Genomic DNA, 51997 nt, shown 5'->3' on the forward strand with positions numbered 1-51997 from the left:
TGACATGCTGCAGACCCTCCTGAACGGCGGCGGCAGCCTTCCCGTGGCCATCGGCATCTTCGCGGTCACCGCCTTCGTCGTCTGGCGGGCGGGCACCCGCCTGGCCGGCTACGCCGACCGCCTCGCCAAGGCGACGGGGCTGTCCGGGGCGCTGATCGGCCTGCTGGTGCTGGGCGGCGTGACCTCCCTGCCCGAGATCACCACCTCGGCGACCGCGGCGGCCGGCGGGGCCGGCGCACTGGCGGCGAACAACCTGATCGGCGGGGTGGCCCTGCAGCTCATGGCCCTGGCGATCGCCGACGCCGTGGTCGGCCGCGAGGCGCTGACCTCGATCGTCCCGCGGCCGGACGTGCTGGCCTACGCGGCCATGAACGTCGCGCTCCTGACGCTGATGGCCGGCCTCATCTCCGCCGGAGACGTGGAGATCGCCGGCTCCGGCCTGGGCGTGGGCGCGGTGCTGGTGGCCGGCGCCTACGTCGTCTGCCTGCTTTCGGCGCGCACCATCGGCCGCCGGGCGACCTGGCGTCCCGTCGATGCGCGTCCCGGACGCGACGCCGATGCGCCCCCGCCCCCAGAACAGGCTGCAGACGAAGGCGAATCCAGGCTCAGGCTCGCCCTGCTGATCGCTGGCTCCGGCGCGCTGATCACCGTCGGCGGCTTCCTGCTGGCGCGCTCGGGCGAACTGATCGCCGAGCGGTCGGGACTGGGGCAGAGCTTCTTCGGCGCGGTGTTCCTGGGCGGCGCGACGTCCCTGCCCGAGTTCTCCAGCGCCATCGCCGCCGTCCGCCTCGGCCGCCCGCAGATGGCGGTGGGCGACGTCCTGGGCGGCAACCTCTTCAACCTGTCGCTGATCCTGCTGGTCGACGCCGTCTATGGTCCGCCGGTGCTGGCCGAGCTGGGCGCCTTCAGCGTCGTCGCCGCCTGCCTGGGCGCGCTGCTCTGCGCGATCCTGATCGTCGGCATCGTCGAGCGCCGCGACCGCAGCATCTGGCGGCTGGGCTACGACAGCGCCGCCATGATCGCGGTCTACGCCGCCGGCCTGGTCCTGCTCTACAGCCTGCGCGGCGGCGGCTAGGCGCGCCTACGCCGCATCGGTCAGGGCGGCGTCCTTCGAGGTGGCCTCCAGGAGCCGCAGCACGCCCAGTTCGAATGCCCGCGGCGAGCCGCTCGGCTTCAGGTCCAGGCGTCCCTCGCCATAGGCCTCGAGGACCGCCGGGTGGATGTAGGCCCTGCGCGCCACGGCGGCGGTGTTGCCGAGGATCGCCGCCACCTCCCGCGCGCAGGCGGCGACGCTGCGCTTGGCGTGCGCGGCGCCGGCGTGCGGGCCGCACTCGACCAGGGCCCTCGCCGCCGCCACCGTGCCCGCCCAGGTCCGAAAGTCCTTGGCCGAGAAGTCCTCGCCCATCGCCTCGCGAATATAGGCGTTGACGTCGGCGGACTGCACGGCGTGGCGGTCGCCCGCCTCGTCCAGGTACTGGAACAGCCGCTGGCCCGGCAGGTCCTGGCAGGCGCGCACGATGCGGGCGAGGCGGCGGTCGTTGAACCCGGTCTGGTGGATCTTGCCGCTCTTGCCGCGGAACTCGAACACCGCGCGGCGCTCGCCGATCCGGGCGTGGCGGTCGCGAAGGGTGGTCAGGCCGAAGCTGCCGTTGACCTGGGCGTATTCGTCGTTGCCCACGCGGATCAGGGTGGCCTCCATCACCCGCACCACCGCCGCCAGCACCTTCTCCCGCGGCAGGCCGCGGCGGGCGAGGTCACGCTCGACGCGCCGACGCAGCCGCGGCAGGGCCCGCCCGAAGGCGAGCTGGCGGTCGTACTTGTCGGCGTCCCGCTGTTCGCGCCATCGCACGTGATAGCGGTACTGCTTGCGGCGGCGGGCGTCGCGGCCCACGGCCTGAATATGGCCGTCCGGGTCGGCGCAGATCCACACGTCGGTCCAGGCGGGGGGCAGCACCAGGGCGCGGATCCGCTCCAGCGTCGCCTCGTCGGTCACCGGCCGCCCGTCAGGCCCGACATAGTCGAAGCCCCCGCCGCGGGGGCGGCGCCGGATGCCGGGATCCTGGTCGGTCACATAGGCCAGCCCGGCGACGGGGGCGGGCTCCGGGCCAGGCGGCCGCACCTCGCCGCTCACAGCGACCTCCGTCGTGGCGCCGCAATCCGGCGAAGCATGGGGGCTCTCCCTGGCCGACATGGGGCGACGTGGGAAGCCAACTCCCCGGAGGTTCCGAGGTTCCCCGACCGATGCGCCCAGGCCCCACGAATATGACCACACAGTCACGTATATTGCCGCCATCCGGCGAGATTGGCCGAACCTGCCCGTTTGCCAAATCGACGCGCCGCGTATATTTGACCAAATAGTCACTATTTGGAAACGCCCATGAGCACGATCAAGGTGGAGGACGTCGCCTACGTCCGCTTCCGCGCGCCGGACCTCGGCCGGATGCGCGCGTTCCTCGAGGACTTCGGCCTGCCCGCCGGCGAGGCGGACGGCCGGCTCTACGCCCGCGGCCTGGACGGCGCGCCCTACGCCCACGTCACCGAGCCGGGCGAACCGGGCTTCGCCGCCCTGGGCCTGCGGGCGGCGTCGGTGAGCGATCTCGAGGTCCTCGCCGCGGCGGAAGGCGCGGAGGTCCGGCCGCTGGAGGCTCCAGGCGGCGGCCGTGTCGTCGCCCTCCATGACCCGGACGGCCATCTCGTCGAGGTCGTCGCCGGCCAGGGATGGGGCGCGGCCGGATCGCCTCCGGAGCGCGAACCGTGGAACACCGCGCGCGGCCATGATCGCCTGCGCCGCACCAAGCGGGTGGCGGCAGGCCCCGCCCACGTGGTGCGCCTGGGCCATTGCGTGCTGAACGTCTCGGACTTCCGCGCCTCCGAGCGCTGGTACAAGGACAGGTTCGGCTTCATCACCTCGGACGAGATCGCCCTGACGCCGGACGTCTCGATCGGCGCCTTCCTGCGGTGCGACCGGGGCGAGACGCCCACCGACCACCACACCCTGTTCCTGATGCAGGGGCCCAAGGGCCCGGGCTTCAACCACGCCGCCTTCGAGGTCGCCGACCTCGACGACCTGATGGCCGGCCACGAGCGGCTCAAGGCCGCCGGCCGCCACGCCGAGTGGGGCGTGGGCCGCCACATCCTGGGCAGCCAGGTCTTCGACTACTGGCGCGACCCGTGGGGCCACACCCTGGAGCATTGGACCGACGGCGACCTCTTCACCGCCGCCGACGGCTCCAACGTCGCCACCTTGAACGACCTTCTGGGCGTGCAGTGGGGTCCGCCCGCGCCGCCGACCATGGGCTGACGCCCCCGGAGACCGGACCAATGAGACTCGCCACCTTCCAGGCCGGCGCCGCGCCGGAGCTGGGCGTCGTCGTCGACGCCCGCATCGTCCCGCTGAACCGCGACAGCCGCCTGCCCGCCGACATGATCGGCCTGATCGCCGCTTGGCCCGACGCGGAGCCGCAGGTCCGCGCCGCGGCCCAGGCCGGCGCCGGCGCCCTGCCCCTCGACCAGGTGCGCCTGCGCGCGCCGATCCGCCGGCCCGGCAAGATCATGGCCATCGGCCTCAACTACGCCGACCATATCGCCGAGAGCAATCTGGGCACGCCCGAGCACCAAGTCTGGTTCTCCAAGGCGCCGACCGCGGCCAACGGGCCGTTTGACCCGATCGACGTGCCCAAGGTCTCCCAGGCCCTGGACTACGAGGCCGAGATGGTGGCGGTGATCGGCCGCGGCGGGCGGCACATCCCCAGGGACGGGGCCGCCGCCGCCGTGTTCGGCTATTGCGTGGGCAACGACGCCACCGAGCGAGCCTGGCAGCACCGCACGCCCCAGTGGGTGCTGGGCAAGTCCTTCGACACCCACGCTCCTTTCGGCCCCTGGATCACCACCGCCGACGAGGTCACCGATCCCCACGCCCTGGGCGTCCGCTGCTATGTCAACGGCGAGGAGCGGCAGAACTCCAACACCCGCCACCTGGTGTTCGACGTCTGGGACCAGGTCGCGCACCTGTCGCAGGCCATGACCCTGGAGCCCGGCGACCTGATCTTCACCGGCACCCCCGGGGGCGTCGGCGCGGCCATGAAGCCGATGCGGTTCCTGAAGGACGGCGACGTGGTCCGCGTCGAGATCGACGGCCTCGGCGCCATCGAAAACCCCTGCGCGCCGGAGCCGGACCGTGGCTGAGACCGAATTCGACTGCGACGTGCTGGTGGCGGGCCTTGGCCCCGTCGGCGCCATGCAGGCGGTGCTGCTCGCCCGCGCCGGCGTGCGCGTCATCGCCATCGACAAGGACACCGAGGTCTATCCCCTGCCCCGGGCGGCGCACTTCGACCACGAGATCATGCGCCTGTTCCAGCAGGTGGGCGTGGCCCAGGAGGTGGAAAGGCACGCCCGCGCCGCGCCGGCCTACGTGTTCCGCGCGGCCGACGGCCAGACGCTCCTGCAGACCGACCTGCCGGCCCTGGCGCCCAGCGGCTGGGCCACCGGCTACATGTTCCATCAGCCGGCGGTGGAGAACGCCCTGCGCGCGCAGCTCGTCGCCAGCCGGAACGCCGAGGTCCGCCTGGGCTGCAGGCTGGTCGACCTGACCCAGGACGCCGCCGGCGTCGACGCCGTCGTCGAGGGGCCGCAGGGGCGCGCCACCCTGCGCGCGCGCTATCTGGTCGGCTGCGACGGCGCCTCCAGCCGGGTGCGCGAGGCCATCGGCGGCGAGCTGGACGACTACAGGTTCGACGAGCCCTGGCTCGTGATCGACGCCCTGCTCGGCGAAGGAGCGACGCCGCCGCAGGTGAACCTTCAGATCTGCGACCCGGCCCGCCCGACCACCTGCGTGCTGATGGGGCCCGGCCGCCACCGCTGGGAGTTCATGCTGCTGCCCGGCGAGACGGCCGAACAGGTCCTGGACGACGCCTTCATCACCCCGCTGGTGGAGCGCTGGGGCTGCGGTCCCATGACCATCGAGCGCAAGGCCGTCTATCGGTTCCACGGCCTGGTGGCCAAGGCCTGGCGCGAGGGCCGCGTGCTGCTGGCGGGAGACTCGGCCCATCAGACGCCGCCCTTCGCCGGCCAGGGCATGTGCGCGGGCCTGCGCGACGCCGCCAACCTCGCCTGGAAGCTGAAGGCCGTCCTCGCCGGCGAGGCTGACGAGGCGCTTTTGGACACCTACCAGCCCGAGCGCGAGCCGCACGTCCGCACCTACATCGAACTCGCCATCGGCATGGGCCGCGTCGTCTGCACTCTCGATCGCGAGGCGGCCGCCCAGCGTGACGCGGCCATGCTGGCGCAGCGGGCCGCGGGCGTCGCGCCCCTGCCGCCGGCCAGTCCCGCCCCCTTCGCGAGCGGCTGCATCCTGGCCGGCTCGCCCGGCGCCGGCGGGGTGTTTCCGCAGCCGCTGGACGGCGAACGGCGGCTGGACGACCTGCTGGGCGAAGGCCCCTGGTTGATCGGACGCACCGCCCCGATCGCCGCCGGGATCGCGGCGTTCGGCCTGGACGATCCGGCCCTGGCGCCGTTCGCCGCCGCGGTTGGCGCGTGGCTGGACCGCCACCAGGCGCAGGCCGTGCTGGTGCGGCCCGACCGCTATGTCTTCGGGACGGGCGAGGCGGCCCAGCTCGCCGCCGCCTACCTCCAGGCCCTGCGCCCGGCGCGGGCGGCGGCTTAAGGTCCGCGGCCGGCGCGGCTTGACCTGCCGCGCCAGGCCTGCTGGCTGCCTTCGATGAGTGAGAAGGAATCGCGCCCCGTGAGCGGCAAACGTCTGGAGCGGGCGGAGCGGACCCGCGCGGCCCTGGTCGCGGCGGGCCGGCGGCTGTTCTGCGAGCGGCCCGCCGAGGCGGTGACGATCGACGACATCGTCCAGGCCGCGGATGTCGCCAAGGGCAGCTTCTACAACCACTTCGCCGACCGCGAGGCGCTGGTCCGGGCGGTTGCGGCGGAAATCCGGGCGGGGGTCGAGCGGGCCGTCGGCCGGGCCAATGCGGGCGTCGAGGATCCGGCCCGCCGCATGGCCCGGGCGATCTGCGTCTACCTGCGCTACGCGATCGACGACCCGGAGCGGGCCGGCGCCCTGGTGCGCATTCACAGCGGCCACACCTCGATGGAGACGCCCCTGAACAAGGGGCTGGTGGGCGACGTCGCCGACGGCCTCGCCCGCGGACGCTTCATGGTCGCCACCACCGAAACCGGCGTGCTCTACGTTCTTGGGGTCTGCCAGATCGCGCTGGTGCGCCTGGCCCAGGAGCCGACCCTGACCCTGGCCGTCAGCCTCGCCCAGCAGATGTGCGCGCTTCTGCTGCGGGGCCTGGGCGTGCCGGGCGCCGAAACGGAGGCGATCGCGGCCCAGTCCGCCGACGAGATCGTGCGCCAGGGCGCCTTCGCCGAGCGGCCGCCCCCCGGCCGGGGAACTTGATCGGACTCAATGCGCCGCCGCCGGCGGCGGCGCAGGCTTGATTGGAACGCATCCAAGGAGCCGCCCCATGTCCCGACCCACGCTCGCATCCGCCCTCGCCCTGGCCGCCGTCCTGGGCCTTTCCGGATGCGATCGCCAGACCGCCGAGACCGAGACGGCTCAGGCGCCGCCGCCTGGACTGGCGACCGAGACGCCTAGCCTGTGGCGCATCGAGGTTCTGGGCGACGGCGGAGCGGTGATCGACACGGTCGACATCTGCGCCGACAAGGCCGTGCGCGACGGCTTCGTGCGTCCCGCGCCGGAGGTCGACGGCCAACCCTGCGTGCGGATCGACGAGGCGGTTCAGACCGACCAGACCTATTCGGTGCGCTGTCGGGTCGACGACCAGCTCTACCGCGTCGGCGCCTCGATCACCGGCGACCAGGAGAAGGACTTCACGGTCGAGATGGCCGTCACCCGCCAGGACCAGAAGGGGCCGACCTTCGAGCAGACCCGTCGCTACCGGCTGCAGGGCGCCTGCCCCGCGGACTGGCGGATCGGGGATTCGGCCCGCCCGGGCTCGGGCGCCGTGACCGACGGCGTGACGGGCGAGACCCGCGCGGGCGACCAGGCCAAGGGCGGCGGCGAATAGGTCCCCCGCCCGGGCCTCACAGGCTGACGAGCCGCACCTCGGCCCGCGCCAGCCGGTCGTACAGCGCTCGGCGGCGGGCCAGCGGCCACCAGTCGTAAAGAAAGATCTGGATCGGGCGCCAATTGGCCACCCAGCCGAAGATGAGCAGGCTTTCGTGCAGGAACCGCCCCAGCCGCCCCTCCCCGGCCAGGGTCTCGGCGAAACCGGCCACCACCACGCTGATCGCCAGGACGGCGACGCCGATCAGCACCGAAGCCCGGCCGACGCGGAACAGCTCGCGCAGTTCGTTCCGCGTCGCCTGCGAGCGGTAGGCGAAGTAGTTATGGATCGCTCCGGCGATCTCGCCCGCCTCCTTCCGCTCCGCCTCCTCGCGCGGAAGATGCACAACGATCTCGATCGGTTGGGTGGTGGGCAGTTCGCGCGCCCATCCGACAACGTATTCCTCGACGGCCGAGTCCAGGTCGCGCTCGCGGAACGGCAGCGGATCCAGGGCGTGGAACAGCCGCCCGATCTCCCGGACCTTGATCTCGATCGGACGCCCGGAGGCGGCCTCCACCTGCATGGTCTGGTCCGGCGTAGTCATGCGCCCGCTCGTCCGTTTCGCCGGCGACGGCCCTCCGAGTCGGCCCGCCGATTCCCGCATGCGAGTTGAGCATCGTCAAACACCGGGGCCGCGGACGGGAGGAGACTGATTCAAAGAAGGAGCTTTCCCATGAGCACCCAATACAGGGCCACGTGAGATGGGCGCGAACATCCAGGCAGAAGGCGCCGGCAAGGTGCTCTTCGTGCTGGCCGACGGGGCGCGTGCGCGCTTCGTCGAACGGGCCGCCGGCCGCGACAGCTTCGTGACGGCCGACGAGATCGACGGGCGAGCCGCCCTGCGGCGGCTGCGCGACGAACTGAGGCGCAGCCCGCCTGTGCGGAGCTTCGAGAGCGCCAGTCCGCGGCGCCACAGCGTCGGGCGCGAGGACTTCTTCCGCCAGGCCAAGGAGGCCTTTGTCGAGGAAGTCGCCGCGAGGGCGGGCCGTCACCTGGACCGGCGCGGGCTGGACCAGGTGTTCGTCGCCGCGCCAGGGCGCCTGCTCGGCCTCCTGGAGCGCCGGCTCGGCGCGCAGGCGCGACTGGCGGGAACGCTCGAGCGCGACCTGACCAAGACGCCGGACTCGGCGCTGGCGAAGTGGCTCTCCTGATTCGGCGAATCAGCCTGAGCACAAAGTTTTCAATGGAGACAGAGGCATGCAGTTACCTCTTCAGATCACCTTCGAGGGCGGACTTGAGGCCAGCGAGGCGCTACGCACGCGGATCGAAAAAGAGGCCGCCAAGCTGGAGCGCTTCCACGATCGCATCACCTCGTGCCGCGTCGCGGTGATTGGCCGCGCCCATCGGCGCCGCCATGGGGACCTCTACGCCGTCCGCCTGCAGATCACGACCCCCGGCGACGGCGACGTGATGATCGACCGCAATCCGCCGGAGGATCACGCCCACGAAGACGCCTTCGTCGCCGTGCGGGACGCCTTCGCCGCGGCCCGCCGGCGCCTGCAGGATCGGCGTCGCAGGGACCAGGGACTGGTCAAGACCCACGAAGGCCCGCCCGCCGGCCGGGTCGTCCGCGTGTTTCCCGACGAAGGCTACGGCTTCATCGAGACCGCCGACGGGCGCGAAATCTACTTCCACCGGAACGCCGTGGTGAACGGCGGCTTCGCCCACATGCGCGCCGGGACCGAGGTGCGCTTCGCCGAGGCCCTGGGGGACAAGGGCGACCAAGCCTCCACCGTCCACGTCTGCGGCCGCGGCTAGGCGCCGTCAGACGCCGCTGCGGCGGGCGCGGGCCTGCCGCAGCGGCCCATGGCGGGGGATCGCCTCGAACGACAGCCGGTCGACCAGACCCCAACGCCCGTCCCTGACGCTGACCTGCGCGTCGAAGCCGAGCACGGCGGCCAGCCGGCCGAGTTCGCGGGCCTTGGCTTCGGCCTTGCCGCCCGAGAGGAACATCAGGCCGCAGCCGCTGAAGGGATCGCCGATCGACCACCCGCCCTCGACAGGATGCACCGTGATGTCGACCAGGCCCATGTCGCTCCCTCCGAACGCCTCATGTGGCGCCGCCTCGCGGCGACTGCGTTGACGGCCGTCAAGGCCGGCGACGGCGCGCCCGCTAGGGTCCCGGCCAGCCAGGAGGAAACCATGGCCGCCGCCCGCTTCATTCGAATCCCGCCCCTGGACCTGGGGGCGGAGTTGCGAACCCCCGCAAGCCCAAGGGGCGTCGTCATCTTCGCGCACGGCAGCGGCTCCAGCCGCTTCAGCCCCCGCAACCAGAGCGTGGCGCAGGCCCTCGTCGCGGCGGGATTTGCGACCCTGCTCCTGGACCTGCTCACCGAAGCCGAGGCGCAGGAGCGCGCCAATGTCTTCGACATAGACCAACTGGCCTGCCGGCTCGTGGATGCGATCGACTGGGTCGGCGCCCAGCCTGTCCTGGGCCGCCTGCCCGTCGGCCTGTTCGGCGCCAGCACGGGGGCCGCCGCGGCGCTGCAGGCGGCGGTCCGGCGGCCCCAGGCGGTGCGCACCGTCATCTCCCGCGGCGGCCGTCCGGATCTGGCCGGCGACAGCCTGGGCCGCGTCACCGCGCCGACGCTGCTGATCGTCGGCGAGCGCGACGAGCCTGTCCTCACCTGGAACCGCGAGGCCCTGAGCGCGCTGGCGGGCGAGGGCCGGCTGGAGGTGGTGGCCGGCGCCACCCACCTCTTCGAGGAGCCCGGCGCCCTGCAGGAGGTGATCGAACTCGCCTGCGCCTGGTGCGACGAGGTTCTGGCCCCGCCGCGTCCGCCCGCCGCCGAGCGCCCCGGCGCCCCTGCGCCGTCTCCAGCTTGACCGCAGTCAATGCCCGGCGCCGCCGCGCAGCCGATCGTCTCCCGCGGATGACCCGCCAGACAAGGGAGGACGCGATGGGCCGTGTGGCCGTGGTGACCGGCGGAACGAGAGGGATCGGCTACGCCGTGACCCAGCGCCTGAAGGCCGACGGAATGCAGGTGGCTGCGCTCTACGGCGGCAACGACGAGGCGGCCATGCGCTGCCGCGACGAGCTCGGCGTCCTCGTCCTGAAGTGCGACGTCGCCGAGAGCCTGGAGTGCCGCGCCGTGCTGGGCGAGATCGAGTCTCTGCTCGGGCCGGTGGAAGTGCTGGTCAACAACGCCGGCGTCACCCGCGACGCGTCCTTGCACAAGATGAACGACAACGACTGGGACCGCGTGATCCGCGTAGACCTGAACGGCCTCTACAACATGACCCGCCCCGTGATCGGCGGAATGCGCGACCGCGGCTTCGGCCGGATCGTCAACATCGCCTCGATCAACGGCCAGAAGGGCCAGTTCGGCCAGACCAACTATTCGGCGGCCAAGGCCGGGGTGATCGGCTTCACCAAGGCGCTGGCCCTGGAGACGGCCAGGAAGGGCGTCACCGTCAATGCGGTGGCGCCGGGCTACATCGACACCGACATGGTGGCGCACGTGCCCCAGGACGTGCTGGAGACGATCAAGGCCGACATTCCGGTGGGCCGTCTCGGGCGACCGGACGAAGTGGCCCGCTGCGTCGCCTTTCTCGCAGCCGACGAGCAGGGGTTCATCACCGGCTCGACCCTGACCGTGAACGGGGGCCAGTACATGGTCTGAACGACGGGGCGCCGGCCCGGGCCGGCGCCGGAGGGGCCGCCCTGGACCCTGCGACCCGATCGGCTATTTGGCCTTGATGCTGATGGTCTTGGCTTGCGCCTTGCCGTTCTTCGGCGCGACCAGCTTCAGGACCCCCTTGTCCATGGTCGCCGTGATCTTCTCGGCGTCCACGCTGCTGGGCAGGCCGACGGACCGCGAAAAGGCGCCGTAGACGCGTTCGGACACCCGGTAGTCCTTTTCAGACTTTTCGGTCTCGGACTTCTTCTCGCCGCTGACGGTGAGCAGGTTGTCCTCCACCGTGATCTTCAGGTCGTCCTGGGCGATGCCCGGCACTTCCATGGTGATCTCGAGGCCGTCGGCGGTGTCGCGCACGTCCATCCGCGGCGAGGCGCCGAACTCGGTCAGGTTCGACCAGCCGGCGCCGAGCTGTTCGAACAGCCGGTCGAACTCGCGGTGGATCGGCGAGAAGATGCTGGTCGCCGATTGCGACAGCGTGGGCAGGAACTGTCTGCCGAGGGGTTGGGCGGTCATCGGGCTTCTCCTTTGAAGGCCTGGCGCGTTGACGATGCTCGCCCCCCGCCCCCCGCTCATTGACGCCCGTCAACGCCGCGATGGACGCCTCAGTGGGAGACCAGGATCGGCGTCGGCAGGCGGCTCAGCATCCGCTGGCTGACGCCGCCGAGGACCAGTTCCTGTAACCGCGGTCGCCCGAACAGGCCCATCACCACCAGGTCGATGTCGTATTCGGCGACCTGCCGCTCCAGCACCTCGCCTGCGGACTCGTCGTGGCTGGGGTCAAGGATCAGGTTGGCGCTGCGGCCATGCCGTTCCAGGTGCCGCTGGAGCATGCCGTCCGGTCCGCCCTCGCCGCTCGGGGAGACCACCAGCACGTGCAGCTCCTCGGCCTCGGCGATCAGGGGCCAGGCGTCGCGCAGGGCGCGGGCCGCCTCGCGGCCGCCGTTCCAGGCCACCATGACGCGCTTGCCGATTGGCGGGGCATAGCCTTCGTCGGGAAGGATCAGCACCGGGCCGCCGCTGGCCATGGCGAGGTCGGCCGCCGAGATCCGGTGGTCGGTCAGGCAGGCCTTGGCGTGGCGCGGGGTGATGGTCAGGTCGTGCCGGCGGGCGCAGGCGATCAGTCCGTCGGGCGTGTCGCCGCTGATCTTGACGAACGCCGAGCGCGCGCCGGCGTCGCCGGCGGCGGCCTCGAAGCGCATCCGGGCGGCTTCGGCCGCCTCGTCCACGGCCTTGCCGTGGTCGCCCACGATCTGGGCGATGGTGTCGGGCGGCAGGAAGGCGAGGCCCTCGGCGGCCATGTACTGGCGCAGATAGTCGCTGGTCAGGAACAGGCCGGTCAGGTGAGCGTTCGACCGCCGGGCCAGGGCCGCGGCCGCCCTCATCCGCGCAACGCTCGCCGGCGTCTCATCGACCTGCACCAGAATGTCGCGAAATGTCATGACCGGGCCTCCTGAATGGCGGACACTTAGGCCGCCCAGCAGCGCCCTGGCCTTGACCCCGGTCAAGTCGGGTTCCGGTCCGGGCGAGCCGCCGCCGGCTTGACCGAGGTCAACGTCCGACCCGCATCGCGGCGGCAGTGTCCAACCCCTGGCATGGATGGCGCAGGACGATGAAGCTTTCCCAAGACTGGATGTGGGCCGACGCCCTGGGCATGCTGGCCCGCGCCGAGCAGATGCAGCGGCGCCTGTTCCAGCCCGGCGCGTCCGGCGGGCGGCAGCCGAGCTGGGAGCCCCCGGTCGACGTCCTTGAGACCCCCGAGGAGGTGCTGATCCTGGCCGCCCTGCCCGGCGTGGCGGCGGCGAAGATCGAGGCGGTGATCGACGGCCCGTGGCTGGTGATCAGCGGCGAGCGGACCATGCCGCCGGCCCTGCGCACCGCCGTGATCCATCGCATGGAACTGCCGCAGGGGCGCTTCGAGCGCCGGATCGCCCTCCCCTACGGCCGTTACGGCCAGGTCACCCGCCAAGTCGTCGACGGGTGCCTGATCGTCAGTCTGCGCAAGGCCTGAGGCTTACGATGACCGAGACCACAGTCCCACCCGAAGCGGCCGCGCCCGCCGAACAGGCCGCCGCCGAGCCGCCGGCCGACGCCCTGATCGTCATCCCGGTCCGGAACCTCGTGATGTTCCCCGAGATCGTCACCCCGGTGATGGTCGGCCGGCCGCGATCGGTCGCGGCCGCGCAGCAGGCGGTGCGCGACGAGCGGCAGGTGGTCGTGGTCCTGCAGCGCGATCCCGAGATCGCCGACCCCGGCCCGGGCGACGTCCATGACGTCGGGGTGGTGACCAACATCCTGCGTTACGTCACCAGTCCCGACGGCGGCCACCATCTGGTCTGCCAGGGCGTCGAGCGCTTCCGGATCACCGAGCTGATCGAGGGCGGGCCCTATCTCATGGCCCGCGGGGAGCGCCTGACCGAACCGGCCGACACGGGGCCGCAGGTGGAGGCGCGCGTCCTGAACGTCCGCCAGCAGGCGCTGGAGGTTCTGGACCTCGTGCCCCAGGCGCCGGATGAATTGCGCGCGGCGGTCCAGGCCATCGCCTCCCCAGGGGCCCTGGCCGACATGGCGGCGGCCTATCTGGACGTGAAGCCGGCCGAAAAGCAGCAGGTCCTGGAGACCCTCGGGCTGGTCGAGCGGCTCGACAAGGTGTCCGCCCTGCTGGCCGACCGGCTCCAGGTGCTGCGCCTCTCGGCCGAGATCGGCCGCCAGACCCAGGCCGCCTTCAGCCAGCGCCAGCGTGAGGCGGTGCTGCGCGAGCAGCTCGCGGCGATCCAGCGCGAGCTGGGCGAGGACGAGGGCGCGAGCCAGGACGTCGCCGAGATTACGGCGGCCATAGAGCGGCTCCAGATGCCGGAGGAGATCGCCGACCAGGCGCGCAAGGAGCTGCGCCGCCTGCAGCGCACGCCCGAAGCCTCCAGCGAATACGGCATGATCCGGACCTATCTGGACTGGCTGATCGAGCTGCCCTGGGCCGCGCCGGAGCCCAAGGAGATCGACATCGCCGAGGCGCGGCGCATCCTAGACGCCGACCACTACGGCCTGGAGAAGATCAAGAGCCGCATCATCGAGTTCCTGGCGGTCCGCAAGCTCGCGCCCCAGGGCAAGGCGCCGATCCTGTGCTTCGTCGGCCCGCCCGGCGTGGGCAAGACCTCGCTCGGCCAGTCGATCGCCAAGGCCATGGGCCGCAAGTTCGCCCGCATCAGCCTGGGCGGCGTACACGACGAGGCCGAGATCCGCGGCCACAGGCGCACCTATGTCGGGGCCCTGCCCGGCAACGTGATCCAGGCCATCCGCAAGGTCGGCGCGCGGGACTGCGTGCTGATGCTGGACGAGATCGACAAGATGGGCGCGGGCGTCCACGGCGATCCCTCCGCGGCGATGCTGGAGGTTCTCGACCCCGAGCAGAACTCGACCTTCCGCGACAACTACCTCGGCGTGCCGTTCGACCTCAGCCAGGTGGTGTTCATCGCCACCGCCAACATGCTGGACACCATTCCAGGGCCTCTGCGCGACCGGATGGAGGTGATCTCCCTGGCCGGCTACACCGCCGGAGAGAAGCTGGAGATCGCCAAGCGCTACCTGGTTCGCCGCCAGCTGGAGGCCAACGGCCTGACCCCAGGCGAGGTCGAGGTGGACGAAGACGCGCTCGACGAGATCATCGAGGCCTACACCCGCGAGGCGGGGGTGCGGAACCTGGAGCGCGAGATCGGCCGGGCGCTTCGCCACGTCGCCGTGCGGATCGCCGAGGGCAAGGCCGAGCACGTGCGCATCCGCCGGCAGGACATCGCCGAGATCCTGGGGCCGCCCCGGTTCGAGAGCGAGGTGGCCATGCGCACCAGCGTGCCGGGTGTGGCCACGGGCCTGGCCTGGACGCCGGTGGGCGGCGACATCCTGTTCATCGAGGCGGCCAAGTCGCCGGGCGCGGGACGGCTCATCCTGACCGGCCAGCTCGGCGAAGTGATGAAGGAAAGCGCCCAGGCCGCCCTCACCCTGGTCAAGAGCGAGGGCGTCAAGCTCGGCGTCGACCCGGCCCAGCTTCGCCGCTGCGACATCCACGTCCACGTGCCGGCGGGCGCCACGCCCAAGGACGGGCCGAGCGCGGGGGTGGCCATGTTCATCGCCCTCACCTCCCTGCTCACCGGCCGCACCGTGCGCAGCGACACGGCGATGACCGGCGAGATCAGCCTGCGCGGCCTGGTGCTGCCGGTCGGCGGGATCAAGGAAAAGGTAGTCGCCGCCGCCGCGGCTGGCCTCAAGCGGGTGATGCTGCCGGCGCGCAACCGGCGCGACTATGAGGACATCCCCAGGGAAGCGCGCGAGGCGCTGGAATTCATCTGGCTCGAACGGGTGAGCGACGCGGCTGAGGCCGCCCTGGAGCCGCTGCACGCGGAAGGCGGCGCGGGCGAAGCGGGAAGCTGAGCCTCAGTCCGTCTGGGGCCCCAGGATCGGCGCGCCGGCGTCCCCGCCCGCGCCGACGGTCTCCAGATAGTCGTCGAGGGTGAATCCGAGCTCGGCCAACGCGTCCTCCAGGTCTTCGCTGAACAGGGGGTGGCCCATCACATAGGCCGCGGCCTGGTCCGGCAGGATGCGCCGCGCGTCTTCGCGCGCCTCGGCCCAGTCCTCGAAGGTATAGTCGCCCCGACCGATCCAGCTCAGCGCGATCAGGTCCAGGCGCTCGTCCTCATTGAGCGCGCCGACGGCGGCGTTCAGCTCGTCGTCGATCGTGTCGTCGGCCTGGAACTCCAGCACGTCGACGTTGCGGTCGTCCGAGGCGTTGGAGGCCTCGTCCGGGTCCACCTCGGCCACCTTCGCCTCGTATTCCCTGGCCTTCAGCACAACGAAGAAGGCGGTGTCGGGATTGAGCGTCAGGTCGGGGTTAAGCGTCAGCTCCGGATTGGCTTCGGCCACGCGCGCCTCCATTGCAGGACGGGAAGTCTCGCCGCCCGCCGGCGGCGGGCATTGACCCCCGTCAAGAGCCCCCTCGTCTGGGGAACCCGCAAACCCGCGCGAGGCTCCCTTCAGCATCCGCACGCCGCCAGTCCGCCGCCACGTTCACCGTCCTGGAGATCGCGTTGTCGGCAAAGGGCTGCAGCGCCGCCTGCATGTCCAAGTGGACGGCGGGGACTGGGACTTGACCGGCGTCAACCACGCCCGCCGCGCCCCTGCCATTCTGCAACGGGCGCAGGGCGCCGCAGCCGCGAGGTGCGCGGAGGCCCACGGCGCCGCTACCTCGGATCGAACTCAGGAAGGCGACGGCATGACCCGGTATCTGGTAGCCTACTATTCCTGGACCGGCGCCACGGCCAAGGTCGCCAAGCTCCTCGCCCAGGAGCTGTCCGCCGATCTGGAGGAGATCCGCGACGCCAGACGCCGCGCCGGGCCGTTCGCCTTCGTCGGCGCGGTCTTTGAGTCCTTGGGCAAGCGGCCGGCGCGGATCCTGCCCGCCGTGCGCGATCCGGCCGACTACGACGTGGTGATTCTGGGCTGCCCGGTGTGGGCCCAGGACATCGCCTCGCCGATGCGCGCCTACGTCAGGGAGCAGGGCCGCAAGTTCAGGAAGGTCGCGCTCTTCTGCACCTTCGGCGGAGCAGGCGGCGAGGCGACCCTGGACAAGTTGTCCGCCCTATGCGGGCTGACGCCCCTCGCCCGCCTGGCGGTGGACGATCCCGCGCTGAAGTCCGAACGCTGGCGAGACATGGCCCAGGCCTTTTCCGGACAGCTCGTGGCCAAGGCGGCCGTGCCGGCGCAGGGCGTCGGCGTCTAGGCTGCGCGCAGGGCGCCCGGCCCGCCGTCGCGCGGGCGCAGGACAAGCCGGCGCGCGCTCAGCACGCGGATCTCGCCCAGCGCTTCGAGGCGGCCGAAAGTGCGGCTGAGCGTCTCCGGCGTTAGGCCCAGGAAGTCGGCGATATCCCGGCGGCTCATCGGCAGATCGAGGCGCCCGCCGACGGGATCGCACCCCTGTCGCATGGCCGCCCAGTCGAGGAACCACCGCACGCGCCGCTCGGCGCCGGTGTGGCAAAGGCCCATCAGGTGGGTGGCCAGGGCGGTCGCCATCTCGCAGGCCGCGTGAGCGAGCCCGGCCGCGGCGTCCGCGCTGCAGACCCCGCCGGAACCGCTCCCCTGGAAGCAGGTGAGTTCCACACGGGTCACGGCTTCGGCCGCGGCCCGGCGAACGACCTCGGACTCCACCCCGAACACGTCGCCCGGAAAGAGGAAGGCCAGGATCTGCCGACGGCCGTCCTCGCGGTTCACCTGCAGGCGCACGCAGCCCTGATCCACGCGATAGAAGGTCGAGATCGGCTCACCTTCGTCGTAGATGATCCTCCCCTTCGGCGCCGTCAGACGCCAGTGCTTCACGCCCTCGAAGTCGTCTCGCAGACCATACATCGCCGGCTCCGCCGAAGGTTTCGCAAAGGTTAACATACCCCATGCGCAGTTCGCATGCTGCGGGTATTCGACACCTTGACAGAGATCAAACTCGCCTTCCAGGCGAGTCGGAAGCGTTCAGGCTCTTGACCCCGTCAATGCCCCGGCCGTCCTGCGCTGACGTGCTCGCTGCGACGGCGACGGAGCACGATCATGTCCACCTTCGTCATGCTGATCCACCTGTCGCATCGGGGAGTGAAGGCGCCCGCTGGCCCGGAAGCCCTTGGCCGGGCCGTCAGCGAGCGCGTCGAGGCGGCGTCTTCCATGGTTCATCCTCCGATGACGACGCCGGCCATCGTGCGCTCGCGCCGCGTGGCGACGTTGACGCCTGTCGACGTCCCGCGCGGGGATCAGGGCTCCAGGACATAGCGCCCGGGCGCGGCGCCAAGGGGCGGCAGGTCCGCATCGGGCCGGCCCAGGGAAGGCGGGGCGACCCGTTCGGCCGAGGAGCGTTCGTCGAGCCAGTTCACCCACTCCGGCCACCACGAGCCGTCCATCCGGGGGGTCGAGGCCAGCCACTGATCGGGATCGACATAGTCGCCGCCCGCCTCGCTGCGGCTCACCCGGTAGTAGGCGCCCGGCTTGCCCGGCGGGCTGACCACGCTGGTGTTGTGGCCGCCGCCGGTCAGGACGAAGGTCGTGCTGGCCGAACCGAACAGCTCCACCTTGTAGACCGAGCGCCAGGGGGCGATGTGGTCGCGCTCGGCGCCGAGGGCGAAGATCGGGGTGTCGATGTCCTTCAGCGCCACGGCCCGGCCGTCCACCTGATAGTGGCCGTCGGCGAAGCTGTTCTCCAGGAACAGGCGGCGCAGGTATTCGGCGTGCATGCGCGCCGGCATCCGCGTCGGATCGGTCAGCCAGGCGTCGATGTCGCCGGGCGGCGCCGGCTCGCCCAGCAGGTAGCGCTCCACCAGCTTAGCGAACACCATCTCGTTGGCGCGCAGCGCATAGAAGGCGCTGGCCATCTGCCGGGCGTCCAGATAGCCCTGGACGTGCATCATGTCCTCGAGCCGGGCGAGCTGGCTTTCATCGATGAACATCATCAGCTCGCCGGCTTCCTCGAAATCGGTCTGCGCCGCCAGCAGCGTCACCGAGGCGAGCCGCCGGTCGCCGTCGCGGTCCATGGCGGCCGCCGCGATCGCCAGCACGGTGCCGCCGAGGCAGTAGCCGACGGCGTGCAGCTTCTCGCCAGGCACGATCCGCCCGACCACCTCCATCGCCGCCAGCACGCCCTTGACCCGATAGTCCTCGAAGGAGGTTTCGCGCATCTCCGCGCCGGGATTCCTCCAGGAGATGATGAAGACCGTGAACCCCTGCTCCACCAGGTGGCGCACCAGCGAATTGGGCGGGGTCAGGTCCAGGATGTAGTACTTCATGATCCAGGCGGGCGTGATCAGGATCGGCTCGCGCCGCACCGTGGGCGTCGTCGGCGCGTACTGGATCAGCTCCATCAGCTCGTTGCGGAACACCACCTGGCCGGGGGTGATCGCCACCGTCTCGCCGACACGGAAGGCTTCCAGCCCCTTCAGCTTCTCGCCTCGGGAGAGGCGCGACAGGTCTTCGGCCAGCAGTTTGGCGCCGGCTGCGAAGTTGCCGCCGCCGGTGCGCCAGGCGGCTTCGACCACCTGCGGATTGGTCCAGGGAAAGTTCACAGGCGCCAGCATGTTGAGGGCGAAGCGTCCGAGGAACTCGACCCGCCGCGCGTGGTGGGCCTCCATGCCCCGCACCTCGCTCGTAGCGGCCCGCCACTGGGCCTCGGCGGCGAGCTGGGCCTGCGCCAGCAGGTGGTAGGGCCCCGTGGTCCAGCCGGGATGGCGAAAGCGCCGGTCGGCGGGTTCGGGCCGAAAGGCCCAGTCGTCCTGCGCCGCGCCGGTCGGTGGCTGCCGCGCCAGCGCCAGGGCCGCCTGGCCGGCCCGCCGCCACAGCTCCAGCCGCCGGCCCGGCGCCTCCATCAGATGATGGGCCCAGTCTTCCCAGGCCTGCAGCGCCGCCCAGGCCGACTGGCCGCCCGTGGCGATGGCGTAGCGCCCGCGCAGGCGCCGGTCGAGTTCGCCCATCACCTCGGCGACGGCCCCGTCACCGGCGGCCGTGGGGCCTGCGGGGCGGTTCGACGCCTGTGCGGTCGGCTCATCGAACGGCATGCTCACCTCCTGGCCGCGGGGACGCCGCTCCAGCCCCTACTCGCGCTCTTCGTAGTCTTCGTCCGATAACAGGATGTCGTAGACCTGTGCGGCTGGGCCCGCGAGCGGCGCGCCGGCCTCGCCCAGCTCGTCCTGGCCGCTCGCCCAGCCGACGGCGGCGGCGAGGTCCCGGACGGTCGGGCCCACGGCGAGGATCGCGCTCAGCTTCCAGTCGACCAGATCCCCGCAATGATGGCGCACGTCGTCCGCGGTCGCGGCGGCTTCGGCGTCGGTCGCCGGGTCCGGAACGGCCATGGTCTGTCCTCCTGCGTCTGCGGGTCGCCTGGAGAACAACGCATGGGCCTGCGGCCGGTCGCCTTGACGCTGGTCAACATCGCCGTCTTGAGGGTTGATAGGTGTACGGGCCGCCCGCGCGGCGCCCGGCCCTTTCGCGAACCCCCGCGATGGCGCTCAGGATCGCTTCCAGCCTCCTGCTGACCGACCTCTACCAGCTCAACATGCTGGCGTATCTGGAGCACGGGCGCGCCAGCAGTCCGCCTGCACGCGCAGAAGCGCTGCTGCGCCGCAAGCACCGCCCGCACCTGCGCCTCAAGGGCGAGGCCTTCGTCGAGGCCTTCTTCAGCTTCCAGACCCGCTCGTCCACGAAGAAGACCCAGGACCTGTGCGTCTCGCGCCGCCCCACGGTCCCGGGACCGCCGGCGCAGGCGGCCGCGTCGCTGAGGAAGGCGACCTTGCCGGCCAGTTCCCGGGACGCTTCTGTGGCGATTGTCACGGGCACGACTGCAACCAAGCAAGGATCCCCGGCTTCCGTTGATCTGGAGCAAGGGTGCGCCTGTCCCGACGGTCCAGATTGGGGCGTAACGCCAATGGGAGGCGATGGTGAACGCCGCCGTTCGAGACGCCGTGCTTGACGCCCTCGGGCGCGCCGGAGCCGCCGATGGAGTCCGCGTCTCCATCCGCGACGGGATCGTCGTGCTGGACGGGGCCGCGGCCACTCCTGCGCAGGCCTTCGCCGCGCCGGCGGCCGCCTGCCGCACTCCTGGCGTCGCCGCCGTCGTCGACCGGATCGGACTTGAAGAGACCGGGACTCCGGCCGACCTTCTGGTGGCCCGCGCCGCCCTTACGGTGCTCGCCGACCTGCCCACACCGCTCCCCGTCCCGCTCGGCCTGTCCGTCCGCGAGGGCGTCGTCACCCTCCACGGCCAGGTCCCCGACGCGCGGGCCCGCCTTGTCGTCGAGCAGGAACTCCTGCAGCACCCGGACGTGGGCGACGTTCGCAACTTCCTGCATGCGGCCGAGCCCGGCGGCGAACCGGCCGAGCGGCTCCGCGGCCTCCTGCAGCGCGAGGGCGCCGCCATCGAGGCCCTTACGATCGAGGTGGACGACGACGCGGTGAAGCTCGGCGGCCGCGCCGAGGGGTGGTTTGACCGGGACGTGGCCGAACGCCTGGCCTGGACCCTGCCCGGCGTCCGCTCGGTGGCCAACTTCATCAGCCTTCCCGCGGACGCCGTGGTCCCGAGCGCCGCCAAGGACGACGACCTAGCCTGAACCGTCCGGCGCCGGCGGTGCGAACTCCGCGAGGATGTCGCAGACCGCCTGGTCCGTGAGCTGGCCGAAGTCGGCGTAGTAGTAGCCGATGGCCCCGAACGCCGGGTGGCTCTCCAGGCAGACGATCTCGTCGGCCTCCCCTTGCAGGGCGGCGATCACGTCTCGCGGGGCCACGGGCACGGCCAGCACCAGCCGGGCCGGGCGCCTCGCGCGCACGGCCCTCAGCGCCGCCCGCGTGGTCGCGCCGGTCGCCACGCCGTCATCGACCACGATGGCCACCTTGCCGGCCACCGCGGCGGCGGGCCGGCCGCCCAGATAGGCGGCGCGCCGCCGCTCGATCTCCTTCAGTTCGCGCTCGCGCACGGCCTCGAAAGCCGCCTCGTCGACGCCGAGCATGGCGATGACGTCGAGGTTGCGCACCGTGATCGGCTCGCCGCCGTCAGCCACGGCGCCCATCGCCAGCTCCTCCTGGTGCGGCGCGCCGATCTTGCGCACCAGCACTAGGTCGAGGGGCGCGCCCAGGGCCCTGGCGACCTCCGCCGCCACCGGCGCCCCACCGCGAGGCAGCGCCAGGACGACCACGTCCTCGCCCTTGTGGTGCGCCAGGGCCTCGGCCAGTCTTCGGCCGGCCTCGCCTCGATCCGTGAACGGCATGCCCGCACCTCATCCGCGCCTGCGTGCAAACCCTGGCGCCGGGCGCCCGCCGGCGCCTTGACGGGGGTCAAGGGAGCGCGAGCCCCTCCCCGCGCGTTGAAACTTGACCGTAGTCAACGCAGGGCGGCCAGGCTTCTGGCCCCCTTCGCCGCAACGAAGGAGCCGATCCATGGCGAAACCCCTCACGATGTTCTCTGCGCCGGTCGTGGCGCTCGGCCTCATGCTGGCGGCGACGCCTGCCGGCGCCGAGCCGGTGGACATGCCGCTGGACCAGCCGACCACCCTGAACGGGATCGAGGCGGCCTGCACCGGCGTCGGCCAGACGCGGGAGGACCCGCAGTGGTCGACCTATGGGGTCCGGATCGAGTTCTCCAACGCCCTCAGCGAATACCTCGGGTCGGGCGCGATCCGCCTGAGCGACCGCTCCGGGACCACCCTCCTGGAAGCCCGTTGCGACGCTCCCTGGATCCTGCTGCGCCTGCCGCCCGGCGCCTATCGCGTCGAGGGATGGATCCCGGGCGCGTCGGTCAAGCCGCGCAGCGCCCCGATCTCCCCGCCCCGTTCGGGCCAGACGCGCTTCGTCCTGCAGTTCCCCGACGCCTGACCCGCGCCCTTGACAACTGACCACCGCCGCTGGCTGTGAGCGGCCGCGCGCCTGCGTCGATAACCCTCCGAAAAGGGGCTAGCCTGCCCTTGCGTCCGCCGGTCCAGACTGGGCTTCGAAGACGGACTCGACCGCGCCGGCCCGGCCGCCGCGCGGCGCACAGGAGGAACTGGAACATGACCGAAGCGTGGATCATCGACGCGGCGCGCACGCCCCGCGGCATCGGCAAGGTGGGCAAGGGCGCCCTGGCCGATTTCCACCCGCAGCGCCTGGCCGCGACCGTCCTTCAGGCGATCGCCGAGCGGAACAACGTCAACACCGCCGAGGTGGACGACGTGATCTGGGGCACCTCGTCCCAGCGCGGCAAGCAGGGCAACGACCTGGGCCGCATGGCCGCCCTGGACGCCGGCTTCGACGTGCGCGCCAGCGGCATGACCCTCGACCGCTTCTGCGGCTCCGGCATCACCGCCGTGAACCTGGCCGCGGCCCAGATCATGTCCGGCATGGAGGACCTGGTCATCGCCGGCGGCACCGAGATGATGTCCTACACCGCCGCCAGCGCCCCGCAGAACGCCGCCTTCTTCGAGGGCCCGGCCCTGATGGACGCCGGCAACGACCACCTGCGCAAGCTGCATCCCCAGTCGCACCAGGGCGTCTGCGCCGACGCCATCGCGACCCTGGAGAACATCCCGCGCGAGGCCCTGGACGAGCTGGCCTACGTCAGCCAGCAGCGCGCCGACAAGGCGATCAGGGAAGGCCGCTTCGACCGCTCCCTGGTGCCGGTCTACCGCGAGGACGGCTCCCTGGCCCTGGACCGCGAAGAGTTCCCCCGGCCGCAGACGACACTCGAGGGCCTCGCCTCCCTGAAGCCGTCATTCGAGGCCATGGCCAACGTGCCGATGGACAACCAGGGCACGACCCTGGCCGGGCTGATCCAGCAGGTCTATCCGGACCTGAAGATCACCCACGTGCATCATGCCGGCAACTCCTCGGGCGTCGTCGACGGCGCGGCGGCCGTCCTGCTCGCCTCGCCCGAATACGCCAAGAAGAACGGCCTGAAGCCGCGGGCCCGCGTGGTGGCCATGGCCAACGTCGGCGACAGCCCCACCCTGATGCTGAACGCACCGGTTCCGGCGGCCCACAAGGTGCTGAAGAAGGCTGGGCTGACCCCTGACGACATCGACCTCTGGGAGATCAACGAGGCCTTCGCCGTGGTCGCCGAGAAGTTCATCCGCGACCTCAAGCTCGACCGCGAGAAGGTCAATGTGAACGGCGGCGCCATGGCCCTCGGCCACCCGATCGGCGCCACCGGCTCGATCCTGATCGGCACCATCGTCGACGAGCTCGAGCGCCGCGACCTGAAGCGCGGCCTGGTCACCATGTGCGCCGCCGGCGGGATGGCCCCGGCCATCATCGTCGAGCGCATCTAGCACGTCGAACGTCGCCTCGAACGGCGCGGGCCCCGGCTCGCGCCCGTGCGGGGCGGCTTGACGCGCCGAACGGGCGGCGCGTATCAGCCGCCGCCTCCCAGGAGGCGAACATGCGGCCCTACCGGCTGGCGATCTTCGATTTCGACGGCACGCTGGCCGATTCCTTTCCCTGGTTCCTCGGGGTGCTGGAGGATCTGGCCCGCGCCCACGGCTTCAAGGCGCCGAGCGCCGAGGAGCGCGAGACGCTCCGCGGCCTCCCCGCGCGCGAAATCGTGCGGCGCTTCGAGATTCCCGCCTGGCGGCTGCCGGCGGTGGCCGCCGACATGCGCGCGCGCAAGGTCCAGGCGGCGCAGTCGATCCGCCTGTTCGACGGCGTGCCGCAGGCGCTCTCCAACCTGAAAGACAGGGGCGTGGTCCTGGCCATCGTCAGCTCGGACTCCGAAGCCAGCATCCGCACCACCATGGGGCCGACGGCGGACCTGATCTCCCACTGGTCCTGCGGCGCGGACCTGTTCGGCAAGGCGGCCAAGTTCTCCCGCCTGCGCCGCAAGACCGGCGTCGCCGCCGCCGACACCATCTGCGTGGGGGACGAAGACCGCGACGCGCTCGCCGCGGGCCAGGCGCGCCTCGCCTTCGGCGCGGTGGCCTGGGGATTTGCGACCCGCCAAGCGTTGGCCGCCCGAAAGCCGGCGCTGGTGTTCGACGAAGTCGGAGACCTAGTTCGGATCGCCGGCTGAATCGCCCTGACCGGCCTGCGGGGTCGCCGCCCGCTCCTGGTCCTCGACCGGATTCATCGGCGGCTGGTGCTGTTCGGCAAGGTCGGCCAGCTCCTCGCGGCGCACGGCGCTTCGCACGTTCAGGCGGGTGAGCACCTCCACCCGCTCATAGCGTTCGCGGGCTTCCTCCAGGGCCGAGCGCCAGTCGCCCCGCGCCAGATTGTCTGTTTCGCCCGCGAAGACGATGCTGACCCCCTTGTCGGATATCTCGGCCACCACGAAGTTCGCGCCGGCCGGCGGCGTCGGACGCTGCTCGTCGAGCGAGGTGTAGCGGTAGATGGTCCCGGATTTCCCGGCGAAGTCGATCTGGCGGGTCAACGCACTCTCCCAGCCCTGAGGACAGCCAAGGAATCGCCCGACCCTTCAATCGTATGGGCCGCGTCCGTCGGCCGGCCCGCGCGAGGAGTCGGCCGATCGCGTCGCAGGCGATCCCGGTCCTGGGATAGCCGCCCGAGTGGGGCGAAAGATTGGCGCGGGCGCCACTTCCCCGGGGAGCAACGCCCCAGGGCGCCCCGCGTCGGGCATCACGGCCGGATGGAACAACCTCGGCCATAAGGCGTTCGGCTCGCGGCGGGGCTCTGCTAGGCTCCCCTTCCGGCCTCGACTCGACGGGCGACGTCCCGGTGTCGAAGCCTTGGCCCACGGACGGCGATGGAACATCCAGCAGAATTCCAGGTCGAGAACACGGCCGAAGGCCGCATCGCCCGACTGACGGGCGACTGGACCGCAGATTCCCTTGGCGGCGCCCCCGGCGACCTGGCCGCCCAACTGGACGGCGCGCCCGCCACCGTGATCGACCTGACGGACGTGCGCCGCCTGGACACCGCAGGGGCCTACGCCCTCGTGCGCGCCACGGGCGGCGAGTTCGACGCCGCCGAGGTCCGCAGCCGTCCGGAGACCCGGCGGCTCCTCGACCTCGTGGTTCGCGCGGCCAAGATAAAGCGCCCCCCGCCCCGGCCGCGCCAGGGCATCGAGGACCTGTTGATCCGCATCGGCCAGGGCGTGGTCAATCTCGGCCACGACGCCTTCGGCACCCTGGTCTTCGGCGGCCACCTGCTGGTGGTCACCATGCGCAACCTGATCAATCCCACGCGAATCCGCTGGGCGGCGTGCTTCTCCCTGGCCGAGCGCGCGGGCCTGGACGCCATCCCCATCGTCGCCACCACCGCCTTCTTCATCGGCGCGGTCGTCGGCCTCCTCGGCGCCAACATGCTGCGTCAGTTCGGCGCCCAGGTGTTCGCCGTCGAGCTGATCGGCATCGCGGTCCTGCGCGAGTTCAACATCATCATCACCGCCGTGCTCCTGGCCGGCCGCTCGGCCTCCAGCTTCGCGGCGGAGCTCGGCTCGATGAAGATGACCCAGGAGATCGACGCCATGCGCATCCTCGGCGTCGATCCGTTCGAGGCCCTGGTGTTCCCCCGCTTCCTGGCCCTGCTGGTCACCATCCCGCTGCTCACCTTCGTCGCCACGCTGGCCGGGCTGTTCGGCGGCCTCCTAGTCACCTGGACCGTGCTGGACCTCGGGCCGACCTTCTTCCTGCAAAGGATCGTCGACAACGTCGGCGCGACCCACTTCTGGATCGGCCTGTCCAAGGCGCCGGTCATGGCCATGGCCATCGCCGGCATCGGCTGCCGCCAGGGCATGGAAGTGGGCGGCGACATCGAGTCCCTGGGCCGGCGCGTGACCGCTGCGGTGGTGCACGCGATCTTCGCCATCATCGCCATCGATGCGGTCTTCGCCCTGATCTACATGGAGCTCGACCTTTGAGCGCCAGCAAGCAGGACATATTCGCCGGGGAAGGCCCGGCCGTGGAGGTCTCCGGCCTGCGCTCGCAGTTCGGCGAGCACGTGGTTCACGACGACCTGAGCCTGACCGTGCGCCGCGGCGAGGTCCTGGGCGTCGTCGGCGGCTCGGGCAGCGGCAAGTCGGTGCTGCTCAACACAATCATCGGCCTGAAGACCCCCGACGCCGGCACGGTCCGCGTCCTCGGCTACGACGTCCAGACCAGCACCCGCAAGCGCTGGTCGCGGGTCGAGCGGCGCTGGGGCGTTCTCTTCCAGAACGGCGCGCTGTTCTCGAACCTGAGCGTCAAGGAGAACGTCGCCACCCCGATGGTCGAGCACACCCGCATGTCCAAACAGGAGATCAGCGAGCTGGCCGACCTGAAGATCGCCCTGGTTGGCCTGCGGGCCGACGCGGCGGACCTCAAGCCCGCCGAGCTGTCCGGCGGCATGCGCAAGCGGGTCGCCCTCGCCCGGGCCCTGGCCCTCGATCCGGAACTGCTGTTCCTGGACGAACCCACCGCCGGTCTCGACCCGATCGGCGCAGCCGCGTTCGACGAACTGATCCGAGACCTGTCGGAGAGCCTGGAGCTGACGCTGTTCATGATCACCCACGACCTGGACACGCTCTATGCGATCACCGATCGCGTCGCCGTGCTGGCCGACAAGAAAGTGGTCGCCTGCGCGCCCGTGGAGGAGCTCGAGCGTTCCGACCACCCCTGGATCCGTGAATACTTCCTGGGACCCCGCGGCCGCGCCGCGTCGGCCGCCAGGATGCGCGCCGAGGAGGCCTGATGGAGCGCAACGCCAACTACGCCCTCGTGGGGCTGTCGACGGTCATCCTGTTCATCGGGCTGATCGTCTTCGCGTTCTGGCTGGTGCAGCTGCGCTTCGCCCAGGACTACGACGTCTATGACATCGTCTTCAACGGGCCCGTCCGCGGACTGTCCCAAGGCGGCGAGGTGCACTTCAACGGCATCAAGGTGGGCGAGGTCACGCGCATCGACCTGGACCCGACCAATCCCAGCCGGGTGATCGCCCGCGCCAGCATCACCTCCAACGTGCCGATCCGCGTCGATTCCTACGCCACCCTCGAGCCCCAGGGCGTCACCGGGGTGAACTATGTGCAGATCACCTCCGGCACCCCATCCAAGCCCCTGCTCAACGACGTCACGCCCAAGGGCGAGGTGCCGCAGATCCAGAGCCAGCGCAGCGCCCTGGCGGACCTGCTGGAAGGCGGCGGCACGGTCCTGACGCGAACGGTGGAGGCGCTCGACCGGATCAACCGCGTGCTTTCGGAGGAGAACATCAAGACCTTCAGCGCCGCCCTGGCCGACGCCCAGGCCGTGACCGCCGAGCTGCGCGAGCGCAAGGAGCTGATCGGCGACGCCCAGAAGGCGATCCAGGACATCGACGCCGCCGCCCAGCAGATCACCGCCCTGTCGCAGTCCACCCAGAACCTGGTCGAGGGCGACGGCAAGCGAACCATGACCAATCTGGCCGACGCCGCCGAGGAGGCCTCGGCCGCCGCCAAGGACCTGCGGGGCATGATCGGCAAGCTGGAGGGGCCGACCGCCGAGTTCGCCACCAACGGCCTGCCGCAGATCACCGACGCCGTCATGGCCCTGCAAACCACCGCCGTGTCGCTCGAGCGCCTGGCCAACGAACTGGAAGCCAACCCCCGCGGCCTGGTCAGCAAGGCGCCCGCCCGCGAAGTCGAGGTGAAGCCATGATCCGACTGAAGTCCGCGCTGCAGGCGGCGGGCCTGGCCAGCGCCGGCCTGCTGCTGGCCGCGTGCGTCACCGTCTTTCCCGAAACCAAGCCGGTGCAGCTCTATCGCTTCGGCCCGCCGCCGGCCGCCGAGGCCCAGGCGGAGCCGACGGCGGCGCCCGCCCCTGCGCCGGTCGCCGTCTACAAGGCCCGCACCGGATTCGCCCGTCCGGTGGCCACCGACCGGATCCTGACCATCACCGGGTCCGAGGCCGCCTACATCGCCGACGCCCGCTGGATCGCCCCGGCCAACGAGCTGTTCGACGAGGCCCTGGCCCAGGCCTTCGACGAGGCCGGCGGGCCGGCGCGCCTGGCCGTGCGCGGTCAGGCCAGCCGCGCGCAGTTCACCCTGCGGATGGATGTGCGCAACTTCGAAGCCGTCTACGACCGGGGCGGGCGCCAGCCGCCGGTCGTGCTGGTGCGGGTGCGCGCGGTGCTGATGCGCTCGCCGGACTCCAGCGTGGTGGTCGACCGCACCGTCGAGAAGCGGGTGCGCGCCGACACGAACCGCATCGGGGCGATCGTCCAGGCGTTCGAGGCGTCGGCCGGCGAGGCGATCACCGAGCTGGTCGCCCTGACCAACGCGGCGGCCGCGCAACCGGCGGCGGGAGCCTAGGCCTCCAGCCCGTGCTGCCGCTTGGCGGCGATCAGGGTGTTCTGCAGCAGGCAGGCGACGGTCATCAGTCCGACCCCGCCGGGCACCGGGGTGATCCAGCCGGCCACCTTCTGGGCCGCCTTGTAGTCGACGTCGCCGACCAGCTTGGTCTTGCCCTGCGCCGCCTTCTCCGGATTGTCGAAGGGCACGCGGTTGACCCCCACGTCGATCACGGCCGCGCCCGGCTTGATCCAGTCGGCCTGGATCAGGCGCGGACGGCCCACGGCGGCCACCAGGATGTCGGCCTCGCGACACACCTCGGCCAGGTCGCGGGTGCGCGAATGGGCGATGGTGACCGTGCAGTCGGCCTGCAGCAGCAGTTGCGCGATCGGCCGGCCCACCAGGATCGAGCGCCCCACCACCACGGCGCGCTTGCCGGAAAGCTCCCCCAGGGTCTCGCGCAGCAGGATCATGCACCCGAGCGGGGTGCAGGGAACCAGCCCCGCAACGCCCTGGGCCAGACGGCCGGCGTTGACCACGTGCAGGCCGTCGACGTCCTTCTCCGGATCGATGGCGGTGATCAGCGGCTTCTCGTCCAGGCCCTTGGGCAGGGGAAGCTGCAGCAGAATGCCATGGATTTTCGGATCGGCGTTCAGAGCCTGGATCAGGGCCAGGATCTCCTCCTGGGTCGCCGCCTGCGGCAGGCGGTGGGTCACCGAGTGCATGCCGGCCTCCAGGGACTTCTCGCCCTTTGAGCGCACATAGACCTGGCTGGCCGCGTCCTCGCCCACCAGGATCACCGCCAGGCCCGGCTGCAGGCCGTGCGTCTCCTTGAGGACGGCGACCTCGGCGGCGACCTCGCTCCTCAGCTTCTCGGCGTAGATCTTGCCGTCGATGATCTGGGCTTGGGACATGCAGGGAGCCTCCGGAACGCGCGCCCGCACTAGCCGTTCAGCCTTCGCCGCGCAACGCGTCAGGACCAGGGATGAACAGCTTCGCGAAAAACTTCACCCGGTTCGCCACCGTCATCTCGCGCTGGGCCGGCCGACCCTATGTGTTCGCCACATGCTGCGTTCTGGTGGTGGCCTGGGCGCTCTCGGGACCGGTGTTCGGCTTCTCCGACACCTGGCAGCTGGTGATCAACACCTCCACCACCATCATCACCTTCCTGATGGTGTTCCTGATCCAGAACACCCAGAACCGCGACAACAACGCCATCCAGGCCAAGCTCGACGAGCTGATCCGCGTAGGCCGGGCGCACAATAGCTTCATCGGCATCGAGAACCTGGGCGACGAAGAACTCGAGCAGATCCTGGCCGAATGCGACAGGCATGGCACGCGCCTTCGCGAGGAAGCGCGCAAGCAGGGCGGGCGGGGCGCCGCCGCGGCCCGCGCCGCGGCCCCGCGCAAGGGCCAGGGTTCGGGCGGCGCCAAGCCGCCGGCCCGGCGCAAATCCAACAAGGCGAAGGCCGCAAGCTAGGGCTTGGCGCGCCGCAGGAAGGCCCCCAGGGCCCAGGCGTGGGAATCGTGGCGCAGCCGCGCGATCGCCTCCAGCGGCGCCAGCCACTCCAGGGTGTGGTCGTCCTCGATCTTCAGGTGCGGGGCTTCCGTCTCGATCTCGACCACGAACAGCGTCTGGCGATTGTTGTAGGCCTTCCCGTCGGTGTTGACGAAGAACTGGTCGGCGCTGCCGTAAACGTCGCCGGCGCGCACCTTGAGCCCCGTTTCCTCGCCGAATTCGCGGACCACCGCCTGGGCGGCGTCTTCGCCGGCGTCGAGGGCTCCGCCCGGCAGGTCGATCCAGGGCGCATGGCCCGGCTTGGCCACCCGCACCACCGCCACCCGCCCGTCACGGACGGCCACGCCGAACGCCGCCGGCCGGTCGGCGTAGTCCCTGCCCGCCTCGGGTTGGCCGAACTGGGGGACGATCGCCATCAGTCCACTCCGTAAAGCGCGTCGAACGGATCGACGCGGCCGGCCTCGACATCGGCGACGCTCACCGCGGGCCAGCCGACCTTGGCGGCCGCCGAGGCGCGCCAGGCCTCGGTGATCGCATCGCGCAGTTCGCTGGCGCCGGCGGCCAGGCGGGCCGTCGCGAAGGCGCCGCCGCGGGGATCGTTCGGCGCCAGTCCGCCGGATTTCTCAAGCTGGTAGAGCGACTCGACCAGGGCTGCGGTTCCCGCGAGATAGGCGGCGGTCCGGACCTCGATCGGCCGCGCGTCCAGCGCTGGCGGCGCCATCGCCGCGCGCACCGCGTCCGGCTTGACCTGAGCGAACACCAGGTCGCCCTCGAACGGTCCGTGGATCTTGGCCTGAGTGTAGCCCTTTGGGTTCGGATAGTCGCCCCAGCCGTTGTAGTGCGCGGTGACGTGCAGCGGCTGCGCCCCGTCGCCCACCAGGTGCGACAGGTCGCCGATCGTGCGCAGGATCTGGGCTTCCCGCCGGCGCCGATCCTCGGCGTACCAGGCGCGGCGGCCCGGGTCGGCGGATCGCGCCTCGGCCGCGTTCAGGGCCCGCCAGTAGCCGAAGTCCTTGGCGAGCTGCTGCCAGCTCTCGATGATGGAGTACGGCAGGTAGCCGGCCTTCCAGCTGTCCGTCCCGGCGGCGCGCAGCGCGGTCTCGTAGTCGGCCCGGGTCGGCGGCAGGGCGCCAAGGGTGGGCCCGCCCAGGATGCGCCCGTCGTCCTCGACGTCCACGAAATGGCCCGGGTCGCGGTTCTGGTCGTGCACCTCGCCCGCGCCCTTGGACCGGTCGAGCTCACGCGACAGCTCGCCTACGTCCGACGCCGCCGTCGGCGTGCGCAGGAAGGCCGGCGTCTCCGCCGGCAGGGCCTCCATCGCCGCCTGGCCGATGATGCGGTGGCCCATGGCGCCCCAGGCGAGGGCGTGGCCGGGGACGAGCGCCAGCACGCAGAGCGCGGCGGCGGCGGGACGGATCAGGCGGTGCATTGGGACTCCTCAGGCGATGCCGAGAGCCGCCTCCACCCGCGCCACCCAGGCGAGGACCCGCGGATAGTCGGCTAGGTCGAAGCCGCCCTCGTGCGCCACCCGCGTATAGGCCACCAAGGCGACATCGGCGAGACTGAGCCGGCCGCCGACCAGGAAATCGTCCTGCGCGAGCGCGTCGTCCAGGCGCTTCAGGGCGCCCCTGCCCCGCTCCACCAGCTTGGGGTCCAGGTCGGCGACCGCCTTGCCCAGGTAGTGGACGTGGAACCGGGCGACGGCGACGTAGGGCTCGTGGCTGTACTGCTCCCAGAACATCCACTCCAGCATCCGGGCCCGCTCGTAGGCGTCGGCCGGGATGAGGTCCGATCCCTCGGCCAGGTGCAGAATGATGGCGTTCGACTGGGCGAGCGGCCGGCCGTCCCCCAGCACCACCAGCGGGACCTGCCCGGCCGGGTTCAGGGCCAGGAACTGCGGCGTGCGGGTCTCCGCCTTCAGCACGCTGGTCTCGATCCAGTCGTAGGGCCGTCCCAGGCGATCGGCCGTCCATTTCACCTTCAGGCAGTTGCCCGAGATCGAGTCGCCGTAAATCTGAAGCGCCATTCACCCTGCCCCAAAAAAGCCTCGGGAACGATTAGCTTCGCGGATTCAACGCGCAAGCGAATGAGTCTAACAGGCAGCTTAGCTTGGCTGACTCGTTTTGCTTGTCACGCTTGGCCAAGTCCCTCAAAACGCTTGGCGAAAACCAGTTCAACGACTGAGGAGACGCCCCCGTGCGACGCCCCCTCGCCGCCCTGGCAGCCGCCCTTCCCCTCATGATCGCAGGGAGCGCAGCCCAAGCCGCTCCCGCCGTGACCGACCCGATCGGCGACCTGATCGTGTCGCTGTTCGCCGGCTCGCCGCCCGGCACTCCGGACTGGAATCTGAAGGCCACCCTCTATCACGCCGGCGCCAAGGGCGTGGGCTCGCTCGACTCCCTGGGCTGCAAGGTCGTGGCCATGCGCACGGCCGCGGTGGACCGAAACCTGATCCCGCGGCGCACCGTGCTGTTCATCAAGGAGACGGTGGGCCTGCCCCTGCCCGGCGGCGGCGTGCACGACGGCTACTGGTACGCCTCCGACACCGGCGGGGCGATCAAGGGCGAGAAGATCGACCTCTACACCGGCCACGGGGCCGCCTCGATGGCCCCGATGCGCAAGCTGAACCTGGCGAAACTCACCGTCAGCAAGGTTGGCGAGTTTAAGGGCTGCCCGCCGGCCGAATAGGCCGCGCCGCCGTCAGGTCTCGACGAAGGCGCGCTCCAGCACATAGTCGCCCGGCTGGGCTATCGAGCCTTCGACATAGCCCATGGCCTCGAGCTGGGCCTTCAGGTCCGCCAGCACCGAAGGCCCCCCGCACAGCATGACGCGGTCCTCCGCCGGGTTGAACGGCGGCAGCCCCAGGTCGCGGAACATCTGGCCCGAGGCGATCAGGTCGGTGATCCGGCCCTGGGTCTTGAACGGCTCGCGGGTGACGGTGGGATAGTAGCGCAGCTTGGGGGCGACGATCTCGCCGAGGATCTCGTCGTTCGGCAGCTCGGTTTCGAACAGCTCGCGATAGTTCAGGTCCGCCACCTGCCGGACGGTGTGCGTCACCACCACCGTCTCGAAGCGCTCATAGACGTCCGGGTCGCGCGCCAGCGAGAGCCAGGGCGCCAGGCCGGTGCCGGTGCCCAGCATGTAGAGCCGCTTGCCCGGCTTCAGCCCGTCCAGCACCAAGGTGCCGGTCGGCTTCTTGCCGATCAGCACCTCGTCGCCGACCTTGATGTTCTGCAGCCGCGAGGTCAGCGGGCCGTTCTGCACCTTGATCGAATAGAACTCGAGCTCGTCGTGCCAGGCCGGGCTGGCGATCGAATAGGCCCGCACCAGCGGCTTGCCGTCCACCTCCAGTCCGACCATCACGAACTGGCCGCTCTGGAAACGCAGGCCGGGATCGCGGGTGGTGCGGAACGAGAACAGCTCGTCGGTCCAGTGCTGCACCCAGGTCACGCGCTCCACGAGGAAGGCGCCGCGGGCTTTGCTGGGGGCCGGAGCGGCCACGGTGGCGTCAGTCATGCTCAACTCGGGTTTCTGGCCAGGGCGATCGCAGCAAGCGCGATTCTACCCGGCGTTCCTTGAGATCGGACAAATCGGGAGGCGCTAGATGTCGCCGCCGACATTGGTGGCGGCTCCCGGCGCGCGGGCCAGATGTATGCCGCATTCAGTCTTTTCGGAACCCTTCCAGCGGCCGGCGCGCACGTCTTCGCCCTCCTCCACCGGCTGGGTGCACGGCCAGCAGCCGATCGAGGGGAATCCCTGGGCGACCAGCGGATGGGCCGGCAGCTCGTGGCGGGCGGCGTAGTCGTCGAGCTCGGCCTTGCCCCAGTTGGCCAGCGGATTGAACTTCACCTGCTCGCCGGCCTGCTCGACCACGGGCAGCGAGAGCCGGTCCCCGCCGTGGAAGCGCTTGCGCCCGGTGATCCAGGCGTCGAACTCCTCCAGCGCCCGGTCCAGCGGCAGCACCTTGCGCACGTGACAGCAGGCGTCGGTGTCGGTCTGCCACAGCTTGGCCTGCGGATCGGCCACGGCCAGGTCCTGATAGGCCGGGCGCAGGTCGCGCACGCCCGTCAGTCCCAGCCTGGCGGCCAGTTGCTTGCGATAGTCCAGGGTCTGGCCGAACAGCATTCCGGTGTCCAGGAACAGCACCGGAATGTCGGGCTTCACCTGCGCGGCCAGGTGCAACAGCACCGCCGATTCCGCGCCGAAGGAGGAGACCAGCGCCAGCTTGTCGCCGAAGGTTTCGACCGCCGCCTCCAGCACAGTGGCCGGATGGGCGTGGCGCAGCTCGGCGTCGAGCCGGGCGGCGGGCGAAAGCCGCTCCAGTTGATCGTAGGCCATGCTCATGTCCCCTGCCGCTCCACGAAGGCCGGCGCGCGGCCGTCGGTCGAGCGTTGATAGACGTGGCGGTAGCGCGAGGCGGCCCGCGCCCAATCCGCCGGCGAGGCGCCGTCGGCGGGTTCGAAGGCGTCGAAGCCGGTGCGCACCATGAAGCCGGCCTGCTCGCGCAGCACCTCGCCCGCCGCGCGGACCTCTCCTGTGAAGCCGAAGCGCTCGCGCAGCAGCCGCGCGGAGGTGTAGGCCCGCCCGTCGCGGTACTTGGGGAAGGCCAGCACCACCACGGCCAGGCGCGGCAGGTCATAGGCCAGGGCCTCGACCTCCTCCGCCGGCTCCAGCCGCACGCCCAGCGCCCGGCCCTCGCCCAGCAGCGCCTCGCCCTCGGTCTGGAAGCGGCCCAGCGAGATGATCACGTCCCCGGGCGGGACCGGCTGATCGTCGGCCACCGCGGTGAAGGCGTCCTCCACCTGAACCATCTGGCCGTCGACGAGCTTAATGAGCAGCGGCATAGACGGCCTCTTTGAACGGGGCGACGCCGGTGCGCCGGAAGGTGTCGAGGAAGCGCTCGCCGTCGGCGCGCTCGCGCATGTAGACCTCGACCAGGGTGTCCACCGCCTCGGCGACCTTGTCGGCCGGCAGCGCCGGTCCAAGGATCTGGCCGAGCGAGGCGTCCTCCGCCCCCGAGCCGCCGAGCGTGAGCTGGTAGAACTCCTCGCCCTTCTTATCGACGCCCAGGATGCCGATGTGGCCCACGTGGTGGTGGCCGCAGGCGTTGATGCAGCCGCTGATCTTGATCTTCAGCTCGCCGATGGCCTCGGCGCGGTCCTGGTCGGCGAACTTCTCGGCGATGTCCTGGGCGATCGGGATCGCCCGGGCGTTGGCCAGGGCGCAGTAGTCCAGCCCCGGGCAGGCGATGATGTCGCTGATCAGGTTGATGTTGGGCGAGCCCAGCCCCGCCTGCGCCAGCAGGGCGTAGACGGTCGGCACGTCGTCCTGCTTCACGTGCGGCAGCACCAGGTTCTGCTCGTGCGTCACCCGGATGTCGTCCTGGCCGTAGCGCTCGGCGATGTCGGCCAGCAGGTCCATCTGGTCGGCGCTGGCGTCGCCCGGCGTCTGCCCCACGGCTTTCAGCGACACCTCGACGATGGCGTAGCCCGGCTTCTTGTGAGCCTTGACGTTGTTGCGCGCGAACCGGGCGAAGGCGGGGTCCGACGCCTTGGCCGCCTCGAAGGCCGCGGACACCGGCGGAAGGGTCTCGAAGGTCTTCGGCGCGAAGGCGGCGCGGATGCGGGCCAGCTCCAGGTCCGGCACGTCGCCGGCCGGGCCGATCTTCTCCCATTCGGCCTCGACCTGGCGGGCGAACTCCTCCGCCCCCAGGGCCGCGACCAGGATCTTGATGCGCGCCTTGTAGATGTTGTCGCGCCGGCCGTGGCGGTTGTAGACGCGCAGCACCGCTTCCAGGTACGAGAACAGCCGGTTGGCCGGCAGGAACTCCCGGATAGTCGGCCCCACGTAGGGCGTACGCCCCATGCCGCCGCCGACGATCACCTCGAAGCCGAGCTGGCCGTCGCGGCCGCGCCTCACCATCAGCCCGATGTCGTGCACCTTGGCCGCCGTGCGGTCCTTGGCCGAGGCGGTGACCGCGATCTTGAACTTGCGCGGCAGGAAGGTGAATTCCGGGTGCAGGCTCGACCACTGGCGGATCGCTTCGGCCCAGACCCGCGGATCGTCCAGCTCCTCGGCCGTCGCCCCGGCGTAAGGGTCGGCCGTGGTGTTGCGGATGCAGTTGCCGCTGGTCTGGATGGCATGCATGTCCACGCTGGCCAGGGCGTCCAGGATGTCGGGCGCGTCCTTCAGCTTGATCCAGTGGAACTGCAGGTTGGTGCGCGTGGTGAAGTGGCCGTAGCCCTTGTCGTAGGTGCGCGCGATCCAGGCCAGCTTGCGAAGCTGGCGCGCGTTCATCGAACCGTAGGGGATGGCCACCCGCAGCATGTAGGCGTGAAGCTGCAGATACAGGCCGTTCATCAGCCTCAGGGTCTTGAACTGGTCTTCGCTCAGCTCGCCGGCGAGCCGGCGCTGCACCTGTTCGCGGAACTCGGCCGAGCGGTCGGCCAGGAACTGCTTGTCGAGGGAGTCGTAGAGATACATCGCGCCCTCACTTACGCCTGATGAGATTGACCCGGCCGGTGGACCGGGCCGCGCCGGCGGCGTGCTGCAGGGCTTCCACCACCGCCCCGCCTTCGGCCTGCTTGCCGTGATGCAGATGATTGGTCGGGCCGAGCGCGCGGATGCGCTCGCGGTAGCTGACCGGCGCCCAGTACCCTTCCGACTGGGTCAGATCGATCAGATAGGGCTCGATCACGACCGTGGGCTGGGCCTTGGCGTGGCCCTCGGCGGCTTCGGCGGCGTCGGCCTGGTCCTGGCCGAACAGCTGGGCGTCGGCGAAGCGCTCCACCCAGCGGCCGTCGGACCAGAAGACGACCTCGCCGTCGGTCAGGCGGTTGGCGGTCAGCGCCCTCATCACATCACTCCCCGGCCCGGCGCGCGGGCCTCGTTCACTGCTTGCACCCGTCCCTCGCCCGCCTGGGCGAGCGCCATGGCCTCGCCGACCATCAGCAGCGCCGGACCCGAGAGGCCAGCCGCCGCCTCGCCCAGCGTCGCCAGGGTGGTGACGATCCGCCGCTCGTCGGGACGGCTGGCGTTCTCGACGATCAGCGCCGGGGTGGCCGGCGCGCGGCCCGCCCCGATCAGGCGCGCAGCGATCTCGCCGGCGGTAGACAGGCCCATGTAGATGACGACGGTCTGGTTCGCCCGCGCCAGCGAGGCCCAGTCCAGGTCCGGCGCCTCGCCCTTCGCCGCGTGGCCGGTGACGAAGGTGACCGCCTGGGCCGAGCCGCGGTGGGTCAGCGGCGCGCCGGCGTCGGCCGACGCCGCCAGGGCGGTCGTGACCCCGGGCACCACGTGGCACGCCACGCCCGCGGCACGGCAGGCTTCGAGTTCCTCGCCGCCGCGGCCGAAGATGAACGGGTCGCCCCCCTTCAGCCGCACCACCTCCAGCCCCTCGAGGGCGAAGGCGACCAGCATGCGGTTGATCTCCTCCTGGGCGTAGGCGTGACGCGACTTGCGCTTGGCCACGCTGATCCGGCGGGCGCGGGCGGGGGCCAGGTCGAGGATTTCCTGCGAGACCAGGCCGTCGTGGACCACCACGTCGGCGCGGCCGAGCGCCTTCAGCGCCTTCAGCGTCAGGAGCTCCGGATCGCCGGGTCCTGCGCCCACCAGCCAGACCGAACCGGCGGGGCGGCCGCGTGCGCCGCCCAGGACGACCAGGCGATCCGACGTGTCCGACTTGCGTCCGCGTTGCGGCATGGCTTTAGCTTCTCTAAACGCTTACCTTGAAGGCCGTGGCGGGGCGGACTTGCGTCCGCCCCGCCGATCGCCCGCCGACGAAAAGGGCCGATACATCGGTGAGCGGTTGCAAACTGGGGCCCGGGTCGCCACTTCGCAACCCAAGGAGTTCTGCCGGGCTTGTCAGGAAAACTCATGGAACGAACCGCCGAGCGACGCCGACTTCCGCCGCTCAACGCCTTGCGGGCCTTTGAGGCCGCCGCCCGGCACCTCAACTTCAGCCGCGCCGCCGACGAGCTGTCGGTGACCCCCGGCGCCGTCAGCCAGCAAATCCAGAATCTGGAGGACTACGTCGGCGCGGCCCTGTTCAAGCGCACGCCCAAGGGCCTGCTCCTGACCGACGCGGCCCAGACCGCCCTGCCAGCCCTGCGCGAGGCGTTCGACCGCCTGGCCGAGGCCGCCTCCATGCTGACCGCCGCGGTGGACGGCCGCCGGCTGACCCTCACCGCCGCCCCCTCCTTCGCCGCCAAGTGGCTGGTGCCGCGCCTGGGCCGGTTCGAGCAGGCGCATCCGCAGGTGGACGTCTGGCTCTCGGCCGGCATCGAACTGGTGGACCTCGCCGCGGGCGAGGTGGACGTGGCGATCCGCTACGGCGCCGGCCGCTATCCGGGCCTGGAGGTGCAGCGCCTGATGAGCGAGACGGTGATCCCGGTGATCAGCCCGGCGCTCCTGGAGACCACGCCGCTGACCGGGCCGGCGGACCTCGTCAACCACGTGCTCCTGCACGACGGCTCGCCCGAGCCCGACGATTCCTGCCCCGACTGGACCATGTGGCTCGCCGCCCGCGGGGTGAAGGGCGTCGACGGCGCCCGCGGTCCGCGCTTCAATCAGTCGAGCCTGGTGATCGAGGCCGCCGCCAACGGCCGGGGCGTGGCGCTCGCCAAGCGCACCCTCGCCCAGGCGGACCTGGAGGCCGGCCGGCTGGTGGCGCCGCTGCAGATCGCCACCGCAGTCGACTTCGCCTATTACCTCGTCCATCCCAAAGCCAAGAGCCGCCTGCCGCAGGTCAAGGCGTTCATCGCCTGGATCACCGCGGAGGCCGAAGCGCACGAAGCGGCGCTGAAGGCCATCGACAACGGCGCCGGAATCTAGTTCCACCCCGCCATGACCATTCAGATCGACGACCGTGTCCGCCCGCAGGACTGCACCACCATGGCCGAGGTGCGCCAGGGCGTGGACGCGCTGGACCGGGCCCTGGTGGCCCTCCTGGCCGAGCGCCAGGGCTATATGGACGCCGCCGCCCGCATCAAGACCGATCGCGGCCGGGTTCGCGACCCCGCCCGCATCGAGGACGTGGTGGCCAAGGTGAAGGCGGCCGCCCGCGCGGCCGGCCTGTCCGAGGCGATCGCCGAGCCGGTCTGGCGCACCCTCGTGGACCGCTGCATCGCCTATGAATTCGCGATCTGGGATCAGACCCGCGGCGAGCGCAGGGACTGAAGCGCCCGCTCGTGGACGTAGGCGGCCACGTCCGACAGGGCGAGGTCCAGGGCGTCGCGCACCCCGTCCAGGGCGGCCGGGCCGTCCCGTTCGGCCCGCTCGCACGCCTCGCCCAATGAAAAGGCGCCGATCCCGCGCGCCGAGCCCTTGATGGTGTGCACCGCGTCGCGCCAGCCTTCGACGGCCGGGTCCAGCAGGCTCGACCAGATTTCGGCCTGTTCGCGGAACAGCGACAGCACCTCCTCGATCACCTCGCCGTCGCCCGCGGCGAAGTCCTCCAGATAGGCGAAATCCACTGCGCCGGTCAGATCGCGCCTGGCCATTTCACGTCCTCCGTACGGGGCTGAAATCGCGCCCTTGCCATCGTCTCGTTTTCGCGTATTTTCCGCGCCCTCGCCGCCGGGCCTCAACGGGTCCGGAGCCGGGACGGGTGTATAGCTCAGTTGGTAGAGCAGCTGACTCTTAATCAGCGGGTCCAAGGTTCGAATCCTTGTACACCCACCATTCTCTTCCGCCGCCGACGCGGCCCGAGGCCTTCCTGACAGACTAGGTGTGACGTGCAGGCGCGCTGCGCCGTCCGCCCGTCGTGCGCGGCGGCCTGGGACGCGGCCGCGCGCGGCCGCGTCCGGTGTCGCAAGCTCAGCTCGACTGGGTGGTGTCGGGCAGGCCCAGGATGCGCTTGGAGATGATGTTGTTCTGGATCTCGGCGGAGCCGCCGTAGATCGACATCGCCTTGCCCGAGAGCCAGCCGCGCACGGCCTCGATCTCCTCCTTCGCGAAGGCCTCGCCCTCCCAGCCCAGGCCCTGGGCGCCCATGATCTCCAGGGTCAGCTCGGCCCGGGTCTGGGCCACGTGGGTGGCCGAGTTCTTCAGCACCGAGGCCGCGTTGGTGGCGCCGGACGCCCCCTTGGCCTCGGCCGCGGCGCGGGCGAGGGTCAGGTTGTGGATGCGCGCGTCCATCAGGTGCTGGGTCAGGCGGGTGCGCAGGTCCGGGTCGGCGATGCGGCCCTTGCCGTCCACCTCGACGTAGCGCTTGGCGATCTCGTGCAGCGGGGTCTGACGGCCGCCGCCGGAGGCGCCGGTCTGGCTGGCCCGCTCGTGCTGCAGCAGGCGCTTGCCCACCGTCCAGCCCTCGTTGAGCTTGCCCAGCAGCGCGTCCTTGGGCGCCTTGGCGTCGGTGAAGAAGGTCTCGCAGAACGGCGAGGCGCCGGCGATCAGCTTGATCGGCCGGGTCTCGATCGCCGGCTGGTGCATGTCGATCAAAAGGAAGCTGATGCCGTCATGCTTCTTCACGGTCGGATCGGTCCGCACCAGGGCGCCGCACCAGTCCGAGTACTGCGCGCCGGAGGTCCAGATCTTCTGGCCGTTGATCACCCAGTGGTCGCCGGCGTCCTCGCACTTGGTCTGCAGGCTGGCCAGGTCCGAGCCGGCGTTCGGCTCGGAATAGCCGACGCACCATTGCACCTCGCCCCGCACGATCGGCGGGATGTGCTTCTGCTTCTGCGCCTCGGTGCCGTAGTCCAGGATGGTCGGCCCGATCATCGTCACGCCCATGCCGAACATCAGCGGGTTGAAGGCCCCGGCCTTGGCCATCTCCTGGGCCAGGGCGCGGGCTTGCGGGATCGACAGCCCGCCGCCGCCGTACTCCTTCGGCCAGGTGGGCGTGCCCCATCCCTTCTCGCCGATCGCCTTGCGCCAGGCCTTCAGGTCGGCGTTCGGCGTGGTGATCTCCGCCGAGGCCAGGACGGCTTGCCCCTTCAGGGACGCCGGGAAATTGGCCTCCAGCCAGGCCCGGACCTCCGCGCGGAAGTCCTCCAGCTCGATGTCGCCGCCGAAGTCCGCCATTCCGAATCCTCCAACACTATCGTCGTGCTTGCGCCCAGTATCCGACGGCGACGCCACGTCAGGTCAATCGGCTCGATCCAATTGGCCGCAGGCGCCCCTCTGCGTCGTCAGCGCAGGGACGCGTTGATCCGCTCCAGGGCCGCCGCGCCCGGCGAGAGCTCGGCCTCGGTCAGGGCGTTGAGCGGGGCCTCCACCGTGCCGAGGTTCTCGTGCAGATCCTGCGCCTCGGGATCGATGAACAGAAGCCCGGTCACGATCTCCCCCAGCGCCTGGCGCGCCTGCAGATAGGCCATCGCCCCCACCCGGTCCGAGGGGTCGTAGTGCTCGGCCAGCTTGTGCAGGCGCAGGATCGAACCGTCGTGCTGGGCCACCGGAACGGTCTCGCCCGGCCCGTAGTCCACCGTGATCGGCGAGCGCGGCAGCACCACGTCCAGCCGGTTCACCGCCTCGTTGTGCTCGCGCACATAGTCGTAGGACTTGGTCGAGCCCTGATGGTTGTTGAACTGCACGCAGGGGCTGACGCAGTCGATGAAGGCCGCGCCGCGGTGGCGCAGTCCCGCCTTGATCAGCGGCACGAGCTGGGCCTTGTCGCCGCTGAACGCCCGGGCGACGAAGGTGGCGCCCATCTGCAGGGCCAGACTCACCATGTCGATGCCGGCGTCGTGGTTCACCACCCCCTTCTTCGACTTCGAGCCCTTGTCGGAGGTGGCCGAGAACTGGCCCTTGGTCAGGCCGTACACGCCGTTGTTCTCGACGATGTAGAGCATGTTCACGCCGCGGCGGATCGAGTGGGCGAACTGGCCCAGGCCGATGGAGGCGGAGTCCCCGTCGCCGGAGACGCCCAGGTAGATCAGGTCGCGGTTGGCCAGGTTCGCCCCGGTCAGCACCGAGGGCATGCGGCCGTGCACCGTGTTGAAGCCGTGGGAATTGCCCAGGAAGTAGTCCGGCGTCTTGGAGGAGCAGCCGATGCCCGACAGCTTGGCCAGCCGGTGCGGCGGCAGGTCCAGCTCGTAGCAGGCCTGGATGATCGCCGCCGAGATGGAATCGTGCCCGCAGCCGGCGCACAGGGTCGAGACCGAGCCCTCGTAGTCGCGGCGGGTGTAGCCGAGGGCGTTCGGCTTCAGCCCTGGGTGATGCAGGCGCGGCTTGGTGATGTACGTCATTCGGCGGCCTCCGGCATCGGCTTGCGGTCGGCCATGTGGCGCTGGACCGCGTCGGCGATGAAGCGGGCGGTGATGGGGGTGCCGTCGTAGTGCAGCACGGCGGTCAGGCGGTTGGGATCGACCTCGCCCTCGTTGATCAGCAGGGTGCGAAGCTGGCCGTCGCGGTTCTGCTCGATGACGAACACCCGCTCGTGGGCGGCGATGAAGGCGAACACCTCGTCGGGGAACGGGAAGGCCCGCACACGCAGGGCGTCCAGGTGCAGGCCCCGTTGCTGCAGCACGTCCAGCGCCTCGTGCACGGCCGGGGTGGAGGAGCCGAAGTAGATCACCCCCTCCCCCGTCGCCCGCGCCGCGTCGCGCCGCACCGGCGCCGGGACCAGCGCGCGGGCGGTGTCGAACTTGCGCAGGAGCCGCTCCATGTTGCCCACGTAGACCGGCCCCTCCTCGCTGTAGCGGGCGTAGGGATTGCGCGAGGTGCCGCGGGTGAAATAGCCGCCTCGGGTCGGGTGGGTGCCCGGATAGGTGCGGTAGGGAATGCCGTCGCCGTCGACCTCCAGGTAGCGCCCGAAGTCGCGCCCCGCCTCCAGGTCCTCGTAGGTCATCACCTTGCCTCGGTCGAGGCGGCGCGCGTCGTCCCAGCGGAAGGGCTCGGTCAGCCACTCGTTCATGCCGATGTCCAGGTCGAGCATGACGAAGATCATCGTCTGCAGCCGGTCGGCGAGGTCGAAGGCCTGGGCGCCCATCTCGAAGCACTCGCCCGGGTCGGCGGGCAGCAGCAGCACGTGCTTGCTGTCGCCGTGGCCGGCGTAGGCGGCCGCCAGGAGGTCCGCCTGCTGGGTTCGGGTCGGCATGCCCGTGGAAGGACCGCCGCGCTGCACGTCGAAGATCACGCCCGGGATCTCGGCGAAATAGGACAGGCCGATGAACTCGGTCATCAGCGAGATCCCCGGCCCCGAGGTGGCGGTGAAGGCCCGCGCCCCGTTCCAGCCGGCGCCCACCACCATGCCGATCGAGGCGATCTCGTCCTCGGCCTGGACGATGGCGTAGCGCGCCTTGCCGGTCTGCGGATCGATGCGCAGCTCCTCGCAATAGCCGGTGAAGGCCTCGGCGAGGGAGGTGGACGGGGTGATCGGATACCAGGCGCAGACGGTGGCCCCGCCGTAGACGGCCCCCAGGGCCGCAGCCGCGTTGCCCTCCACGAAGATGCGATCGCCGACCTGGTCGGCCCGGCGCACCTGCAGGCCCAGGGGCTGCAGGTGCTCGGCCACGTAATCCCGGCCCATGTGCAGGGCTGCGACATTGGCCTTGATCAGGCGCTCGCGGCCGGCGAACTGTTCGGCGAACAGCTGCTCAAAGGCCTCGGTCTCAACGCCCAGCAGGGCCGCAAGGGCCCCGACATAGATGATGTTCTTGAAAAGCTGACGCTCGCGCGGGAGCTGGTAGGCGGCGTTGCACATGGCCGTCAGCGGCACGCCCACCACCGTCACGTCGTCGCGGAACATCGACGGCGCCAGCGGCTTGGTGGAATCGTAGAACAGGTAGCCGCCCGGCTCGATCTCGGCCACGTCCTGGGCCCAGGTCTGCGGGTTCATCGCCACCATCAGGTCCACGCCGCCGCGGCGGCCGAGCCGCCCGGCTTCGGTGACCCGCACCTCGTACCAGGTCGGCAGGCCCTGAATATTGGACGGGAAGATGTTGCGGGCGGCCACCGGCACGCCCATGCGCAGGATCGCCTTGGCGAACATGCCGTTGGCGCTGGCCGAGCCCGAGCCATTGACGTTGGCGAACTTGACGACGAAGTCGTTGACGGCCTCTAGCGGCATGATCCCCCCGCATGGGTCATTTCCAGCAGGAACTTCTGCATGTCCCACGCCCCCGTGGGGCACCGCTCCGCGCACAGGCCGCAGTGCAGGCAGACGTCCTCGTCCTTCACCATCACCCGCCCCGTGGCGAGGGGCCCGGAGACGTAGAGCGCCTGGTCCAGGTTCAGCGCGGGGGCTTTCAGGCGCCCCCGGAGGTCGTCCTCCTCTCCGTCCTCGGTGAAGGTGATGCAGTCCGTCGGGCAGATGTCGACGCAGGCGTCGCACTCGATGCAGGCCGGGGCGCTGAAGACCGTCTGCACGTCGCAGTTCAGGCAGCGCTGCGCCTCGCGGTAGGCGACCTCCCGGTCAAAGCCGAGCTCGACCTCCACCTTTACGTCGGTCAGCGCCACGGCCTTGTCGAGCATCGGCACGCGGAAGCGCGGATCGTTGGCCGGGGCGTTGTCGTAGCTCCACTCGTGGATGCCCATCTTCTGGCTGACCAGCGAATAGCCGGGCTCCGGCCGCTCCCTCAGGTCCTCGCCCCGGCAGAACTTGTCGATGGAGATCGCCGCGTCGTGGCCGTGGGCGACGGCCCAGATGATGTTCTTCGGGCCGAAGGCGGCGTCCCCGCCGAAGAACACCTTGGGCAGGCTCGACTGGAAGGTCGCAGCATCGACCCGCGGCATCTCCCATTCGTCGAAGTCGAGCCCGATGTCGCGCTCGATCCAGGGAAAGGCGTTCTCCTGGCCCACGGCGATCAGCACGTCGTCGCATGCGAAGTGCTCGTCGGGCTCGCCGGCGGGCACGAGGCGTCGGCGCCCGCGCGCGTCGTACTCGGCCAGCACCTTCTCGAAGGTCACGCCGGTCAGCCGCCCGCCCTCGTGGGTGAAGGCCTTGGGCACGAGGTAGTTGAGGATCGGGATGCCCTCGTGCAGGGCGTCCTCCTTCTCCCACGGGCTCGCCTTCATCTCCTCGAAGCCGGAGCGGACGATCACCTTGACGTCCTCGCCCCCCAGCCGGCGCGAGGTCCGGCAGCAGTCCATGGCGGTGTTGCCGCCGCCGAGCACGATCACCCGCCGGCCGACCCGCTCGACATGGCCGAAGGAGACGTTGGCCAGCCAGTCGATGCCGATGTGGATGTTGGCGGCGGCCTCCTGGCGGCCCGGCAGGTCCAGGTCGCGGCCGCGGGGCGCGCCGGTGCCGACGAACACCGCATCATAGCCCTCGTCGAGCAGGGCCTTGAGGCTGTCGACCCGCTCCCCCAGGCGCAGCTCCATCCCCAGGGCGGTGACGTAGCCGACCTCCTCGTCGATCACCTCCTCGGGCAGGCGGAAGCGCGGGATCTGGCTGCGGATCATGCCGCCGGCCTTGGCCTCGCCGTCGTAGAGGGTCAGCGAATAGCCCAGCGGCGCCAGGTCGCGGGCCACCGTCAGGGACGCCGGCCCCGCGCCCACCAGAGCGATGCGCCGGCCGTTGGGGGCCGCGGCGGGGGCGGGCATCCGCTCGGAGACCTCGCCCTTGTTGTCGGCGGCCACGCGCTTGAGCCGGCAGATCGCCACCGGCTCGTCCTCCACCCGGCCGCGCCGGCACGCCGGCTCGCACGGCCGGTCGCACGTCCGTCCCAGGATCCCGGGAAAGACGTTGGACTTCCAGTTGACCATGTAGGCGTCGGCGTAACGGCCCTCGGCGATCAGCCGGATGTATTCCGGGACAGGGGTGTGAGCGGGACAGGCCCACTGGCAATCGACGACCTTGTGAAAGTAGTCAGGCCCCTCGGTACTGGTGCGCTGCACTGCGGCTTCCTTCCTGCGACGCCGTTCTCCCGCGGTGACCGGGACCGGGTCCTTTGGACCGTCCCGTCCTGCCGCGACGCAGCGTTCTTGTTCGATCGTATGACCCTGTCGGACCGTCAGCCAATCCATTTCTTGGCTGAAACAGCATCCGTCGCACGGCTACGCGAACGCCGTTCACATAGGAAGCGAGCCCCGGCCGCTCAACACCGGGCCGACGGCCACGGCGCCGCGCGCCCGGCAAGGCTACGTCACGTAAGCGGCCGCCTTTTCGGTGGCGCCGGGGATCGCCCGGGCCTAGTTCAGGCCGACGCTGATCGGGAGGACCCATGGCAGACCTGGACCGCGACGACCTCGAACCGATCCTGGAGACCGTCCGCAAGCTCTGCGCGCGGTTCCCGGGCGAATACTGGCGCGAGCGCGACCGCGAACGGAGCTATCCCACCGCCTTCGTCCAGGCGCTCACCGAGGCGGGCCTGCTCGGCGTGCTGATCCCTGAGGCGTACGGCGGCAGCGGCCTGGGCCTGACCGCCGCCTGCGCCATCCTGGAGGAGATCCACGCCAGCGGCTGCAACGCCGCCGCCGTCCACGCCCAGATGTACACCATGGGCACGGTCCTGCGGCACGGCAGCGAGGCGCAGAAGGCGCAGTGGCTGCCCAAGATCGCTTCGGGCGAAGTGCGCCTGCAGGCCTTCGGCGTCACCGAGCCGACCGCCGGCACCGACACCACCTCGATCAGCACCCAGGCCGAGCGGTGGGGCGACCGCTATGTGGTGAACGGCCAGAAGGTCTGGATCAGCCGCGCCGAGCATTCCGACCTGATGGTGCTGCTCGCCCGCACCACGCCCCGCGACCAGGTGCAAAGGAAGGCCGACGGCATCTCGGTGTTCCTGCTCGACATGCGCGAGGCGGTCGGCCACGGCCTGACGGTCAAGCCGATCCGCACCATGTTCAACCACGCCACCACCGAGCTCTTCTTCGACAATCTGGAGATTCCGGCGTCCTGCCTGATCGGCGAGGAAGGCAAGGGCTTCCGGTACATCCTCGACGGCATGAACGCCGAGCGAATCCTGATCGCCTCGGAATGCATCGGCGACGGCCGCTGGTTCGTCGCCAAGGCCAGCGCCTACGCCAAGGAGCGGGTGGTGTTCGGCCGGCCCATCGGCCAGAACCAGGGCGTGCAGTTCCCGATCGCCCGCGCCTACGCCGAGGTCCGCGCGGCCAAGCTCATGACCCGCGAGGCGGCGGCCCGCTATGAGGCCGGCCAGCCCGCGGGCGAAGAAGCCAACCTCGCCAAGCTCCTGGCGTCGGAAGCCTCCTGGCGCGCCGCCGACATGTGCATCCAGACGCACGGCGGCTTCGGCTTCGCCGAGGAGTACGACGTGGAGCGCAAGTTCCGCGAGACCCGGCTCTACCAGGTCGCACCGATCTCCACGAACCTCATCCTGGCCTATGTGGCCGAGCACGTGCTGGGGCTGCCCCGCTCCTACTGAGCCGGTTGCTGAGGCGCCGGGTCCGCGGGCGCGCGCATCCGGCCCGCGTAGACGCCGATGCGTTCGTCCCCGCGCCACAGTTCGCTGCCGAACGAGGTGCTTCGGCGCGAGGCGCGCTCGGCCGCCTCCACGTCCGAGGGGCAGGTCCATTGCTCCATGTCCGCCGTCTCGCCGGACGACGACAGGATGATCAGGCGATAATCCATGGCGTCAGCTCCTTTCGCGGCCCCGGACTCCACGCTCCGGGCCTTGCGGGACTAACCGCGTCCGCCTCCGCCGGTTCCCGAGATTGTGAGGCCGCGCGGCGCTCGCCGCGGAACGCGCGCGGGCAGGGCCCGGTTCTGTCCAGAGGACCTGGGGAGGCCTTCCGAAGCCAACGACAGGAGAGCGACATGAAGGTAGCCGATTGCATGACCCGCGACGTCCAGATCGCCGATCCGGACATGACCATCCGCGAGGCGGCCCAGATCATGGCCCGCGTCGACGCCGGCGCCCTCCCCGTCGGCCAGAACGACCGGCTGGTGGGGATGATCACCGACCGCGACATCGCCATCCGCGCCGTCGCCGCCGGCGAGGGCCCCGACTGCCGGGTCAGCCAGGTGATGAGCGCCGACGTCTGCTACTGCTTCGACGACCAGGACCTCGCCGAGGTTCTGGCCAACATGGGCGACGAGCAGATCCGCCGCCTGCCGGTGGTCAGCCGCGACAAGCGCCTGGTGGGCATCATCTCCCTCGGCGACATCGCCCTGGAAGGCGCGGCCAACCAGACCGCCAGCGCCCTCAGCGGGATCTCACGGCCCGGCGGCGAGCACTCGCAGACGCGCCACTGACCCCTGCGCCGGGACTGCGGCGGGTCAGCCGTGGCCCGCCTGCACCCCGCTGAACAGCAGCCAGGCGTTGACCACATAGATCGCGACCAGCCCCACGCTGGCCCAGCTCACCGTGCCCAGCGGCCGGCCCGCGGGGCGATAGATCAGGCTGGCGACGATCACCCCGTTCATCGCCAGGGCGGCCAGGGCGGTGGCCGCGTGGGCGGTCGAGACGTGCCCCAGGAGCGGGCCGGCCGGGTAGGCCAGGTCGTCGAGCGCCAGCACCACCATATTGAAGAGGTTGCTGCCCAGCAGGTTGGCGATGGCCATGTCCAGGGCCCCGCGGCGCACCGCGAACAGCGTCACCACCAGTTCCGGCAGGGAGGTGGAGATGGCCAGGAACAGGGTGCCCACGAAGGTCCTGGACCAGCCCATGGTCTCGGCCAGGTCGAGCGCGGCGTATGGCAAGGCGATCCCCGCGGCGACCACGCAGGCGGCCGAGGCCGCATAGCCCGTGGCCGCGCGCCGGAGCGTGACCCCGGGAAAGCGCAGCGCGCTGGGCTCGGCCGGCTCCATCAGCCGCCGGCGCTCGAAGGTGAAGGTGGTGCGCACCGCCAGCAGGTAGACGAAGGCGATCACCACCGTGGCCGGACCGATCGGCGGCTGGGCCCCACCGCCGGCCGGCGGACCCGCCAGGACGCTGAGCCCGACCACGCCCAGCAGGATGCAGCTGTAGCCGGCGGTCAGCACGTGGCCTTCCGAGGCGCGGGTGAACATCCGCTGCGGGCGGTAGAAGAAGTCGATGGCGACGAACAGCAGGAGGTTGAAGACGCAGCTTCCGAGCGCGTCGCCCACCGCCAGGTTCGGCGCCGCGGCCGCCGTCACGGCGCTGAGGCCGGTCGCCAGCTCCGGCAGGGAGGTGACCGTCGCCATCAGGATCAGCCCGATCCAGCTTCCAGACAGCCCGGTCCGCTCGGCGATGATGTCGCCGAACCGCGACAGCCAGAAGCCGGCGACGGCGATCACGGCGCTCAGCAGCGCGAACGTCAGGGCGATCAGGGTCACGCCGGCGCCCCCCGCCCCCGCCCCTCCCGCGCCAGCTTCAGCAGCCGGACCCAGCCGCCGCCCGCCAGCGCCGCGCCCAGGGCGAGCGCAGCCAGCGGCGGCGGCGGCGGCGCGACGTCGAAGATGTCGGCCAGCACGGGCAGGTAGAGCACGGACGCCAGGATCGCGGAGGTGGCCCCCGCGATGGTCCAGAACACTAGGTGCCTTCGGTCGAACAGCTTGACGCTGACGCTGGCCGCGTCGGCGAACGCGAGCATCAGGATCGACAGCACCAGGGCGCCGTAGGCCGCGCCCCGGGCGACCGCCTCGCCGGCCGGCAACGCCCAGAGGTAGAGGCCGAACACTGCGGCCAGGATCACCGCTCCCTGCAGGGCGGCCATGGCGATCTGGGCGGCGCCGAACAGCGTCTCGCGCGGATCGCGCGGCGGCCTGCGCATGGCGTCGCGCTCGCTGGGCTCGGACTCGAACACCAGGGAGCACACCGGGTCGATCACCAGCTCCAGCAGCACCACGTGCATGGGCAGCAGCATCGGCGGCAGCCCCAGGACGATCGGCGCCAGGGCCAGCCCGGCGATGGGGATGTGGATGGCGGTGATGTAGGTCAGCGCCCGCCGCAGGTTCGAGAAGATGCGCCGGCCAAGCCTCACCCCGCCGACGATCGAGGCGAAGCTGTCGTCCAGCAGCACCAGGTCGGCGGCCTCGCGGGCCACGTCCGTCCCCCGCTGGCCCATGGCGATGCCGATGTGCGCGGCCTCGAGCGCCGGGGCGTCGTTCACCCCGTCGCCGGTCATCACGACGACCTCGCCCCCCGCCTTGAACGCCTCGACCAGCGCCAGCTTCTCGTCCGGCCGCACGCGGGCGAACACCCGGACCTCGCGCACCCGCTCGGCCAGCGCCTGCGGCGGCAGGGCGGCGATCTCCGGTCCGGAAAGCACGCCGCCGCCGACGTCGATTCCCGCCTGCCGGGCGATCTCCAGCGCCGTGGCCGGATAGTCGCCGGTGATCATCGCCACCGAAATGCCGGCCCGCCGGGCTTCGGCCAGGGCTTCGGGGACCTCGGGCCGGATCGGGTCGCGGAAAGCGACGAAGCCGCGGAAGGCGAAGGCCGCCTCCTCCGGCTGCGCGGGGAACCTCCGTTCGCAGGGGCTGTCGGCCGCCGCCAGCACCCGCAGCCCCTGGGCGGCCAGGTCGTCAAGCACCGGCTCCAGCCGCCGGATCTCCTCGGGCGGCAACCGGCACAGGCGGAAGATCGCCTCGGGCGCGCCCTTGGCCGCGGCGATCTCGCCGCCGTCCATCCGCCAGGCCTGGATCACCGCGGGCCGGTCGGGCCGCAGCGGCCAGGTTCGCGCCGGCCCCTCCTCGTCCATCGCCCCGTCCGCATCAGGGCTCTGCGCCAGCTCCAGCACGGCCCGGTCCATGGGATCGACCGACCGCGCCGCCGAGGCCAGCCTCGCCGCCTGCAGGAGGCGCGCCACGGCCGGCGGCGGCCCGCCCCCTTCGCCCTCGCCTTGGCCCTCTCCGAGGGCGTGCGCCTCGCCCTCGGCCCAGGCCAGCACCACCCGCATCCGGTTCTCGGTCAGGGTGCCGGTCTTGTCGACGCACAGGGTGGTCGCCCCGCCCAGGGCCTCGATCGCGGCCGCCCGCCTCACGAGCACCTTGTGCCGCGCCAGCCGCCAGGCCCCGAGGGCGAGGAAGACCGCCAGCACCATCGGGAACTCTTCCGGGATCAGGGAGATCGCCAGGGTGATCCCCGCCAGCATCCCGGCGAACCAGTCGCCCCGCAACACGCCGTAGGCGACCACGATCAGGGCCGAGAACGCGACGGCGAAAAGGCCGAACACCGCCACCAGGCGGCCCGAGGTACGCTGCAGCGGCGTCGGCTGGTCGGCGATGCTGGCCAGCGACGCCCCGATCTTGCCGAGCCCCGTGCGCGCGCCCGTCGCGGTCACCTCCACCACGCCATGGCCGCGCACCACCAGCGTCCCGGCAAATACGGTGAAGCCGTCCTCGCCGGCGTCCTCTCCCTCAGGCGCCGTCCGCTGGGGGACCTTCGCCACCGGGGCCGATTCGCCCGTAAGCAGGGATTCGTCGATGTTCAGCACGTCGCCGCCCACCAGCATCCCGTCGGCGGCCGCCCGTTCGCCTTCGCCCACCAGCATCAGGTCGCCGGGGACGACCTCGCGGGCCGGAAGGCGCACCTCCACCCCCTCGCGGATCACCCGGGCGTTGGGCTCGGCCAGGGCCCGCAGCGCCGCCAGCGCCCGCTCGCTGCGGGCCTCCTGGAAGATCACCAGGGCGATCGACACGCACGCGCCGACGGTCAGGAACAGCCCTTCGCCGAGGTCGCCCACCACAAGGTAGAGCGCCGCAGCGCCCAGCAGCAGCAGGAACATCGGCTCGTGCAGGGTGCCGCGCACGATAGCCCACAGGCTGCGCGTGCGCGGCTTGTGCAGCTCGTTCGGACCGAACGCCGCCAGCCGCCGCGCGGCCTCGGCCTCGCTCAGTCCAGTCCTTTGGGCGGGTCTCGCCATCGCGGGGTCAAGGTCTCCTCGGATCGGCGCATCCGCACCGTAGCGCGCCGGAGCGCCTGGCCGAACCCCCAAAGAGTGGCTCTTCGGGTCGCCGGCCTTGACCACGGTCAAAGGGTCCGCCCCTCCCGCTCGCGGGCCGAATGTTGAGATTCGTCAAAGCGCCGCTCAGGCGGACGGGTCTATTGACCATGTCGAGCATCGCGGCGAACCCGCATGCGGCGGCAAGCCGGCTTCGTCCCAGGGCGAAGCGGGCCTGACGCGAACTGAAACCGGCCTGTCGAAACCCCCCACCCGGCAGGCCGGGCCGGGCGCTCCGTCTCCGGGCGGAGCGCTCATTCTTCCCGCCCCCGCGATCGCGGCC

At 71.1% G+C, this 51997-nt stretch carries 59 protein-coding genes and 1 tRNA gene (1 of these 60 only partly in view); 31 read left to right on the top strand and 29 right to left on the bottom strand.

Going from position 1 to position 51997, the window contains the following annotated elements:
- Positions 1 to 3, top strand: the 3' portion of a protein-coding gene (locus tag ACK4YQ_RS10555) for a hypothetical protein (protein ID WP_409611113.1). Its footprint begins 309 nt before the window's first position; the window shows 3 of its 312 coding nt (coding positions 310-312); its start codon lies off the left edge, out of view; its stop codon occupies positions 1 to 3.
- A gap of 1 nt (position 4) precedes the next feature.
- Complete coding sequence (locus ACK4YQ_RS10560) at positions 5 to 1075, top strand: sodium:calcium antiporter (RefSeq protein ID WP_409611115.1); 1071 nt, start codon at positions 5 to 7, stop codon at positions 1073 to 1075.
- 6 nt (positions 1076 to 1081) lie between these two features.
- Here the strand turns inward: ACK4YQ_RS10560 and ACK4YQ_RS10565 are convergent, their stop codons facing one another.
- Positions 1082 to 2131: a DNA topoisomerase IB gene (locus tag ACK4YQ_RS10565; RefSeq protein ID WP_409611117.1), complete on the bottom strand. Its 1050-nt coding sequence runs from the start codon at positions 2129 to 2131 to the stop codon at positions 1082 to 1084.
- A 246-nt stretch (positions 2132 to 2377) separates the two neighbouring features.
- Here ACK4YQ_RS10565 and ACK4YQ_RS10570 point away from each other — a divergent pair, with 246 nt between their 5' ends.
- From ACK4YQ_RS10570 to ACK4YQ_RS10590, 5 genes are all read left to right on the top strand, one after another.
- On the top strand, positions 2378 to 3301 hold the full coding sequence (locus ACK4YQ_RS10570; RefSeq protein ID WP_409611119.1) for a VOC family protein: 924 nt from the start codon (positions 2378 to 2380) through the stop codon (positions 3299 to 3301).
- Between the two features lie 20 nt (positions 3302 to 3321).
- Positions 3322 to 4185 carry a fumarylacetoacetate hydrolase family protein gene (locus tag ACK4YQ_RS10575; protein ID WP_409611121.1) on the top strand — a complete coding sequence of 288 codons (864 nt, stop codon included), beginning with the start codon at positions 3322 to 3324 and terminating at the stop codon, positions 4183 to 4185.
- Positions 4178 to 5662, top strand: a complete 1485-nt coding sequence (locus tag ACK4YQ_RS10580; RefSeq protein WP_409611123.1) for a bifunctional 3-(3-hydroxy-phenyl)propionate/3-hydroxycinnamic acid hydroxylase — start codon at positions 4178 to 4180, stop codon at positions 5660 to 5662. The genes ACK4YQ_RS10575 and ACK4YQ_RS10580 overlap by 8 nt, the downstream gene beginning before the upstream one ends.
- A gap of 78 nt (positions 5663 to 5740) precedes the next feature.
- Positions 5741 to 6406, top strand: a complete 666-nt coding sequence (locus ACK4YQ_RS10585; RefSeq protein WP_409611125.1) for a TetR/AcrR family transcriptional regulator — start codon at positions 5741 to 5743, stop codon at positions 6404 to 6406.
- Positions 6407 to 6473: 67 nt separating this feature from the next.
- Entirely contained in the window at positions 6474 to 7037 is a 564-nt protein-coding gene (locus tag ACK4YQ_RS10590) for a hypothetical protein (protein WP_409611127.1), read from the top strand.
- 16 nt (positions 7038 to 7053) lie between these two features.
- Here ACK4YQ_RS10590 and ACK4YQ_RS10595 read toward each other — a convergent pair whose 3' ends face one another.
- The gene (locus ACK4YQ_RS10595; RefSeq protein ID WP_409611129.1) at positions 7054 to 7620 is read right to left on the bottom strand and encodes a hypothetical protein; all 567 of its coding nucleotides are present in this window, start codon (positions 7618 to 7620) and stop codon (positions 7054 to 7056) included.
- 157 nt (positions 7621 to 7777) lie between these two features.
- Between ACK4YQ_RS10595 and ACK4YQ_RS10600 the strand changes: the two genes are divergently transcribed.
- Together ACK4YQ_RS10600 and ACK4YQ_RS10605 are read left to right on the top strand one after the other, a co-directional pair.
- Positions 7778 to 8227: a host attachment protein gene (locus ACK4YQ_RS10600; protein WP_409611131.1), complete on the top strand. Its 450-nt coding sequence runs from the start codon at positions 7778 to 7780 to the stop codon at positions 8225 to 8227.
- Between the two features lie 46 nt (positions 8228 to 8273).
- Positions 8274 to 8834 carry a cold shock domain-containing protein gene (locus ACK4YQ_RS10605; RefSeq protein WP_409611133.1) on the top strand — a complete coding sequence of 187 codons (561 nt, stop codon included), beginning with the start codon at positions 8274 to 8276 and terminating at the stop codon, positions 8832 to 8834.
- A 6-nt stretch (positions 8835 to 8840) separates the two neighbouring features.
- On the opposite strand, the gene ACK4YQ_RS10610 is transcribed toward ACK4YQ_RS10605, so the two are convergent.
- Positions 8841 to 9107 carry a hypothetical protein gene (locus ACK4YQ_RS10610; protein WP_409611135.1) on the bottom strand — a complete coding sequence of 89 codons (267 nt, stop codon included), beginning with the start codon at positions 9105 to 9107 and terminating at the stop codon, positions 8841 to 8843.
- Positions 9108 to 9218: 111 nt separating this feature from the next.
- Between ACK4YQ_RS10610 and ACK4YQ_RS10615 the strand changes: the two genes are divergently transcribed.
- Both ACK4YQ_RS10615 and phbB read left to right on the top strand, forming a co-directional pair.
- Positions 9219 to 9902 carry a dienelactone hydrolase family protein gene (locus ACK4YQ_RS10615; protein ID WP_409611137.1) on the top strand — a complete coding sequence of 228 codons (684 nt, stop codon included), beginning with the start codon at positions 9219 to 9221 and terminating at the stop codon, positions 9900 to 9902.
- 74 nt (positions 9903 to 9976) lie between these two features.
- Positions 9977 to 10699 carry an acetoacetyl-CoA reductase gene (phbB, locus tag ACK4YQ_RS10620; RefSeq protein WP_409611139.1) on the top strand — a complete coding sequence of 241 codons (723 nt, stop codon included), beginning with the start codon at positions 9977 to 9979 and terminating at the stop codon, positions 10697 to 10699.
- Positions 10700 to 10762: 63 nt separating this feature from the next.
- Here the strand turns inward: phbB and ACK4YQ_RS10625 are convergent, their stop codons facing one another.
- Complete coding sequence (locus tag ACK4YQ_RS10625) at positions 10763 to 11230, bottom strand: Hsp20/alpha crystallin family protein (protein WP_409611141.1); 468 nt, start codon at positions 11228 to 11230, stop codon at positions 10763 to 10765.
- Between the two features lie 89 nt (positions 11231 to 11319).
- Complete coding sequence (locus ACK4YQ_RS10630) at positions 11320 to 12156, bottom strand: universal stress protein (protein WP_409611143.1); 837 nt, start codon at positions 12154 to 12156, stop codon at positions 11320 to 11322.
- Positions 12157 to 12326: 170 nt separating this feature from the next.
- Between ACK4YQ_RS10630 and ACK4YQ_RS10635 the strand changes: the two genes are divergently transcribed.
- Both ACK4YQ_RS10635 and lon read left to right on the top strand, forming a co-directional pair.
- A complete protein-coding gene (locus ACK4YQ_RS10635) occupies positions 12327 to 12725 on the top strand; it encodes an Hsp20/alpha crystallin family protein (RefSeq protein ID WP_409611145.1) in 399 nt (132 codons plus the stop codon).
- Positions 12726 to 12733: 8 nt separating this feature from the next.
- Positions 12734 to 15136 carry an endopeptidase La gene (gene lon / locus ACK4YQ_RS10640; protein WP_409611147.1) on the top strand — a complete coding sequence of 801 codons (2403 nt, stop codon included), beginning with the start codon at positions 12734 to 12736 and terminating at the stop codon, positions 15134 to 15136.
- Between the two features lie 3 nt (positions 15137 to 15139).
- Here lon and ACK4YQ_RS10645 read toward each other — a convergent pair whose 3' ends face one another.
- Positions 15140 to 15625, bottom strand: a complete 486-nt coding sequence (locus ACK4YQ_RS10645; RefSeq protein WP_409611149.1) for a DUF3775 domain-containing protein — start codon at positions 15623 to 15625, stop codon at positions 15140 to 15142.
- Positions 15626 to 15974: 349 nt separating this feature from the next.
- Between ACK4YQ_RS10645 and ACK4YQ_RS10650 the strand changes: the two genes are divergently transcribed.
- Positions 15975 to 16481, top strand: a complete 507-nt coding sequence (locus ACK4YQ_RS10650) for a flavodoxin family protein (protein WP_409611151.1) — start codon at positions 15975 to 15977, stop codon at positions 16479 to 16481.
- Here the strand turns inward: ACK4YQ_RS10650 and ACK4YQ_RS10655 are convergent.
- Complete coding sequence (locus ACK4YQ_RS10655) at positions 16478 to 17104, bottom strand: helix-turn-helix domain-containing protein (RefSeq protein ID WP_409611153.1); 627 nt, start codon at positions 17102 to 17104, stop codon at positions 16478 to 16480. The genes ACK4YQ_RS10650 and ACK4YQ_RS10655 overlap by 4 nt on opposite strands.
- A gap of 192 nt (positions 17105 to 17296) precedes the next feature.
- Here ACK4YQ_RS10655 and ACK4YQ_RS10660 point away from each other — a divergent pair, with 192 nt between their 5' ends.
- On the top strand, positions 17297 to 17512 hold the full coding sequence (locus tag ACK4YQ_RS10660; protein ID WP_409611155.1) for a hypothetical protein: 216 nt from the start codon (positions 17297 to 17299) through the stop codon (positions 17510 to 17512).
- On the opposite strand, the gene ACK4YQ_RS10665 is transcribed toward ACK4YQ_RS10660, so the two are convergent.
- Entirely contained in the window at positions 17494 to 19284 is a 1791-nt protein-coding gene (locus tag ACK4YQ_RS10665) for a PHA/PHB synthase family protein (RefSeq protein WP_409611157.1), read from the bottom strand. The genes ACK4YQ_RS10660 and ACK4YQ_RS10665 overlap by 19 nt on opposite strands.
- Positions 19285 to 19320: 36 nt before the next feature.
- Positions 19321 to 19578: a hypothetical protein gene (locus ACK4YQ_RS10670; RefSeq protein ID WP_409611159.1), complete on the bottom strand. Its 258-nt coding sequence runs from the start codon at positions 19576 to 19578 to the stop codon at positions 19321 to 19323.
- Between the two features lie 149 nt (positions 19579 to 19727).
- Between ACK4YQ_RS10670 and ACK4YQ_RS10675 the strand changes: the two genes are divergently transcribed.
- Together ACK4YQ_RS10675 and ACK4YQ_RS10680 are read left to right on the top strand one after the other, a co-directional pair.
- Positions 19728 to 20195, top strand: coding sequence for a hypothetical protein (locus ACK4YQ_RS10675; RefSeq protein ID WP_409611161.1), 468 nt, complete (start codon positions 19728 to 19730; stop codon positions 20193 to 20195).
- A complete protein-coding gene (locus ACK4YQ_RS10680; RefSeq protein ID WP_409611163.1) occupies positions 20164 to 20832 on the top strand; it encodes a BON domain-containing protein in 669 nt (222 codons plus the stop codon). Before ACK4YQ_RS10675 ends, ACK4YQ_RS10680 begins: the two co-directional genes overlap by 32 nt.
- On the opposite strand, the gene ACK4YQ_RS10685 is transcribed toward ACK4YQ_RS10680, so the two are convergent.
- Positions 20824 to 21486 (bottom strand): phosphoribosyltransferase, encoded by a 663-nt coding sequence (locus ACK4YQ_RS10685; protein ID WP_409611165.1) that lies wholly within the window; start codon positions 21484 to 21486, stop codon positions 20824 to 20826. The two genes, ACK4YQ_RS10680 and ACK4YQ_RS10685, sit on opposite strands and share 9 nt — an antisense overlap.
- Positions 21487 to 21655: 169 nt before the next feature.
- Between ACK4YQ_RS10685 and ACK4YQ_RS10690 the strand changes: the two genes are divergently transcribed.
- The 3 genes from ACK4YQ_RS10690 to ACK4YQ_RS10700 all read left to right on the top strand — a co-directional run bounded on the left by ACK4YQ_RS10690 (position 21656) and on the right by ACK4YQ_RS10700 (position 24257).
- Positions 21656 to 22090: a hypothetical protein gene (locus ACK4YQ_RS10690; RefSeq protein ID WP_409611167.1), complete on the top strand. Its 435-nt coding sequence runs from the start codon at positions 21656 to 21658 to the stop codon at positions 22088 to 22090.
- Positions 22091 to 22266: 176 nt separating this feature from the next.
- Positions 22267 to 23520: an acetyl-CoA C-acetyltransferase gene (locus ACK4YQ_RS10695; RefSeq protein ID WP_409611169.1), complete on the top strand. Its 1254-nt coding sequence runs from the start codon at positions 22267 to 22269 to the stop codon at positions 23518 to 23520.
- A 110-nt stretch (positions 23521 to 23630) separates the two neighbouring features.
- Positions 23631 to 24257 carry an HAD hydrolase-like protein gene (locus tag ACK4YQ_RS10700; RefSeq protein ID WP_409611171.1) on the top strand — a complete coding sequence of 209 codons (627 nt, stop codon included), beginning with the start codon at positions 23631 to 23633 and terminating at the stop codon, positions 24255 to 24257.
- On the opposite strand, the gene ACK4YQ_RS10705 is transcribed toward ACK4YQ_RS10700, so the two are convergent.
- Complete coding sequence (locus ACK4YQ_RS10705; protein ID WP_409611173.1) at positions 24237 to 24614, bottom strand: hypothetical protein; 378 nt, start codon at positions 24612 to 24614, stop codon at positions 24237 to 24239. The two genes, ACK4YQ_RS10700 and ACK4YQ_RS10705, sit on opposite strands and share 21 nt — an antisense overlap.
- Positions 24615 to 24947: 333 nt before the next feature.
- Between ACK4YQ_RS10705 and ACK4YQ_RS10710 the strand changes: the two genes are divergently transcribed.
- Genes ACK4YQ_RS10710 through ACK4YQ_RS10725 form a run of 4 tightly spaced genes read left to right on the top strand, consistent with a single transcriptional unit; the run spans position 24948 to position 28463 of the window.
- On the top strand, positions 24948 to 26063 hold the full coding sequence (locus ACK4YQ_RS10710) for an ABC transporter permease (protein ID WP_409611175.1): 1116 nt from the start codon (positions 24948 to 24950) through the stop codon (positions 26061 to 26063).
- On the top strand, positions 26060 to 26872 hold the full coding sequence (locus ACK4YQ_RS10715) for an ABC transporter ATP-binding protein (RefSeq protein WP_409611177.1): 813 nt from the start codon (positions 26060 to 26062) through the stop codon (positions 26870 to 26872). Before ACK4YQ_RS10710 ends, ACK4YQ_RS10715 begins: the two co-directional genes overlap by 4 nt.
- Positions 26872 to 27810 (top strand): MlaD family protein, encoded by a 939-nt coding sequence (locus tag ACK4YQ_RS10720; RefSeq protein WP_409611179.1) that lies wholly within the window; start codon positions 26872 to 26874, stop codon positions 27808 to 27810. Before ACK4YQ_RS10715 ends, ACK4YQ_RS10720 begins: the two co-directional genes overlap by 1 nt.
- On the top strand, positions 27807 to 28463 hold the full coding sequence (locus tag ACK4YQ_RS10725; RefSeq protein WP_409611181.1) for an ABC-type transport auxiliary lipoprotein family protein: 657 nt from the start codon (positions 27807 to 27809) through the stop codon (positions 28461 to 28463). The genes ACK4YQ_RS10720 and ACK4YQ_RS10725 overlap by 4 nt, the downstream gene beginning before the upstream one ends.
- Here ACK4YQ_RS10725 and folD read toward each other — a convergent pair.
- Positions 28460 to 29356, bottom strand: coding sequence for a bifunctional methylenetetrahydrofolate dehydrogenase/methenyltetrahydrofolate cyclohydrolase FolD (gene folD / locus ACK4YQ_RS10730; RefSeq protein ID WP_409611183.1), 897 nt, complete (start codon positions 29354 to 29356; stop codon positions 28460 to 28462). The genes ACK4YQ_RS10725 and folD overlap by 4 nt on opposite strands.
- 71 nt (positions 29357 to 29427) lie before the next feature.
- Between folD and ACK4YQ_RS10735 the strand changes: the two genes are divergently transcribed.
- Complete coding sequence (locus ACK4YQ_RS10735) at positions 29428 to 29922, top strand: low affinity iron permease family protein (protein WP_409611185.1); 495 nt, start codon at positions 29428 to 29430, stop codon at positions 29920 to 29922.
- Here ACK4YQ_RS10735 and ACK4YQ_RS10740 read toward each other — a convergent pair.
- Genes ACK4YQ_RS10740 through ACK4YQ_RS10750 form a run of 3 tightly spaced genes read right to left on the bottom strand, consistent with a single transcriptional unit; the run spans position 29919 to position 31987 of the window.
- Positions 29919 to 30377: an NUDIX domain-containing protein gene (locus tag ACK4YQ_RS10740; RefSeq protein ID WP_409611187.1), complete on the bottom strand. Its 459-nt coding sequence runs from the start codon at positions 30375 to 30377 to the stop codon at positions 29919 to 29921. The two genes, ACK4YQ_RS10735 and ACK4YQ_RS10740, sit on opposite strands and share 4 nt — an antisense overlap.
- Entirely contained in the window at positions 30377 to 31390 is a 1014-nt protein-coding gene (locus ACK4YQ_RS10745) for a S1/P1 Nuclease (protein ID WP_409611189.1), read from the bottom strand. The genes ACK4YQ_RS10740 and ACK4YQ_RS10745 overlap by 1 nt, the downstream gene beginning before the upstream one ends.
- Positions 31391 to 31399: 9 nt before the next feature.
- The gene (locus tag ACK4YQ_RS10750) at positions 31400 to 31987 is read right to left on the bottom strand and encodes a glutathione S-transferase family protein (protein WP_409611191.1); all 588 of its coding nucleotides are present in this window, start codon (positions 31985 to 31987) and stop codon (positions 31400 to 31402) included.
- A 170-nt stretch (positions 31988 to 32157) separates the two neighbouring features.
- Between ACK4YQ_RS10750 and ACK4YQ_RS10755 the strand changes: the two genes are divergently transcribed.
- The gene (locus ACK4YQ_RS10755; RefSeq protein ID WP_409611193.1) at positions 32158 to 32649 is read left to right on the top strand and encodes a 3D domain-containing protein; all 492 of its coding nucleotides are present in this window, start codon (positions 32158 to 32160) and stop codon (positions 32647 to 32649) included.
- A 12-nt stretch (positions 32650 to 32661) separates the two neighbouring features.
- Here the strand turns inward: ACK4YQ_RS10755 and ACK4YQ_RS10760 are convergent, their stop codons facing one another.
- The 6 genes from ACK4YQ_RS10760 to cobA all read right to left on the bottom strand — a co-directional run bounded on the left by ACK4YQ_RS10760 (position 32662) and on the right by cobA (position 37662).
- Positions 32662 to 33477 carry a ferredoxin--NADP reductase gene (locus ACK4YQ_RS10760; RefSeq protein ID WP_409611195.1) on the bottom strand — a complete coding sequence of 272 codons (816 nt, stop codon included), beginning with the start codon at positions 33475 to 33477 and terminating at the stop codon, positions 32662 to 32664.
- 84 nt (positions 33478 to 33561) lie between these two features.
- Positions 33562 to 34299 carry a phosphoadenylyl-sulfate reductase gene (locus ACK4YQ_RS10765; protein WP_409611326.1) on the bottom strand — a complete coding sequence of 246 codons (738 nt, stop codon included), beginning with the start codon at positions 34297 to 34299 and terminating at the stop codon, positions 33562 to 33564.
- Between the two features lie 2 nt (positions 34300 to 34301).
- Positions 34302 to 34805 carry a DUF934 domain-containing protein gene (locus ACK4YQ_RS10770; protein ID WP_409611197.1) on the bottom strand — a complete coding sequence of 168 codons (504 nt, stop codon included), beginning with the start codon at positions 34803 to 34805 and terminating at the stop codon, positions 34302 to 34304.
- A complete protein-coding gene (locus ACK4YQ_RS10775) occupies positions 34789 to 36444 on the bottom strand; it encodes a nitrite/sulfite reductase (RefSeq protein WP_409611199.1) in 1656 nt (551 codons plus the stop codon). Before ACK4YQ_RS10775 ends, ACK4YQ_RS10770 begins: the two co-directional genes overlap by 17 nt.
- Before the next feature lie 7 nt (positions 36445 to 36451).
- Positions 36452 to 36817, bottom strand: a complete 366-nt coding sequence (locus ACK4YQ_RS10780; protein ID WP_409611201.1) for a DUF2849 domain-containing protein — start codon at positions 36815 to 36817, stop codon at positions 36452 to 36454.
- Positions 36817 to 37662 carry a uroporphyrinogen-III C-methyltransferase gene (cobA, locus tag ACK4YQ_RS10785; protein ID WP_409611203.1) on the bottom strand — a complete coding sequence of 282 codons (846 nt, stop codon included), beginning with the start codon at positions 37660 to 37662 and terminating at the stop codon, positions 36817 to 36819. Before cobA ends, ACK4YQ_RS10780 begins: the two co-directional genes overlap by 1 nt.
- Before the next feature lie 174 nt (positions 37663 to 37836).
- On the opposite strand from cobA, the gene gcvA reads away from it, so the two are divergent.
- Positions 37837 to 38793 carry a transcriptional regulator GcvA gene (gene gcvA / locus ACK4YQ_RS10790; protein ID WP_409611205.1) on the top strand — a complete coding sequence of 319 codons (957 nt, stop codon included), beginning with the start codon at positions 37837 to 37839 and terminating at the stop codon, positions 38791 to 38793.
- 12 nt (positions 38794 to 38805) lie between these two features.
- Entirely contained in the window at positions 38806 to 39138 is a 333-nt protein-coding gene (locus tag ACK4YQ_RS10795) for a chorismate mutase (RefSeq protein ID WP_409611207.1), read from the top strand.
- Here ACK4YQ_RS10795 and ACK4YQ_RS10800 read toward each other — a convergent pair.
- Complete coding sequence (locus ACK4YQ_RS10800; protein ID WP_409611209.1) at positions 39111 to 39461, bottom strand: Hpt domain-containing protein; 351 nt, start codon at positions 39459 to 39461, stop codon at positions 39111 to 39113. The two genes, ACK4YQ_RS10795 and ACK4YQ_RS10800, sit on opposite strands and share 28 nt — an antisense overlap.
- A gap of 105 nt (positions 39462 to 39566) precedes the next feature.
- On the opposite strand from ACK4YQ_RS10800, the gene ACK4YQ_RS10805 reads away from it, so the two are divergent.
- Positions 39567 to 39642, top strand: a tRNA-Lys gene (locus ACK4YQ_RS10805).
- Positions 39643 to 39777: 135 nt separating this feature from the next.
- Here the strand turns inward: ACK4YQ_RS10805 and ACK4YQ_RS10810 are convergent.
- The 4 genes from ACK4YQ_RS10810 to ACK4YQ_RS10825 form a co-directional block, all read right to left on the bottom strand.
- The gene (locus ACK4YQ_RS10810; protein ID WP_409611211.1) at positions 39778 to 40983 is read right to left on the bottom strand and encodes an acyl-CoA dehydrogenase family protein; all 1206 of its coding nucleotides are present in this window, start codon (positions 40981 to 40983) and stop codon (positions 39778 to 39780) included.
- Positions 40984 to 41090: 107 nt separating this feature from the next.
- Complete coding sequence (locus tag ACK4YQ_RS10815; RefSeq protein ID WP_409611213.1) at positions 41091 to 42146, bottom strand: 2-oxoacid:ferredoxin oxidoreductase subunit beta; 1056 nt, start codon at positions 42144 to 42146, stop codon at positions 41091 to 41093.
- Positions 42143 to 43969 carry a 2-oxoacid:acceptor oxidoreductase subunit alpha gene (locus tag ACK4YQ_RS10820; protein ID WP_409611215.1) on the bottom strand — a complete coding sequence of 609 codons (1827 nt, stop codon included), beginning with the start codon at positions 43967 to 43969 and terminating at the stop codon, positions 42143 to 42145. Before ACK4YQ_RS10820 ends, ACK4YQ_RS10815 begins: the two co-directional genes overlap by 4 nt.
- On the bottom strand, positions 43960 to 45741 hold the full coding sequence (locus ACK4YQ_RS10825; protein WP_409611217.1) for an FAD-dependent oxidoreductase: 1782 nt from the start codon (positions 45739 to 45741) through the stop codon (positions 43960 to 43962). Before ACK4YQ_RS10825 ends, ACK4YQ_RS10820 begins: the two co-directional genes overlap by 10 nt.
- Before the next feature lie 326 nt (positions 45742 to 46067).
- Here ACK4YQ_RS10825 and ACK4YQ_RS10830 point away from each other — a divergent pair, with 326 nt between their 5' ends.
- Complete coding sequence (locus tag ACK4YQ_RS10830) at positions 46068 to 47231, top strand: acyl-CoA dehydrogenase family protein (RefSeq protein WP_409611219.1); 1164 nt, start codon at positions 46068 to 46070, stop codon at positions 47229 to 47231.
- Here the strand turns inward: ACK4YQ_RS10830 and ACK4YQ_RS10835 are convergent.
- Complete coding sequence (locus ACK4YQ_RS10835; RefSeq protein ID WP_409611221.1) at positions 47225 to 47437, bottom strand: hypothetical protein; 213 nt, start codon at positions 47435 to 47437, stop codon at positions 47225 to 47227. The two genes, ACK4YQ_RS10830 and ACK4YQ_RS10835, sit on opposite strands and share 7 nt — an antisense overlap.
- A 186-nt stretch (positions 47438 to 47623) precedes the next feature.
- On the opposite strand from ACK4YQ_RS10835, the gene ACK4YQ_RS10840 reads away from it, so the two are divergent.
- Positions 47624 to 48061: a CBS domain-containing protein gene (locus ACK4YQ_RS10840; RefSeq protein ID WP_409611223.1), complete on the top strand. Its 438-nt coding sequence runs from the start codon at positions 47624 to 47626 to the stop codon at positions 48059 to 48061.
- 24 nt (positions 48062 to 48085) lie between these two features.
- Here the strand turns inward: ACK4YQ_RS10840 and ACK4YQ_RS10845 are convergent, their stop codons facing one another.
- A complete protein-coding gene (locus tag ACK4YQ_RS10845; protein ID WP_409611225.1) occupies positions 48086 to 49105 on the bottom strand; it encodes a sodium:calcium antiporter in 1020 nt (339 codons plus the stop codon).
- On the bottom strand, positions 49102 to 51636 hold the full coding sequence (locus ACK4YQ_RS10850; RefSeq protein WP_409611227.1) for a cation-translocating P-type ATPase: 2535 nt from the start codon (positions 51634 to 51636) through the stop codon (positions 49102 to 49104). Before ACK4YQ_RS10850 ends, ACK4YQ_RS10845 begins: the two co-directional genes overlap by 4 nt.
- Between the last annotated feature and the right edge of the window lie 361 nt (positions 51637 to 51997).

It is taken from the genome of Phenylobacterium sp. (assembly GCF_046291545.1).
In the GTDB taxonomy this organism is placed as follows: Bacteria; Pseudomonadota; Alphaproteobacteria; order Caulobacterales; family Caulobacteraceae; genus Phenylobacterium.

Excerpts from the sequence above, each read along its gene's own strand:
- ACK4YQ_RS10560 (WP_409611115.1), top strand. The coding sequence starts at position 5 with ATGCTGCAGACCCTCCTGAACGGCGGCGGCAGCCTTCCCGTGGCCATC.
- ACK4YQ_RS10570 (WP_409611119.1), top strand. The coding sequence starts at position 2,378 with ATGAGCACGATCAAGGTGGAGGACGTCGCCTACGTCCGCTTCCGCGCG.
- ACK4YQ_RS10575 (WP_409611121.1), top strand. The coding sequence starts at position 3,322 with ATGAGACTCGCCACCTTCCAGGCCGGCGCCGCGCCGGAGCTGGGCGTC.
- ACK4YQ_RS10590 (WP_409611127.1), top strand. The coding sequence starts at position 6,474 with ATGTCCCGACCCACGCTCGCATCCGCCCTCGCCCTGGCCGCCGTCCTG.
- ACK4YQ_RS10595 (WP_409611129.1), bottom strand. The coding sequence starts at position 7,620 with ATGACTACGCCGGACCAGACCATGCAGGTGGAGGCCGCCTCCGGGCGT.
- ACK4YQ_RS10600 (WP_409611131.1), top strand. The coding sequence starts at position 7,778 with ATGGGCGCGAACATCCAGGCAGAAGGCGCCGGCAAGGTGCTCTTCGTG.
- ACK4YQ_RS10605 (WP_409611133.1), top strand. The coding sequence starts at position 8,274 with ATGCAGTTACCTCTTCAGATCACCTTCGAGGGCGGACTTGAGGCCAGC.
- ACK4YQ_RS10610 (WP_409611135.1), bottom strand. The coding sequence starts at position 9,107 with ATGGGCCTGGTCGACATCACGGTGCATCCTGTCGAGGGCGGGTGGTCG.
- ACK4YQ_RS10615 (WP_409611137.1), top strand. The coding sequence starts at position 9,219 with ATGGCCGCCGCCCGCTTCATTCGAATCCCGCCCCTGGACCTGGGGGCG.
- phbB (WP_409611139.1), top strand. The coding sequence starts at position 9,977 with ATGGGCCGTGTGGCCGTGGTGACCGGCGGAACGAGAGGGATCGGCTAC.
- ACK4YQ_RS10625 (WP_409611141.1), bottom strand. The coding sequence starts at position 11,230 with ATGACCGCCCAACCCCTCGGCAGACAGTTCCTGCCCACGCTGTCGCAA.
- ACK4YQ_RS10630 (WP_409611143.1), bottom strand. The coding sequence starts at position 12,156 with ATGACATTTCGCGACATTCTGGTGCAGGTCGATGAGACGCCGGCGAGC.
- ACK4YQ_RS10635 (WP_409611145.1), top strand. The coding sequence starts at position 12,327 with ATGAAGCTTTCCCAAGACTGGATGTGGGCCGACGCCCTGGGCATGCTG.
- lon (WP_409611147.1), top strand. The coding sequence starts at position 12,734 with ATGACCGAGACCACAGTCCCACCCGAAGCGGCCGCGCCCGCCGAACAG.
- ACK4YQ_RS10650 (WP_409611151.1), top strand. The coding sequence starts at position 15,975 with ATGACCCGGTATCTGGTAGCCTACTATTCCTGGACCGGCGCCACGGCC.
- ACK4YQ_RS10655 (WP_409611153.1), bottom strand. The coding sequence starts at position 17,104 with ATGTATGGTCTGCGAGACGACTTCGAGGGCGTGAAGCACTGGCGTCTG.
- ACK4YQ_RS10660 (WP_409611155.1), top strand. The coding sequence starts at position 17,297 with ATGTCCACCTTCGTCATGCTGATCCACCTGTCGCATCGGGGAGTGAAG.
- ACK4YQ_RS10665 (WP_409611157.1), bottom strand. The coding sequence starts at position 19,284 with ATGCCGTTCGATGAGCCGACCGCACAGGCGTCGAACCGCCCCGCAGGC.
- ACK4YQ_RS10670 (WP_409611159.1), bottom strand. The coding sequence starts at position 19,578 with ATGGCCGTTCCGGACCCGGCGACCGACGCCGAAGCCGCCGCGACCGCG.
- ACK4YQ_RS10675 (WP_409611161.1), top strand. The coding sequence starts at position 19,728 with ATGGCGCTCAGGATCGCTTCCAGCCTCCTGCTGACCGACCTCTACCAG.
- ACK4YQ_RS10685 (WP_409611165.1), bottom strand. The coding sequence starts at position 21,486 with ATGCCGTTCACGGATCGAGGCGAGGCCGGCCGAAGACTGGCCGAGGCC.
- ACK4YQ_RS10690 (WP_409611167.1), top strand. The coding sequence starts at position 21,656 with ATGGCGAAACCCCTCACGATGTTCTCTGCGCCGGTCGTGGCGCTCGGC.
- ACK4YQ_RS10695 (WP_409611169.1), top strand. The coding sequence starts at position 22,267 with ATGACCGAAGCGTGGATCATCGACGCGGCGCGCACGCCCCGCGGCATC.
- ACK4YQ_RS10700 (WP_409611171.1), top strand. The coding sequence starts at position 23,631 with ATGCGGCCCTACCGGCTGGCGATCTTCGATTTCGACGGCACGCTGGCC.
- ACK4YQ_RS10710 (WP_409611175.1), top strand. The coding sequence starts at position 24,948 with ATGGAACATCCAGCAGAATTCCAGGTCGAGAACACGGCCGAAGGCCGC.
- ACK4YQ_RS10720 (WP_409611179.1), top strand. The coding sequence starts at position 26,872 with ATGGAGCGCAACGCCAACTACGCCCTCGTGGGGCTGTCGACGGTCATC.
- ACK4YQ_RS10725 (WP_409611181.1), top strand. The coding sequence starts at position 27,807 with ATGATCCGACTGAAGTCCGCGCTGCAGGCGGCGGGCCTGGCCAGCGCC.
- folD (WP_409611183.1), bottom strand. The coding sequence starts at position 29,356 with ATGTCCCAAGCCCAGATCATCGACGGCAAGATCTACGCCGAGAAGCTG.
- ACK4YQ_RS10735 (WP_409611185.1), top strand. The coding sequence starts at position 29,428 with ATGAACAGCTTCGCGAAAAACTTCACCCGGTTCGCCACCGTCATCTCG.
- ACK4YQ_RS10740 (WP_409611187.1), bottom strand. The coding sequence starts at position 30,377 with ATGGCGATCGTCCCCCAGTTCGGCCAACCCGAGGCGGGCAGGGACTAC.
- ACK4YQ_RS10745 (WP_409611189.1), bottom strand. The coding sequence starts at position 31,390 with ATGCACCGCCTGATCCGTCCCGCCGCCGCCGCGCTCTGCGTGCTGGCG.
- ACK4YQ_RS10750 (WP_409611191.1), bottom strand. The coding sequence starts at position 31,987 with ATGGCGCTTCAGATTTACGGCGACTCGATCTCGGGCAACTGCCTGAAG.
- ACK4YQ_RS10760 (WP_409611195.1), bottom strand. The coding sequence starts at position 33,477 with ATGACTGACGCCACCGTGGCCGCTCCGGCCCCCAGCAAAGCCCGCGGC.
- ACK4YQ_RS10765 (WP_409611326.1), bottom strand. The coding sequence starts at position 34,299 with ATGGCCTACGATCAACTGGAGCGGCTTTCGCCCGCCGCCCGGCTCGAC.
- ACK4YQ_RS10770 (WP_409611197.1), bottom strand. The coding sequence starts at position 34,805 with ATGCCGCTGCTCATTAAGCTCGTCGACGGCCAGATGGTTCAGGTGGAG.
- ACK4YQ_RS10775 (WP_409611199.1), bottom strand. The coding sequence starts at position 36,444 with ATGTATCTCTACGACTCCCTCGACAAGCAGTTCCTGGCCGACCGCTCG.
- ACK4YQ_RS10780 (WP_409611201.1), bottom strand. The coding sequence starts at position 36,817 with ATGAGGGCGCTGACCGCCAACCGCCTGACCGACGGCGAGGTCGTCTTC.
- cobA (WP_409611203.1), bottom strand. The coding sequence starts at position 37,662 with ATGCCGCAACGCGGACGCAAGTCGGACACGTCGGATCGCCTGGTCGTC.
- gcvA (WP_409611205.1), top strand. The coding sequence starts at position 37,837 with ATGGAACGAACCGCCGAGCGACGCCGACTTCCGCCGCTCAACGCCTTG.
- ACK4YQ_RS10795 (WP_409611207.1), top strand. The coding sequence starts at position 38,806 with ATGACCATTCAGATCGACGACCGTGTCCGCCCGCAGGACTGCACCACC.
- ACK4YQ_RS10800 (WP_409611209.1), bottom strand. The coding sequence starts at position 39,461 with ATGGCCAGGCGCGATCTGACCGGCGCAGTGGATTTCGCCTATCTGGAG.
- ACK4YQ_RS10810 (WP_409611211.1), bottom strand. The coding sequence starts at position 40,983 with ATGGCGGACTTCGGCGGCGACATCGAGCTGGAGGACTTCCGCGCGGAG.
- ACK4YQ_RS10815 (WP_409611213.1), bottom strand. The coding sequence starts at position 42,146 with ATGACGTACATCACCAAGCCGCGCCTGCATCACCCAGGGCTGAAGCCG.
- ACK4YQ_RS10820 (WP_409611215.1), bottom strand. The coding sequence starts at position 43,969 with ATGCCGCTAGAGGCCGTCAACGACTTCGTCGTCAAGTTCGCCAACGTC.
- ACK4YQ_RS10830 (WP_409611219.1), top strand. The coding sequence starts at position 46,068 with ATGGCAGACCTGGACCGCGACGACCTCGAACCGATCCTGGAGACCGTC.
- ACK4YQ_RS10835 (WP_409611221.1), bottom strand. The coding sequence starts at position 47,437 with ATGGATTATCGCCTGATCATCCTGTCGTCGTCCGGCGAGACGGCGGAC.
- ACK4YQ_RS10840 (WP_409611223.1), top strand. The coding sequence starts at position 47,624 with ATGAAGGTAGCCGATTGCATGACCCGCGACGTCCAGATCGCCGATCCG.
- ACK4YQ_RS10850 (WP_409611227.1), bottom strand. The coding sequence starts at position 51,636 with ATGGCGAGACCCGCCCAAAGGACTGGACTGAGCGAGGCCGAGGCCGCG.